Origin of the sequence: Leifsonia sp. NPDC077715 (assembly GCF_040686855.1) — a bacterium.
Taxonomy (GTDB): domain Bacteria; phylum Actinomycetota; class Actinomycetes; order Actinomycetales; family Microbacteriaceae; genus Leifsonia.
Genome location: NZ_JBFBOG010000004.1, coordinates 1 through 43,533 on the forward strand (window position 1 = coordinate 1; position 43,533 = coordinate 43,533).

The following is a 43,533-nucleotide window of genomic DNA, read 5'->3' on the forward strand; positions in this document are numbered from 1 at the left end:
ACTTTGGTTTTAGAAGATGATCTTCCTGCCATATTAGTGCGCATTGCGACCAAAAACGATTTGTATAAAAACTTTAATATTGGCGAATATATTCGCGGTAATATCTGGATTCAGGCGACTATTTGTGCTAAGAATACCTGATTAATTCATATTTAATATCTATATTCAACAACTTAAATCACTTATCAAGAGCTAGTTTTTAATGTATGTACACTATTCTGTACACATAAAGAAAATTAGCTCTTTTGTTTCTTAGAGAATTTCCACCAGACTTTTTTATAATAGACTTCGTCACGCAAGAAATTAATTTTGAGCTCGTTGCCATTAAGGTCATAAATTTTGGTGACCTCTCCGTTTTTGTCTAGATCTGCTAAAAGATCCTCTGTTCGATTATTGGCAAAATCATGAATCTTAATTAGCTGACTAGACATTAAAGTGCACTCACACAAATAGAGACATTAACGTTACTATTAATCGTGTGAGCTGTGCAACCTGAGAAGAGGAGGCACAGCAATGTAATAATCGATGCAACTTTGGTACGTTTACACATATAAGTTACTTCTTTAAAAAGAGCGCTCGTTCTGCTTCTCGGCGACGAACCAAGCCGGTTAAAACTTTACCACCTGCCTTTTTCCATGCAAGGAATTGGTCGGCAGCGCCTTGATAGTCACCTTTATTAAGCAACTTAAGTAAAGTTGAATTATTAAAAGCGCCTGAGCCGATGTTATAAGTCAGCGATACCAAAGCATCAAACTGATTTTGAGTTAAAGGCACAGTGACCGATTCATTTACAGTCTTTTCAAATTTAGCTAAGTCATGCTTGAAGTAGGCCTTAGCTTGCTCAGGTGTGCAAGTATCACCCTTCTTGACTTTTCGACCGTCGGGGTAAACAGTTGTGCCAGTGCCAATGGTCCAGACTCCCACCCCATCGTCATAAGAAGTGGTCCGTGTTCCTTCAAAACCAGCAATTAATTCAACACCAACATCACTTGTAGTTTTCCCACTAGGTGCAAGTTTATCGACCACTTTATTTAAATCATCTACTTGTGCTTGTGTTAGCTTGCCGCCTGCAATTACTCGGGCAGCGTCGAAAAATGGTTTATTTGTCATCTCGTTCCCCTTTCTTTTTCTCAAGTTCAGAGCTACCAAAATAAAAACCACATGCAGTTGTCATAGCCCCTGCAATGAAGCCCAATGCTGTATTAATCAGATTGCTATTTTCTCGGGGCATATCCACAAAAAATAAAGCAATCACTAAAACAAACATTAACCCCACCAATGCAAAAGCTAGATATGCGCGAGTATTTTCACTGTTCATCTTTTTGCTTCCTCCAACCGTGATACTTTCTCTTTAATTAAAGACTGGTCTTGGCTTAATTGAATAATTGAAGATCCAACCCACGCACACAATGAAAATACGATGCCTGCAAATATTCCCAGCAATACACGCAGCACAGAAATTCCACCATCTTGTGCTGCTGTGCGGTTTTCTAAATTGGCGACTTTGATATCCAATGTATCGATATCCTTTTTGTTCTGTTCGCTAGTCTCTTTGTGCGCTTCATTAATGAAAGTCAGTCGAGTAACATGATCTGACAACATGCGGATATCACTCTGAATGGAGTCAATTTTCTTTTCAAATCTCAACCCATACGATTCATTTTCAGTCATGCCTTCCCCCTAATTTCGGCAATAAAAAAGCCCTAGCTTATTTAAGCTAAGGCTTGGCGTTTGTTTTAGGTTGCTTGTTGTACGTTTGTGATTTTTACATTGCTTGCAACATAACGATCTCCGGTTGAGACGGCTGGTGTAGAGGTAACTTTGGATTGTGTAACCTTATTAACCCATACATCTTTCAGTGGTGCGTTCAAGAACACAGGTTTATCAGTTAGTTTTGAATCAATATCATTAATAGTAATGTTGTAACAGTCACCAAGAGTCGCACCATTTCCATAAGTCGCTTGGATATGCACCAACCAATTTACAGTTGCAATATCAAACTCTTTCACATTATTAACGTTGATGTTGTATATCTTGGATCCACCAGAGAAATACATTCCCACACCAGCACTAGATGAGGCATTGATGTTATAAATTTCACCATCGTGAACATCAATACCAAACCCCCGATCAGCATAGCCACCAACTTGCGTTGGATATGTATACTGTCCAGAAGGATGCTGGGTAATAAAGTTATTTAGTGAGTTGCAGGCTACAGTATCATCACTTGTTTTTGCATCAATATTGTAGACTTCAAAATCATGGCATCCAAAGCGCACATTAACGCCATCACCATTTTTTACCGTTGTATTGAAATACAGGTCGTGGTAACTGAAGTTTGAACAGCCATGCTCATTCGAAATTGTCCAGTTTTGTGAATTAATAAGACTCAAATTAAAAACATGATGATGTTGAGTATTAGCAAATAATATTGAAATTGCTCGCCAACCAAAAAAATCTGAAATCCAAGGTATCGGATTACCCCCAGTTACTGGGTGTGGCGCAACTTTTGCCCCCGCCAAATTGCCATCAATAAATGAGTCAGCTTTGGTGTTGCCAAAAATCAAAATATTCTCATTTTGATTTAATGCTGTCGCATAGTTAAATGGGTTTGGGTCTGGAACGATACCTTCATTTCTAAAGATATTGTCAAATACGCCATTGCCACGCTTCACTGTTGATTTATTGATGTAAATCCAGCAGTTGCTTGGCAAGGTTATTGCCTCGGTAACAGTCCAAAGATTTGAATTTGTTTGCTTGTCTACTCCTAGCTCAATAATTCCATATCCGCGGGTTTTTACAAAAGCTACTGCTGATTTTATCCGGTCTGTTTGTGTTGCATCAGCAAAATCATTTGGGGAAATAAAGGCTTTCTTTTTAAACATTGAAAGCATCTTTTCAACTAATGGTGAAGTTGCAGGTGGCATACCACCCAATCCATCACCGCCACTAGATCCTGTCTTTAACTCTTCAACATCAGAAACTAAATTATCAATTTGTGGTTGAATTACTTTAGTTCGTTTTGAGAGTACAACCTTCATTCCATTTGCAATGTCGTCATAACTAACAGTTGCATTAGAGTAATAAACTGTTCTATATGCATAGATCACGTTATCAGGAATATCAAACTCAACGTCATATGAATATGAAGTGATAATTTTCCCGCCAGATGATGTCTCGAAGACCCACAACCAAGTACTTACACCAGGATCCTGAAGCGTATTAGAAACTTTCATATATCCAGATTGGCTTACATCAATTTTAATATAAGCACGCTGGTCATTTGCCGCTTGAGGACTTAAGAAAGCTGGGATAGTTGGACTTGTTTGTACACTGAAACCCTGTATTGCATTTAGAACAATATTAGAAGAGATATCACCAAATAACTTCTTATCAGTAGATTGGGCTGCATCATAAAGCGTTTTTACAGAAGCATCATTGATTGCTTTTTTTATTGATAATGCTGAATAAGCTGTTACCACCATTTCATCGTTTTCGTAAAGGTTTAAGTCTCCGACCTTCCAAGTGCGATATGCCCATTTTGCATTTGTAGGAATTGCAAAAGTACCATTCCCGTAGTTGCTACTAGTGGAAATGTACTTATTGTTTATATCGCAATAAACGAACTTCCATTCTGGCCTGTTAATGGACCCATCAACAACTAAGTAATGAAAGCCTTTTACATCTATTCTTAAATACGCACGCCTGTTGTCAGCAGAAGTAAAGATATTATCCTGTGGCGTTGTTGCATTAATTGCATAGCCAATAATCGGCGCATTTGGAATAGTAGACTTGTAGTCAGCAAATAGGTCTCTAATTGAAGAATCAGTATATTTTTTTGATAGGTCAAGTGGACTGGTACCTTCATCCTTCCAAATAGTGCCATTCCACAAGTAGAGTTTTTTAGTGTCAAAGGCATACCCGACTGAAGGATTAACAGTAGGTACCGTTGCAAGTAAAACAGCTTCAGTAACATAAGCCTTCCACCCACCAGTCTCCATTAGTAATCGTACCAATTTGGCTAATGTTGGGTATATCATCCCCAGTCGTGTTAAAACATCTTCAATGTCAGTGCCACTGATAAACTTTTGCAAACACTCAGCATCTAATGACGCTTCTATCAACTGTTGCCGAGTAATGATTTCATCAGCCATTACTTTTCTCCAAGCATAAAAAAAGCCCCAGTTAAGGGGCTTGGATTTCTGTTAATTAATTAAATAAAGTCATGGTCACGCTCATAGAATCGGGCATCGTAGTTAGAAGCCTTAAGCGTATTAGTCATTTGAGTTTGAGGGGTAAGTTCTTCAAGCATGAACGCCTGTGCTTGTGTCTGGTCAGCACGGACTAATGTGTAGAGTGTTTTAACGTATCGATCGTCGCTTACAACGAGTGGTTGTACTGGTGGTCGACTGAGAACTACATGATATTCATCAACACCTGCCGTACATGGCACCACATCTACAGTTGCATTTGATATCTGCAAGTGAATGAAGTAATCACTACCTACATCAAATGTGCATGGCTGAGATGTTTGAATAATCAAACCATCCACTGCTTCAACTTCACCGTCTTGAGTGTCTACAACTGTGTTATCTGCAACCAAAATACGGTCATTACGAATCAGTAATTCCGATTCGTCTAGAACTTCCACTTCACAAGACATGTACTTGTACCGAAGCTTATTCCACTCGCGCCACGCTCGGACTTTTGCCTGAGCTTCATTGCGAATACCTGTTGTCGTGATCTTCAAAGGATTCTTCGGCGTGATGTCTTCAGGAATGATGTACTTCACACGTGCATCGTCGACATCGGAAGTATATTCAAGCTCAACACCGTCATAGTCTTTCTGCACGCCAAACGTATATGACCTTTTTTCGGTTAAAGGCACTTTGTTCCGGTGATTGAAGAGTAAAACAGCATTTTCTTGAGGTTGCTCAAATTTGAGACGGGTTAGACTCCCGAAACGATACGGCTCACAGAAGGCTGCACTAGCGACCATGCCTGCAATTTCTTCAAAGCTAAGATTGTCGTCATCAATGGTGTAATTGAACTCAGACATAAGGTCAGAACCAAAATAATTATTAATTTTGGCAATCTCTGTATTGATTTCATCGATATCAATTTCCGCGTTTGACCGACGACCAATATACTCATCCAGACCTTGGTTAATTAGCGCTTGCCCTGCTGAACGTGTCACCTGTAAAGGGCCTGTTCCATCAAGTGGTAGTTTGCGATTAACTAAACAGTTCAGCTTACGCTCTTTGATGCTTAGCGCACCATCAGTGGCCACTGTTCTAGAACGTAGTACTGTAACGTTGCCATAATCGCTGATCGTTGAATCGGCCATGCCATACACAGACTTAATCTTGCAGGTGTCCTGTGTTTTCCCCGCTTGAGTTGCTGTTGTGCGGCTTAACCGGAAACGGAATGAACCAGCTGTAGGTAAGTCAATATAAATCGTTTTTCCGAACTGAGACTTATTGTTGGCTCGAATCTCTTGATTAATAGTTGTGATAGACCCAATTGGATCACCATTACTATCGATAGCCTGTAACTCAATAATTACTGTGATTTTCTCTTCCCATACACCGCCTTTACTGTCTTGGTAAAACAGTCCATTTGGAAAGAAAAAATTAAATACAGCTTGGGTCGCTTCTGGCATGTCAAAGTTAAACCACCCGACATACTTAGAACTTACAGCATCAAAGCGCACTAGAACCTCTTGCCCTTGAGTGCTTTGATTCGGAAGTGTCAGCAACTTATCCCAATCGCTGTTAATGGCTGAAGGATTGACTAAAGCAATCGTATCGGCGGTAACGCTATTGATTGTGTAGGTGTCATCCAGAGTAATTGAGTTTGAGTTTCGGTTTAACAATGCCCCTGCTGTGATGGTGTAGCTGTTGTTGACGTACTGCCAGTTAGCATTAACTTTTTCAGGATTTGATAATGTAATTTCATAATGGAAACCACCTGTAATCACTGTCTTAGTTACACCTGAAACAACAAATTGGCCTGATAAATCACGGGTATTTGTTTCAGTGACTGGTGGCGTCCCCGAAGTAGTCTCAATATCAACTAATGCACCAGTGAGCTGCAAACCCTTAAACAAGTTCGGATTATCAATATTGGTCGATGACTCGATGATAACCATCTTGTCTTCATTGACCATTATTGACCCTGAAAGATTCACATCCTGAACACCATATACAGCACCACTTAAAGCAACACGGTCAGTAGCAGCAAAGTATTGTGTAAAATCTAAGCCTGCCGATTTTATTAAGTTTGGGCTCTGGAACCACACATTACTCGACTCGAGTACTGCACTATTAGGCAATTCGATAGTCTGGCCGTTGATTGACGCTGAATTGCGTACGAACTTTGGCAATTCAGTAAAAGACTCACCTACTTGATAGATTGGCGTTCCAATGATTGAAGCAAACGGGTCATAAACTGAAACCGATGTCCCAGCAATATTCGCCACATCTGTATCACCGTCTCGCATATCCAATATTTGGAAATACCCACGGCCGATACACATCAAGCATTCTTCAATCTCAATTCCGTTTTCATAAATGCTATAGGTTTGAGCGATTAGATCGGGGTAAGAACGAACTCTGCCAAATATATCTGGAATACGTGCATTAAGCCTTGCTTGGTTAGTACGCTGCGCTAACTCATTGTTTGCTGAACCTGCCTGTTGTGCTTGAGGCTTCGGCATCGTTAAAACGGTATAAAGGCTATAAACCGCAGTCGCTGCAACAATTGCATAGTAGAGATATGGCAACCACCAAACTACTGCGCCCTTTATTACTACATAGAACGTTCCATCAAGTGATTGCAAGTGCTTAATCTGAGCGTCAATAATTCTTGGATTGCATGGTGTTACATCACAAGAATCTGCAATGTGATTATGATAAATCCTTGCATCTTCAGGCCATACTGAAAACTGTTGATAGATATAAGCTAAAACATCCTCAACATATTCTTCAGAGCGCCCTTCTTCACTGTACGGATCAGGAACGATGATGACTTTTTTCAAACTCATTTATAAAACCTCGTTTCCCGAAAGTTCATGGAAATAGTCTCAAGTGGAACGTACTGCACACCACGGCCTGTTAAATGCAGAACTTTGTCGCAATAAAAAAGCCCGACATGTGCCGAGCTTCTTTTGCCATTTGTGAAAAAGACAATGCAAGGGGAAATAGGCTCCTTTAGTTTCTTGAAGCTACCCTTCCCATTTAAAAATCTTTCAAGACGCTTTTTAAGATCACGCCCTGTAACTTCTTTCCATGCTTCACACAGGAATTCATTGCAGGTGAAGTCTTTAGTCCACACTCTGTTATGAAGATGGTCAAGATTCATATCATGCCCCGCAACAATGGGAAACGCTCTAAAGAATAGATTTCACCAGTCTTCACACTGTTAAGTTCTGGTGCCTGAGCATCAAAGGTACAGTTGCCTGAATTGTCTTTCGATAAAGTGGCAATCTCTAACGTTTGTAGTGAAACCATTGGAGCTGTTAAGTCATCATCACGGTACAATCGCCATCTAACCGAAGGTCTAGTTTTCCAATTAGTGCCTAATCGAGCAGAAACCACTGACTTAATCAAAGCATCGTCTACATCAGCAATTGTTAGACTTAACTTCTGATCAAGGTCGTTATTAACTGTCGCCCTTTGAATAGCCATTGGTTGGAAATCATATGTAACATCAGGGCCAGATACCTCATGCTTAACTACCACGCCTTCTGTATCGTTTTTCACGAATCGAAATGGCGCTGTAAAATCTGGATGGGTTATCTCAACACACTCCAAAGGCACCACGCCACTGCTTGAGTTAAGAAAGAACGATGTATAGTCAGGCATCTAGATACCCTCCATCGCAGCAGGTAGGTCTTCATTTACAAGCTTTTCCAATGGATTCACTAAGCCTGCCAAATCACTCCCACCATTGCCAGTCTCTACAATAATCCAATTCAATTCTGAATCGACTATAGGCTTAACACGCAATTGAGCTGTAACTGTATAGACTGGCCCCTGCATACTTGTGAGTTGGAAACTATCCGGAACAAATAAGCATTTATAAGGCTTGAACTCTGGTCCATTTACCCGAAGTGAAGCATTAAACATCTCTCCTGGTGTTTCACACCAAACGTTATAGAACGCATCAAGATATTGAAAACCAGCTTCAAGCACCTTCCATTGAACGCTGACAGTGTGAAAGCTATTTTTACTCAGTCTTCTATTGCGTGGTGCTCCCCCGTCCAACTCCTGTGAAGCTACTCCGCTGCGGTATGCAACAGAATAGCCTTCTTGCGTTGAGCAATACATTAATGTGTTCATAATTGCCTCTTTTAGCGCTTAGGAGCGACATTAAAGTTTTGTTTAAGCGCCTTATTCATAGGGCTGTTAGGTCGGTTAACACTAGCAATAAAAGTCTGCTCTGCAACTTCCCCAGCAATCTGTCTAATGCGAACATCCAAAGAACCATCATCATTTCTAGTCACGTCAGCAGTTTGACCTTCCATGACGTAGACATTCACGATTGGTTCAAGGACAGTTGCACCAGAACTACCAAAAGATTGACCAGAGTTAATTGCATTTAATGTATCCACACCAACACGCTTAGTAGCTGCCGCATTCAATACATATTCCTGACCATGAACTACACCAGCAACATCACCACGACCCATGTCGCCTGTGTATCCACCGGTGGCGAAACCAGCGATACCAGCAACTGTCTGTGCCGCAATTAATCCAACATTTGCATAACCCAAACCTGTAATCATTGCTGCATAACTTGTCTTTTGGGCAAGTGTTAGTGCAGATGGATCAGCCATCACTTGTGCAGCAGCCAAATGAGTTGAAACAAGAGCAGACGCAATCGCCATTGTTTGTTGCATCAAGAACATAGACTTATATGCAGCAGACTGTTCGCCTGCACTATCTTTAACTAACTGTGTAAAACCTCCCCAAACATTAGATGCTTGAGATAGAAGGTTGTTATACATGCCCAATTCAGCTTCATATTGGGTATTTTGCAAGTCTCGATACTTTTCTGCATATTCCTCTTGAATCTTGAATTTATTTTCTTCATGGATCCTGACAGCATCTTCAATCCGTTTGTTGTACTCAAGAGTGTCGATTTCTGCCTTTTGAAGTTTAATCTTGGCTTCACTGGCTTTATTAAAAAGAGTAGTGTCATTATCGGCGTTAGCATTCCTTTCGCCGAATTGTGCTGATAAAGATGCTCTTTGTCCTAAAGGAGCAGCTAATAGATCTCGTTGCTGTTTTAAATCCAGCAACTCCTTCATATTTGCCTGCTCATATGATGCCTGTTGAGCAGCCTTAGTGAGGTTGATTAATTTCAGCTCATGCTGGTACTGCTGATCAAGATATTTAATAGCCTCATCACGCTGATCTTTACTTAATTCAATATCATGAGCCGCATTAAACTTCTTGCGGTCAAAACTATCCTTAAGTAGCTGTTCTTCAGTCATGTTGAACTGTTTATAGTCATCAAGCTTTGTTTTAAGAGCTTGTTGAGCTATGGCAATATCATTGTCAGCACGCGCTTGCAATTCTGCCGTAATTTCCGCTTTGCGTTCTGGAGTGAAGTTGGCTTTATCAACATCTTCCAACTTTTTAGCAAGATCATTTCTAATCTTGGTCACTTCATTGGCTACATCACTTTCCAATTGAAGGCGTAACTTAGCCTGTTCTTCTGCCATTTTTGTGGCGTCTTGAATAAGCCTATCAAAATCTTTAGAGGTGATATCGCCAGCTGCATAGCCATTAATACCAGCCATATAGCCCTGATAATCCTTCCAGTATTGGTTGTTATATTTACCAATACCTTTACCCTTTTGAACATTACCTTCACCAGCATGATAAGCACGTACAGCCTTCTCTAAATCTCCTTTAAATAGCTTTAAGAGATAAGACATGTACTTGCCAGCACCTTCGGCAGATTGAGCTAAATCAGTACGGTCCTTCACGCCATATTGCTTAGCTGTACCTTCCAGAAATTGAAATCCACCAGTTGCCCCAGTCGATTTGTTATAAGCCTTAGTATTTCCACGCGACTCAATCATATGAAGCGCTGATAATGTACCAGTTGGCAAATTGTACTTTGATTCAATACCTGCAAATCCATATTTAGCAGCATTAGCCTGAACTTTGGCATTAACAGAAAGAACTTTTTGCTGTTTCTGAAGTTCCTTGGTACGCTCTTTATCCTTATTTACAAGATTATCAAGAGCACTTTCCTGACTAACAATGCCTTTGATGATTTTGTCTTGTTCAACTGTGACTCCAGCAAATCCTTTTTTCTGATTATCTCGATATGTCTGCAAGAGAAGCTCTGCTTCTTCTGCTGATCTACCATATTTAGTGATCAAAACTGACTTAAAGTCTGCATCCCATTTACGATCCGCAAGCGACTTATTGATGTCTTTAAGCTTTTTATTAAGCTCGGTTACGTCTTGAACTGCTCCTTTAGCACCTTGACTAACATCATTAAAACCTGCTTTTGCATTGGCACCAGAAGCACGAACCTGATTTAACTCAGAGTTTGTTTGTTTAACAGCTTTTGAGTTTTCATCTACCTTCTTCTTGCTATCAGCCAGCTGGTTGATTTGATCCGAACTGATGAATGAAAGTTGATTTAATCTATTGAATGCTTTATTTACATCAATTGCCCCTGTCTTCAATTCTGCCCAAATTCGATAAGCTTCAGCACTTTGCTTATTGTTGTCAGTGATAGACTGGGTAAGTAACAAGAACTCGTTCTGAGACTTAGATAGTTGAGCATTCTGTAAACTTAACTGCTTGGTCAGTTCACCTTCCGCTGTACGCTTTTGCGCACCTTCGAGCTTCATAAGTTCATCGGCTGCCATACCTGCATAACGCGATTGCTTTTCAAGCATGTCATTGGCTTTATCGCCATTGTCTCGCATCAAAAGATATCCAGCAGCTAGACTTGCCACTGTAATCCCAATGCCAACGGGCCCACCAAGTAAACCTAATAGCCGTGATCCAATTCCTACACTAGCTGCACCAGCTGCTGCCGATCTAGCTTGCGCATTTGCCAATGCACCTTCCGCTACAGCTAACTCTCTTGTAACTTGAGCCTCAATTTTCTTTAACTCAGCCATACGAGTTAATGTCGCTGTTCTGCCTTTTTCCGTAATTTGAGATTTTAGGCGCTGTACTTCTAAGGACTTTTCAGCAGTAATAGCAGATAAAGTTGCTTGGGTGTTAGCAACAACTGCTTGCGTGCTAATTACTTGTTGAGCAGCAGCCGCACGCTCGGCTTGAATTGCAGCATATTGCGTTACTGTTTGAGCAGCTAATTCCTTGGTTTTTGCAGCTACAGCAACACCTGAGGCATAAATTGCAGGAATGTAGGTTCCAAGCCAGTATGCGCCACCAACCATCATTGCAGATGTTAAGACATCTAAGTTGCCAGCCAAGGTTTGGATAGTGCCCGCAAGAACTTGAGCTGCACCAGAACCTTTCCCTGATTCACCAACAAATTTTGTAATTTCGTTGTTGAGTAGCGTTAAAGATTGCCCAATAGTGATATCGGTTTTTGTAAAGAGTGCATCAACATCTTTTTCTACATTTCTAAGGGCTTTTACAATCTCTTGAGATGTAATTTTACCTTCTGCGGCCACTGATCGTAATTCACCTACAGTAATACCCATACCCTGTGCAATTGCTTTTGCTAATGCAGGGGTTTGTTCCATTACAGAGTTCAGCTCTTCACCACGTAATGTTCCACTTGCTAAAGCCTGTCCAAACTGAACTAATGCAGCATCGGCCGCTGAGGCGCTTGCGCCACTAATTGCCACAGCCTTAGAGACTGTCTCAGTTAAACGAGCGGTGTCATCCATAGTGAGATTTAAGGTTTTTGCATTGTCGCTAAACCGTTGGTAAACCTGTAAAACAGAATCCCAAGCCGAATATGTCTTTTGAGCAATTCTAAAAGTATCTTCTGTTGCCTTGTTTAGCTCAATTTGGCTGTTAGTCACTAACTTAAGACGGTTTTGAAGACCTGTGTAAGTGTCCATCTTAGAAATGGCAGCACTTACAGTAACCAATCCAGCCATATATCCTGCAAGTTGACGTGTCGCAACCGATAACCCATCCATTGATTTAGTGGCAAAGTCACCCTTACGCTCAATACTATCCAATTCATTGCCTAGATTACGCGCATTACGCTCTGCATTTTTTGCATCAATTACAATGACGAGACGTGATTCTTGTGTCATCTTACTTTCCTCTAGGCAATAAAAAACCCTGCAAATGCAGGGCTTATTTACGAGTTAAATCTATAATTCTTTAGCGCATTTAAGTGATGCAGCTTTTAAGTCACTATCTTTTTTGTAAACCATATCTATGTTAAACGCAGATAAAGTAGTTTTTGCTTCTAAAACATCTTGATTAAGAGAAATAACTTTTAAGATCAATCCATTTTGAGCATAAAGTTGCCCATTTGAGTACTTAAGTTTATTTAGGTTGAGGTATCCACTTGTATCTTCACAAAGAATGCCATTGCCATCCTCATTCAACTTAATTGTAGAAAGCCCTGGTCCAACAGATGTTGTCCATATACCGGCAGCCAGTGGCTTGGTTGGCACAATATCACTGAATTTATTATTCATCATTTGGGTTACTGGTGTGACACAACCACTCAATAACATTATAAGACTTAATAAAATAATTTTTTTCATGAAATACCCCTATGTTTAGGGGTAATTTAACAAGTGGTTATTTCAGAAGCAATAAAAACCGCTATCTCTAGCGGTTCATTGAATGTTGCTTACTATTTTTGCGTAGTTGGCTTAGAGGTCTGCTCGCCATTAGACGCAGGTACTTTGCGAAGCACTAGAATTACCAAAATGGCTGCTAATGTTGAGAATGCAGCTGTTGCAACCCAAGGATAACCTGCATATAGAGCATAAACTGCTACACAGAGGATTCCTATTCCTATCAATACACCAAATATTAAGCCAAGAAGGAATAATTGAGAGTTATGTTTTTGATTCTCAATGTTTGCAGTGTTAATACGCTTATTTTCTGCCATTTGATGACGAGCCACTTCATGACTCATAGTCTGCTCATTCTCAACAATCTGCATTAAACGACTAGCTAGACCAGGTTGGATTTCTTCAAATGCCTTAACCAAATCAGGAGGCGGGTATGGTGAGTAGCTCTCCGCCTCTTCCACAGCAACTGATACATCATTGCCATTTTTTGTTGCGATGCCACGTTTAGTTCGACGATGTTGAGACATTAATTGGGTATTTATAATGAGTTAAGTTCAGGTTGTTTGCTGCGCAAGTCACATGCGATTCTGTTGGTAGCTTTTGTCATGTTTTTACCGACTGCTTCCCAATGTTTTGCTGCATTACCAATTGGTCGCGGATCTTCCATTTTTGCAGGCTCAACAGCATGTACTGGGACACGAGGTGCTAATACAAAAGCTGCTAGCAGACCTTCTGTAAAGTACTTCATACCTTTGTTCATTTTTTATCGCCCTTATATTTAATGGGTGTCATAAAACATACAATTTTTATGACAGAAAAACCCTCTTATCATTTGATAACAGGGTCTCTATAGGAACAAGGGTACGCACTAATGACATTTCTGTCAATAAGGAATCTTTACGGGAATGTCAAGAGAATAGGCGTATTATGTAACTTTAATCGCGCTAAATCACGTCGCAAAGTCTAGATTATGCACCGTAAGTCAGCATTTAAGCCTTCGTCGCTCGTTGCGTCGCCTTCTTATGCGCCTCATCCAAGAACATATCGTCAAGCGTAAAGATGCAGTCATTAAAGATGTATCGTTCAACAGGTAAGTCGTATTGCTCAACATAAGCATTAATTGCTGATATATCTAACGCCAGAGGAACACCTTGTTCATAGCGTCTAGATCGTGCAATTGTGTTATATGCTGACAGGATGACATTTGCTAAATAAGAATAGTCAGGCTTAGTTAAAACCTTAGTGTTGTTGAGATTTAAAGCTTTTGCGACTGCGCTTTGCTTTTTGCTGTAGTCGTTCGCTTCTTCTTCTGAGCCGAACTTTGCCCACTCGTAGAGGCTGACGACTTTCCCACAACATCATCTCGATATTTGTTTGCTTCAGCTTGGATCTTTTCAGATTCAGTACGGATAAATGACCAGATAGAAACGCCTAAATCACCCATATTGAGCAACTTATATGCATTCTCACCATTAAATGTTGGTTCTGTCTTTACCAGCTCACCTTCAAGCCCTTCTTCAACAAATACAACCCCTTTCCAGTCTTCTATTAGATGAGAAGCCACTGCTTCTAATACTAATTCATGGAAGAGTTTATCTTCTGCTGTAGCCTTTGCAACATCAAATCCTTTTGATGAAATTTGATTGTTTGCTCGTTCAAGTGCTACTTGATAAGGCTTGTACCCAATACCACGGATCTTGAACTCAGCAAGCACATTGCCGTCAGTATCTTTATATTCGCGCCACAAACTGACGTCTTTATTCCTTTGAATATTGACTTCAAGAGCCATGTTATATCTCCAAAAAAGAAGGCAGCAATTAAGCTGCCAAATCAGTATTAAGGCGTTGCTGGTGTACGGGTAATTGTTGGAGCTTCATCAACTACAGTGTAGTCAAAAGAAGTATTTAAGATGTCGCCTGTACCACCTGTTGGCAAACCTGCCGTAATTTCCACTTTAGGGATGAATAACTCGTATTCATTGCCTTCACTGTCTGTAATTGGCACACGTAAAGAAATATTGGCATTTGTGAATTGCTTAGCGTACATCTCAGAAGTGTTTTGAGACCAAGCTGCTGTAAATGAGCCTGTTCCTGCGGCAATCATTTCAAGAATCTTTTTAGGATCAATGCCACTACCTAAACAGCGTTGAACCTGCATTGAGTTATCCCAATTGAAGGTGAATGCTGTAATACATGAGATGCCAGCTTGAGAAACACCATCAATCAAAATATCTCCAACTGAAATGTTAGACATTTTAGGATTGTCATCGGCTGGTGTTACTGTTCCCAATGGAGGAGTAGTTGCACCTAAACGACCTAAAGCCATTAACCCGAAGGTCATGGTGATTAAGCCTTGCTCTGGAATATCAATTCCAAAGGTGTTTACATGAGCGCCTTTAAAAATGTGGTAGTCATTCACATCAGTGAAGCCACGGAGCACACTAAATGTTTGACGCACATTCCCACCAAACGTCAGAACATTGTTATCCCAATTATTGAAAGCAGCTGCGGCCATTAAGTCTTGAATCAATGGGCTGTATTTGGCTTCACACGTTAAATCACCAGCATATTCAGCACCAGTAATCATTGATGATCGGGCAATTCGCGAATCAGCAATCGAATTAGACGATTCTTTAGTAACCGTGGCATCTAATGCATTTTCGGTGAATTCAAATGTTTGACGATCAAATGGGCTTGGTGTAACCCCAATTGTTGTTTCTTTAGCTATTTGTGTTAGCTGACGTGCACCAGAACTCATCTAAGTTCTCCTTAATTTTCGGGCATTAAAAAGCCCTCGAATTGAGGGCGTTGGATTTGGGTATTTGGTTAAGGTATGCAGGCGTTTGGCAAAGGATCTATGAAGCCAGAATGCTGATTGTGTTCCTGAATAAGAGTGCCGAAGGTTGTAAACTTCAGCGCTAAGTTCCAAGCTTCTTCAATGGCTGCTTCTTTTTCTTTATAGGTCTCGCAATTCTTGAGTAGTTCAAGGCTGAACTGATATGCATACTCTTCGGTAGTTTTCATGCTAATCCACCATTTAAATCAAGCTGTGGCTGAAGCTGATATTCCAATTCCTTAATTTCATTCTCTAGCGGTTCTTTTTCCCATCGCCACTGGCCCATTGCGCTCGCACATCCACTGATTTGTGCTTTTCTGCCTTGGTGATAATTCGTTAGAGAGTTATATCTAGCCCATTTTGATTGGAAAACTTGACTGAGTTGATTAGCCATCCACTCAAATGCATCAATAAATTGCTCTTTAATGGCATCTGCTTTTTCACCATTGAATCCCATCACAAGGAACATGAAGCCTCGCTCAGTCATCTGGTAAAACCCTGTTTGTCGCTTTGTGTTTCCTATCTTCTTGTTTTCTAAGGTAAACGCAAAATTGCGCTCACGAAACTTAGTGGAGCACTTCATATTTTTAATGGAACGAAGAACATCTGAATGTCGCTTTCCAAATGCTTGAGCAACGGCATAACTTGTTGTTCTTGGCTCACCGTTATTATTGGTAACCAATGCTCGTAAATTCAATGTTGTCATCATGTTCATAAGAGTTCCTCTTACTAGCTCATGTTCAAAGAAAAGAACTGGCAGGCACACTGAACATGAAAAGTGTGCTTTTCGGGGATCAACCTAGCCAGTGGTTGCCTGAATTTCAGGCATAAAAAAACCTGCCACTAAGGACAGGTTCGTTTAAAAGTTAAATTCGTTAATTGACGCGATAATTTATTGAAATGTTGTACTGAATGAAGTCGCCATTACTTCCGAGGTTCTGTGCTTGACCTTGCAGTACTTCTAACTGGCCGCTCTTAAAGTATTCAAAATGAGCTAACCAAGCATCTGCAAGCTTTGTGATAGCAACTTCATGTGTGTTTAGCCGCGCCATGCAATTGATTGAGATAATTCCTGTTCTTCTTGTGCATGGTGTATCACCAATTGCAGCAATGATTGAGCCACCCCACAACACATTAATGTCACACCAAAGGCCATCAACGGGGACAGTAAAGTCTTTATTGGGATATTTAATTCGGCTCTGCTCAATACCAGTAAATGCCATTGCTCTAGTGATAATGGCCTGCCTTGCTTGATCTAATGTCATTGCCATTTTAGCCACCGTATTTCTGAGCAATATAGTTAAAAGTTAAACCGTAGACGCCTTGAGGAGCTTGTCTTGAGTATCCACCTGTTGTCTTTGGTGTTTCAGGCTTATCAGTGAAGTCACCATATTCAATTTTAGTCGCATAAGGTGCATTCGTTTGAATATAGACAACTGAATAAGGAACTAGGCGAGATAAAGCGCTTGTACCTTTGCTAATGGTTGAGCTACCACCTTTGTCCTTCTCTGCTTCATTAAAGGTCATGTCTGGCTGATTGATACTGACTCGGTGTGAAGCACGGAATGTTCCCTCATCAACAGGGCTTTGCATTACCACCCCACCTAATGCATCAATGACAATATCTTTCTGTTTTTTAGCTAGGTCTGCTTCAATTGTTTTAGTGAAGGCACTAGGTTTGCTTGTCCAACTCATATTTGCACCATCAATATTGTATAGGTAAATACCCTTCCATATGTTAAAATAACTTATTGTTAAAAAAGGTATTTCACATGGAAAATTGGAAAGCTGTTTTAGGTTATGAAGGTATTTATGAGGTATCTAATTTAGGCCGAATAAAGTCTTTAAGCAGACCAACAACAAATAAAATACAGCCATTTATTCAAGAAAAGATTCTCAAAACCCGAATTGGTAAAACGGGCTATGAAATAGTTGGGCTTAGTAAAGACGGAAAGCAGAAAACTTGCAAAGTTCATCGATTGGTTGCCTCTGCATTTTGCGATAATCCATTTAATAAGCCTCATGTTAATCACAAGAACGGCATCAAACTTGACAACCATTTTTCAAATCTTGAATGGGTCACTGCAAGCGAGAATGCTATCCATTCTTTCTCAAATGGGCTTTCGCAACCTACTGTTGGAGAAAATAGTTCATTAGCAACAATAACAGCACCGCAAGCCAACAATGTAAGAGAACTAATCCTAAGCAACATGCCTCTTAATGAGATTTCCACCTTAACCAATATACCTTTGAATATTGTTAACAGCATCCGATCAGGAAAAACTTGGGTGAATGCATCCACCCCTGAACTAGTCAAGAAATGCCGTGAGTATAAAAAACCAAAAAATCTCTACCACAGTATTAAACATTCTGAAGAATTTGTACTATTAATTATTTCTAGGTTGTTGGCTGGTGAATCTGTTTCATCAATCGCTAGGTCTTTAAAGCTCCAAAGACGTTATGTGAGCCTAATTAACAATGGGCAAACTAGAACTGAAGTGACACCTCATTGTGGGTCTAAGCCACCCTACCTTAAAAATAGCTTTGTCATGTCAGCAAAAAATCGACCAAAGGAAAGCGCCTAAACTTTCCTTAGCTGGCAGAACCAACACGAATCAGCCGCATCTTTTCCGTAGCTAACAACCCGATAATTACCACCATCAATCACCCAAATGTCATTAACATCTGGCTCAACTAAAGTTCCTGCTGCATCCTTCACTTCATTTTGCAGTAGCACGGCTTTAGAGTCTGTTGCTCGGTAATCTATAGGCTTCACCAAGTCTTTTAAATAAGAGCCAAATAGGACGCCTCTACCGCTATATACATATTCGGTGTAAGTATCTTCACCTGTAGCGGGATTAGATCCAGTTAGCTTCTTCCGAGTACAAGTGAAGGAATCAACTGCATCAGCAAGCTCATCCTCAGCATCAAAGGCAGCACCAATTTCTTGCTGAATCTCATCACGCATTCCCATGACTTACTCCGTAATAACATAAGTATTGATGTGATACTTCTCGCTAAAGAATGGCTCAAGCAGATCAAGGATGAATTGCATATCGCCACTTACTGACTCTTCTTTTCCTGCAACATAGGTTTTGCTTACAGATGTGCCTGATTGAGCAGATACGGTCTTAGATGCAACTACACCCTCTTTGGTTGTATATAGCTGCCCTGCTGCTGCAAGTTTTGCTAAATAAGCTCCAGCTGTAAGAATTGAATCTGGCACTTCGCCTTCTGGATAGTCGGGTAAATTTCTAGCATTAAGCCACGCATTAGCCTGCATTACAGCAATAACCGGATCACCGGCTCCCCACCAGTCAGGCCCTAGCTTTTGAGTCACACTTTCGACTGTTACATAGTTCATAGCTTAATCCTAAAAATCTAATTAAGAAGGACGACCCGAAAGCCGCCCTGCTTTAGTTATGCACCACCATTCAGCGGTGCTTCTGGCACAGGGACCGCCACTTCAGGGTCCTTAATGCCATAGTCACCCGCTGTTTTGGCAGGGTCAAACATGGTGCCTGCTGCTAATGTGTCAGTTGCATCATCAACATATCGGCGGTCAGTTGGGTATTGGTATTTGTAGTCTGGTTGCTTCTCAGCCATGACTGCTCTCCTTAAAGGTTAGTAATTAAGAAACGGATTGAGGTGTCTTCAACTGATGAAACAAGATTCCAGTTTTCCGCTTTCTGCAAATCAGCCCAAGATGCGCTTAATGACTCACGAGCAGTACCACCCGTTAAAGTATCTTTCGGAGCAATGAAGCTAAACCCTTGTGGATGGATAAGCATGTTGCGACGAGTCCAAAGGATTTCATGGCCTGCACCATTACCAGTTGATTGAGTCTCTTCAACTTTCAAGTCTTTAGCACCAGGCACAGAGTCATACGCAAATGCACGTGGACCAGCCAGAATGGTGATGAACTTAGCATTAGCACCTGTACCAATTTGCGTATTGGTATCTGTTTCAATGACTGCGCGACCGTTGTAAACAGTGATTGGAGGCAAGTTATCGCTTGTGGTTACTTGTTCAAGTAATTGCTGCTTACGCATCTTCGCAGCAATACGTGAATGCACGAACATCACACCACGTCCACGTAATGAAGCATTCATTGTGCTTTCGGCATCAATATATGCATCTACTGACCAACGTGACGCATCTGTAGCTGTTGCTAATGAGATATCAGTAGTGAAACGCTTGCCGTTCGCTTGGTCATAATTACGTAACCCAATTACTGTTGCTAGAGCACGATTTTCAGCAGCTTGCTGCCAATACTTATTCAGCATTCCACCGATCAACTCAAGTGAATTAACTTTTGATAAGTACTGTCCTAGAACTGACTCGACGAAGCCTTCGTTCATGAAAGCTACACGGCCTTGCATCTCGCCCGCATCAATAAAGCGAGGCATTGCAATATCAGTCAAGATAGTGTTGCCGTAGTTTTGTTCAACATTGCCATCCACACCGTTAATGTATGGAACAACAAACGTTGAAGAACCACTTGTTAGCAATGGACGTAAAGATTCATCAGAAACAAATGCACCTGATTGCACTAGTGGCGAAACTGCCACAGGGTTTGGACGTAAATAAGATAAAACTACGTCACGGTTAAATACTTCTACTAAAGAAGGCATGGAGTTACTCCCAATAATTAATTATTAAATTCGCCATTCGCCATTGCTGTTTGGAATCCTTGAGGATCATTCTTTTGGAATTCCAATCGCTCTTGCGTGGTCATTTCACTTGGTTTCTTGGCAGCTCCACCACCTGAACCACCGCCAGAAGCCCCACTTCCTGACGCATTTGAAGCAACAATTAATGGCTTAAATGCCATGTTGCTGCGAAACTCTTTTTTGAGGTCATCAATACTTAAAGCACTAGGTTTGCCCTGCGAATCTAGAACACGTACCTTGACCTCCCCGTTTTCATCAGTTTCAACTTGAAGACGGTTTGTAATATGTGGAAGCAATACTGCCTCCGAGCCTTTGATAGAAAGCTCACTTGCTAATGATTGTGCTGTTTGCCCGACAGTTAATTTGTAGACTTGGTCTTGCAATGCTTTGGTTGCTTCCGCATGTTTAGCTTCGGCCTGATCAAGCTTGGCTTGCCAAGATGCTTCTAATGCAGCTACATCGCCTTTTTTCCGCGCTGCTTCTTCAGCTTCTTTTCGGGCTGCTTCTTCAGCTTCGCGTTGTTTTTGCTGAGCTGTTTTCTTTTCACCAAGAAGTTCTTCAACTTTCTTTTTTAGGCCATCAAGTTCTGAGTTATCTTGCTGCGGCAGACCTTCAACTTTTAAATAAAATGCACCGTCTTTTTCTTCGTAAAGTGCCTTCATTTCATCAGATAAGCCCTCTAGGCTATCGAGTTTGTATTTCATGTTTTGCTCCCTGAGCGGTTTTGCAGTCACAAACTGCGGGCAATAAAAAAGCACCCTTTCGAGTGCTCTTAATAGAATTAGGTTTTACTTTTCAGAAACTGGTTTGCTGGCATCTTCAAGGTTCTTCAATGTGTTGTTCACTGCCTTAGCAGTCCTTCCATACACATCTTTGCCATTTGCAGAATCAACAGGAATCATCACTGTATCTACAGTTGCGGTTACTACAGTTGAGGCAGCCGATACAGTAGCTTTTGTAAGGCTTTCAAGTATTCCGAACATTTCTTTTCTCACAATAAGTAAAGCACCCGACGGTGCTAAGGTTTAATTTATTTAGTAGGCTTGTTAATTCTTCTAAGCCATCGACGCAATCTGAACTTACTTCGCGTTGAAAGTCTTGAAAGCTCTAATGAGCCTTCGCCTGTTAAATCAAAGATCATAATCCCAACCTCTTAAACATTTCTTCATCAAGCTTTTTGAGTTCAGCAAGTGTGAATGGCTGACCAGTTAAAGGATCTACAAACTTATCCAATGAGTATTTCCCCTCTTTGAATAGTTTGTATCTTGTTGGTCCAAGCCAAGACTTTTGAAAAGCTGCATCCTGTTTATCAAACCAGCCTTTGAAAGTTGTATTTGAATCAACAACACCAATTTCGCCTTCACCATTCACTTTATTGTTGAATGGTCGCATGCCGATTGTCCTACCTGAATCATCAGAAACAGGAATCAGAATCGATCTACAGTTCGGGTGAAGTGGCGGCACTGGATGAGGCTCATCTTTCTTGTAAACCTTGTCTGAGTAACCCATACAGATTTTAGAAGTTCGACTATCCAGTGTTGCAATGAACTTCACATACTCAACTCCAATAGCAGTGTATGTTTCATTCAAGGCGACATTAGACACATGACTCCGAGCAGTACGTACCATGGTAGATATCTGGTTTCTACTCTGATCAAGCAAGCCATCTTGGTAATTAAGTGCTTTCTTACCCTTAATTCGCTGAACAATTTGTTGATTTGTCTGGTCTTGAGATAAACCATCTCGAATAGTCTGCTCTACCCTCACGCGGGTATCATCCGCAATTCGCGCAAAGATAGAGTCAAGTAAGACGCCACCACTTAAAGGCGTTTTCTTTGCCTTATTTAATAGCGTCTTTCCATTTTGCTCTATTTTGCGATTGGCGAGAGTTTTGGCCTGATATGTAGCTTCGTATATCGCCAGCGCTGTTGCGCTTACTGTGAAGCTCTCAAGCAATCCTGAGGCTACACTTGCCTGCCAAGTCTGAACTAATGTTCTAACTTCTTTCAAAGCAGCCGTTGTGTACTGCCCTGACATCAATGCTGTCTTTTCAGCATCGCTCAAGTCATCCAATAAATCTCTTAACTTTGAAAGCATCTCGTTAGAGAGCGAATCAAACTGTTTTAAGAGGTCATTGATTTCAGTAGATGAGAGACGGTAAAGATAAGCCTGATGTGATACCAAAGCATCAAGAAGTGCCTCTTGTGACAACTGGACGTTCATTTGTCACTCCTGAGATTTAAACCACCATAGGTCGATTGACTGACTCGCTTTCGATACGTGTTTGCTCATCTTCAAAGCTAATTTCTGGCACTTTCCCAGTTGTAAGCAGCTCATGGAATGTTTCCATACTCATTCGATTAGCAAGCACCATTTCCCAATAGAATTTAAGCGTATCAAGGTCAATATTGCCTTTAGCAAAATCTTGCTTAATCGTGAGTTTGGCTTTAGTGCCGCTTCCGTAATATGCAGCACACCATTTAAGCGCATATTCCATCGCCTCATTGGTATTTGCTACACACAAAGAAAGAACACTGTATTGAGCAAGCTTTTCATTGTTGGATTGGGTAGCTGTCTTGTTGACCTGCTCGGTCTCAAGAATCTTTGCTCCCATCGCCTGCATGTACTTTTCTTTAGCATCCATAGCTTGTTTGGCTAGGGTGCTTTCAGTTACTTGCTTGTAGTCAAATGATGATCCTTTTGGAAGCATTAAAGGATTCTTAGAACCTAAGCGAACACCATTTTTCTGCAACCAGTCGCGCCAACCTTCATCAAGTTCATTAATAACTGGTTGGGCTTGACCACAAATGAAAACCATCTCTTCATAGCTTGCGCTGTTCTGATAGTGGGCCAAGTTCATCGTGACAATCGGTTCTAATGGGATTGGATCAATATTCCAATCATTAGCCAAAGCCCCCAAAGGAATAAAAGGAATTTCATTCCATCTTTGGCCTAATGAATTCGTTGGATAGAAGATATTCCCACCCTTTAGTTCACCTGATTGATCAGTATAAATCTGTACGTAGTATTCATTCTTTTCATCAAGGCGAAGTACACGGTAAATATTGATTTCTTTCTTAGAGAATTCGTCTTCTGGATCTTTTTCCGTAGTCTTCTCATGCAAGACAATAAGTTCAGGCTTATAGACCGAACCAACTCGTTTCAAACTCCAATTGATAATACTTAATGATTCATAAAATACGATCGTTGGGCGAATACCCAAGCTCTCAGCTTGTTGTAAAGAAACATTGCCGTCGGTAGTCGGATAATCTACAAACAAACCACCACGTGCATGCTTTAGCAGCCCTTGAACTGAAGACTGAGCAACTTGATAAATTGACTTACCTGTCCCATCTGCATCGTATTTAAGAAAATCCATTCCATCTGGCTCGAATGTTGGATCCTCAGCAAATACCACACCGACCATCTTGTTTAATGTGTCCTTAGAAATCTCATAAAACACCGCACGGGTTAAGTAAGCTAAATAATATTGATCATTCTGCGCCAAGTCAGACGATACATTGGGTTTAGGTAAATAAAGTTCCCCACGTTCTTTAACTTTGGTGGAACCATCACAGACATCGTCGATAGTTTTCCAACGCTTTTTCATGTCTGCATAAGCTTGATGTTCAGTATTAACTGGCATTAGTAAACCATTCCTATATCTAGTGATCTTGCTACGACCTTTTTACCCATAGCCACAGCAAACATACGGAAACCATCAGCACCGTGTGAGTGAATGTCATGAAGAGGATTGTCTTTCCAACATCCAAGCTTGTCATTCCACTCTTTTCGGTAGTTCTCGAGATGAGTAATACCTTCTGCACATTTGTATTCATCAAATTCGCATAGGGGTAGAATCTCACGCACCTGCTCAATACCATCCATTACGGTGATACTTGGCACTACTTCGAAATTAACTGAGTACTTCTCACCGTCATCAAGTACATAGCCTTCTTTGGCAATGTCTAGTCGAGACTTACCATCATTCATAAGTGAACGGTTTTTGATGTCGTGCGGGGCGTAATGCTTGCTGTACTTGTAGCCTTTGTCTTTAAGCACCTTAAAATAGTGCCGCATCCCTTCGCCTGAGTTTTCGTAGTAATCAATAACTTGGTAGCAAGTATCTGATAGCTTCCGAATAAACCAGATAACCATGGAATCTGAGACACCCAAGTCCCAAAATGTCATAACAGGCAAATGATCATTAGAAGGCAATACACCAATGCGTTTATTGGTATACAAGAATTTAAATTGGTTCTTGTAGTAAGCACCTTCAACAGATTGTGCAAAAGCTTCACTAGGAATACTTGGATATTCCCGTTTCATATCCTCGCCAAGCGTTTTCTCTTTTGAGTGATACCAAGCTTTTTGTTTGGCCGTTGTTTTAATGTTGTGCTTTGCTTCCAGCTCTTCAAAGTATTGAACTAGACGTTGTGGGATTTCTTCAGTTGGTTCAATTTCATAATCAGCATTCTTCCACCAGGAGAAGAAAAAGAACTTCCAATCAAGCGGACTAAGTTTTTTGCTGAGTAATAGTAACTTTTCAGCTAATTGGCAAAATTCGTAGAAGTAGCCGCTTTTACCTTCGGCTGTACTTTCGAGGGTGATACGACCTTTAAGACTGACTGCTTCAAATGCACCAGTAACAATCTCACGGGCTTTATCTGGAAACTTCGCACAGATCTTACCGAACTCAGACACATGTAATCGGTCTAATGTTCCTCCACGGAAAGAGGTTGATACTGTGATTGATCCACCTTTAACAAATACAAGCTCATCCTTGGTTTGAATTTCTAAAGGATTGGCTGCTTTTATTAAATGAGGCAGTCGATCATAAGCGTACTTAACTTTTTCACGGAACAGGCGCTTCGCATCATGTAATGTGTGGGCGATCAGTGCACACTTATCAGACATGAACAATGCAGCATCTAACTGAATCATGCACATCTCAGTAGTAAAGCCCAACTGACGCGCCTTCAAGATGATGTTACGGGTCCACTCATTTTCGAAGTATTCAAGCTGCTCAAGTGTCATCTTGAACTTAACTTGTTTGCCTTCCTTATTTGTTATGAAGTAAAGATTATTTAAGCGCCACAACTGGTCTTTAAGTTTCGCTTTATGCTCAGGATTCAGCATGGCTACTCCTTAAAATTAATCACCCTCGCTTAATTCATCCATTAATTCAGATACAGACTGAATCTCAATTGTTCCCGAATGCTCTACTTTGTCTTTAAATGCTCCGACAGAAATGTGTTTACCGAGTAATTCAAGGTTTTTAACTTTGTCGGGCCATTTAATTTTTCGCATCCATCCCGCACTGTCAGTAATTTCCATATTTTCAATACTGTTGACATATTGGCGCCAAATAGGAGGCCACTCATCTAATGGCTTCATATTCAACTTCTCGTCCATGATGTCTAAAACATCCATCTTGTCAATTTCTACAAGACGTTTGAGCACATAGTCTGCATCCACATCAACGCGTTTGAGTCGCTGCCCATTTAAGTATGCAATGCGCTCTTCAACTTCCTCACGTTGCAGCACATCCCAAGCATGTTGACGAGTTTTAAAACCTACTGCTTTGCCAGCTTCTTGTGAACTTAATGTTTTTAAATATTCGTGGCAGAACTTTTCGTGACGCTCATTCTCTAAAGGTTCTGCGCCTTTGATTTGTTCTTCCATTTTTACTCCATGATGTGTGCTAAATGTTCAAGCAGCTTTGCTCGAGCAATCTCTTGTAATTCTTTATCATTAGCCATTGTGGCTGTTTTATGCAGTTCGGTGTACATTGGCAAGCGCTCTAATGCCAATTTGTGTAGACGCTTTTTCTTATCTGCATCTATTTGCTTTTGTGTTCGTGGTGGTTCAATCCAGTACATATCTCACTCCAACACATACTTAAGATCATCAGGACACTTCAAATAAACACCAAGCTCTGTATTGGCAAAAGCATGCAACTTATCGCAGAACTCAGAAAACTGTTTCTTGGTTGCATCTCTTGAACGCACATGATCTTTGACAAACATTCTGACGATGCGTTGATACTGTGCTGTGTGTATTTTCTTTTCTTCACCATCGAGTGTTTTTATTACATCTCGATAAGCTAATACAGCCTCGTATGCTTCTTGCGTTTCTGCATTATCTCTAAGATAGATCTTCGCCAAAAACTTCTTTTTCATTTCATATTTGATTGACTCAGCACTATCTCCAGTGCGCTTAGCCATTTCACCAAACCACATATGAAGAAGCCTATTCTGAGCCTTTGAACGATCTTTCTCTTGAGGTGCAATCAATACAACCAAAGGCTTCCCTTCGCTTGCTGCCTTAGCATGATTATTATTAAGATAGCCAATTACATAGTTGATGTCAGAATGGTTTTTGATGACGAATCGTGGTTCCATTTTGACCTCGCAAAAAAACCACCCGAGGGTGGCTTAACAACCTGTTGGTTGCGCAACAGCACGAACTAGGGCCATGATGCCTGTCTGAATGTCAGTTTTCCCAATTGCTGCCCAGCGTAATGGCTCAGCTACTTTGAAGCGTTCATATTCTTGCCATTCAACACTTGCAAAGTCATTTGGAGCTAACTGGGCGCGTTTAGCTGCTGCTTGTTTAACTTCTAAATCTGTGTTTAAGCGGTTTGCTAATTCAGCCTGAAGTTCAAGTAATTCCGCACCTTTTTCTTTGATGCGATTCATTAGGTCAACTTCTTCTTGAGAAAGTTCACGATAGCCTTTGATTTTACGATGTTGGTTTTCCATTTTAATTCTCACAAAAAAAGCCCATCATTTCTGACAGGCTCTGCATTTCAGGACTTAAGACTTATCTATCCATAATTACAGGTAGATGCCTTTCACATTAGTCTCGAGATGTGGTGTTTAACCACGATAATCATCATTTCCGTAGTTTTCAAGCTTTATTAAATCTTCATGTGTATCTGAAAGTAAAAGCTTAAATGATTTAGCCAATTCAACCAGATCAGCAGCACGCGCACCGACTTCTGGAATATTAGTGTGATTAATAATGCACTGGTTTTCAGCAATAACCTTTTCTGCGAACTCGAATGCTCGTTCAATCATTTTAGCCTTTGTTGCTTTAGTTCCCATCAGAAAACCTCTTCATTGTTAATTAAATTAAGCATCCGCTCTGTTTTTTCTAACCAACCATCAAATAGAGCTTCTGATTCTTGTCTTGTGCCTAGTTGATATGTGTCGAATAGGAAATGGCACTTATGGCAGAGAGGCACTGTAAACGCATCTGAGGCCTTAATTCCTTTACCCTTGCCATGCTTGCCTGAATTAGAATGAGCTGCTTGTGAGTGAGGATAGCCGCATCTAACGCAGGGTAGCGCTCTTATTTCGTTTAGCCTCTTTGTCGAACGCATTTTCTAGATTCTCTATTCTGGTTCTGAGAGTATTTACTTCACGCTGACATTCAGTCTTAAACGTATGGCTGCTGAATAAATGGTTATAGCTTTCTAACCGACTAAGATTACGTTTATAGATTTCTAAATTCTTCTTCGCTTCGATTGTGTCCATGTTCACCCCAAGAAATGCCAGAATATCCAAATTATTGCAGCACAGAATGCAAGCCAAATGCCGACCTTAAAACCCTTAATGAACTGAGGCTCTTCAAAACCTTCCATGAATTCTTCATGCAGTTCATTGTGAGCAGTGTTCCACTCATAAATGTCTTGCTTCTCTTTAGGAGTCATATAGATCTGAGCTTGCTTTTTTGTATGTGCCTTGGCAGCCAATCGTTTTGCTTTCTTTTGTTTTCGATTCATAAATACCCCAATCCATTTGACTTAGATGAAGTGAGCTACTCCTTAGCTTTGATATCCACTTTGGCAAGAGGCTACATCTATGCAGCACACTTCTCTAAATTAAATGGCACGCCATGCAGGACTCGAACCCGCATCAATCACACTAGAATTATGATGTCTTATCCAATTAGACGAATGGCGTAAAAAAGAAAACCCCGTCATTGACAGGGCTATAAACACTTAATCTTTCCACACTTTCTGCATTCTTTCTGATTGAACATGTCTGAATCATATTCCCAAACATGTATGCAAAAGACCTGCTTAATTATTCGGAGCATGTGAACCTCCAAAAAGCAAAAAGCCCACGATTAAGTGAGCTTTTGAAATAACGCTAGTGAACCTGACTACTCAAGCGCACTATACCAGAAATATATCATTCCGCGTTTAAACGGTCAACTACTTTACGTCTTGATAGTGAAATACGACTAAAGCTGAAAACTTGAGCTTACCCTCAAACATATAATTTGTGTATGAAGTATTGGCAATCGTAGCTAAATAATTTCGGTCAAAATTTTCCTCTTTAAGTTTTTCATTAATTTTATTTGCTAATTCAGTTGGTGAGTTTTCAGTTATTGAAAATACATGAGATGCTTTAATCATTTTTACACCATTGTTAGAAAGTTATATTTACCAAGAAGATAGAATCTAGCACAACTAACCATGATATTCACTTGGCCTTTAGACTGATTTGTGATCCCTGCCACTGCACTTAAGGAACGGTTCTCAACCTTATGTTTGACTAGGCACATCACTGCAAACTTAGTCGTGTAATCAACCTTATCCGATTTGAATACCCCTCTTAAAAGTGATTGAATGTGATCTGCCTCAAAGTCATTAATCTCACAACGAATGTAAGCCTTACCTCGTGGCGCTTCTTTCCCCGCTTCACGCATCAACCAATAGATCTGATTGATATGCAATCCATCTGGCAAATCCCCTCCTTTCATGCGCACAGTTTCACACCAAGCGCCGAACTGCTCTAGCCATCCATCAATTGTGTATTTATTCCAATCCATTACTGGTGTTACTACTGCCGCATTCATACCGTCACCCCTAATTATTACTTATTAAACTAATTGCCTGGTCTATGCTCTCAACTACAAAGACTTTGCCGCGCCATGATTCATGCCATTCGATTTGATCAGGAGTAAGCTTTCTATCCGACTTGTACTTCTGACCGTCTTTAATTTCCATTAAGTAGTTAGTGCCTCTAAACCCTACAAGCAGATCCGGACATCCTTTTCCAGTTGAAGCAAGCGACTGAACACTTGCCCCAACTTGGCGTAGAGCTTTGACAATCTCGTTTTGATTTGCATCAATTCTTGCTGCTCTACGCATTATTTCAGAAGCTCCTGAATTTGACGTTGTGCATACTCAATGCCATCAGCAAATCCTTGAGAATGCATATCAGCAGTGTTCTTCCACTCTGCCCATTTCTGGTTAAACAACTCATCGAAATGGTTGTCTAACTTGATTAACTTCTGCTTGATGTGCTTATTCACATCCTTTGCAATTGTTGGTGTATAACCTCCACGCTTAGCATTCTTAATCTGCTTCGCATAGTTTTGAGCCTCTTTGAATGTGGTCATTGGTCACCCCATTGCTTTCTTGATTTCATGAATACAGAACTTCAAAGCAAACACTCTCTGATCATTACCGCTCTTTAGGTTCTGCTCTTTCGCCAATTCAAGTTGATTAACAAGCTGACTAGCTGCATTTCTTAACTTGTCGTTTTCAATCTTTGAGTTATGTAATTCTTGAGCTAGACGATCCACTTCTAAGATTGCTTGCTCTCTTGTTAGCTCTTGGTCAGCAAAGCAAGTTCCGCCTGCATGGCAATAACCGTCTGCGCCACAGTAAGGGCTTCCACCCTTACAGCGCATAACAGCATTAGCCCATGTGTCGTCGTTCTTACTTAGCAAGTCGTGCTCACATGGGATCTTGATTGCTTTCACCCTTCCCCCTTGAGCGCTTGCTCTAACTCAATTGCAATACGGCCATAGATTGTTGATTGTTCCCATTCTTTAAGCTCAAGCTCTTTTTCTTCATCTAAGTAGTCTTGGATCAGTTGCTTGACCGCATCCACCCGCTTTTGCAGCTCTGCCTTATCCTTTGCTAACTGAGCTTTAAAACCACACTCACGTTCATGCGCTTCTGCAAACGTATCTACATCTTCATAAGCCTGTTTAAGTTTGCCTTCCAGCTCCTCCACTTTCGCTTGCTGGTGCTGAAATGTGAGCCATGCACTATTTATTATTTCGTTTTCATACTCATTCCGATGATTTAAATTAAGATCTGAATCAGTGAAATACTCGAAAAAGTACTGCGTTGTTTTAAACCAATCTTCAAACTCATCTCTACACTTATCCATCTCAAACATCCTTTGATTTACACAGCGGGCTGATGCGGTTTTCTATGTGGGAGTCGTCGCCTAGGTCATGCGTGATGTCTTTACCTGGATCAAACCCCATGGTCACAACACCTAGATCATTTAGTTTGATGCCGTAGGTAACTTCCATCTTGATGTCATTAAGTGGATGGCCTGCTTTAATCTCGTCTTCTGATGCATGTTCAATCTCAGACAGTTTGTATCCAGACAAACCAATCGACTTACCTGCTCTACTGATCACATCCACAATGGCTTTTTCACCAGTCACCTTGTAAATGATCATTAATCCACTATGGCCTTGGGTTTTAACCCAGTCACCCGCTTTAAACTCACTCATGGCTGGCTCCTTTTGCATGCTTTGCGAATTGTGTTTTTACTTTTTCTACAACTTCGTCCACTGTCCATGGTTCACGAGAACCAGCAAGACCATGTTCAATCAATACCCCAAGAATTCGTCGCATTCCCTGCTCGAATCGATCCTTACGAACAACATTGCCGTCCTTATCAAACTCAAGCATGTCTATGGTCAATTTTGGATCTTGAAACTCTGGCTTACGAAGATCCATTTCAGTTACTTGACGTTTACTCACCCCCGCCTCCGTATATTGATTCGTGGTCGCGGATGGCTTGAGCCAAGCGCTCTACAGTTTCACCAATTCGATATTCATGAAGTTCTGGTGCATGCATCCATTTTGTGTGTTCTTCGATTACATCATGAATTCCACCAACCTTAGTGATGATGTCCAAAGACTCCACCAGACGCATTAACTCGATAATTGACACCGCATCGTATGAAGGTATGTGCTTTGAAAGCTCCAAGGTCTTAGCATTTACATACAAGCCGCCATACGCCTTAGCCTCTTCAATGCAATCCTTAACAGCATCTAGGCCTTGCTCACGAATAAACTGTTCTGGTTTCATACCGCCTCCTTGTCATGTCCTGTCATGATCTCTAAGCGTTTAATCTCATCATTGATATACCAGACAGCCTTTTGTAGATCTTGGATTTGGCTATCTGAATCTTTTAAACCATTGCGCCATAAATACTTGATTGCATTACCAATATTAAAGTTACGGTGTCTCGTGATCTGGATACACTCAATTCCACTTGGATCACTGGTGTAATGCTTAGGGTGATTAACATTGTCATTCATGCCACTTTCTCCAAATGCCCGATTAAGCTATCTAGCAACTTAGCTGCACCATTGACTTGTTTAACCATTGCCACACACTCAGCACGTGCAATTGCTTTGACTGCCTTCCATGAATCGTCATAGTCTGCGTCTAGTTCTTTGATCCAGTTCTTGGTGACTCCGATCCAGCGAGTCTTAATGCCACCTGCATTCATCTTGATGTGCTTAGCGCCATTTAGTACTTCATGCATCGACATGGTTTTATCGAACTTCCATTCCATTTCGCATTCAGAAGTACGGCCATCATCACACTCAAGGTATGTGGTAATTTTCAGTGTCCAAACCTGTTTAGGCTCAACTCGCTTAGTGTTGAATAATGGGTAAAAACTACCTTCAAAGATTTGAAGCATTTCTTCATTTGTAGGATCACGACCTAAGCCTTCTAACCATTCAGCACTAGAAATAACTTCCCACTCTGCATGTAGGCTTCTTTTAATTTGTTTCATGCTACAAACTCCCCTTTTACGTTTAGCAAGTCCTTTGCGTACTGAGACGCTTTGTAGGTTTTGTATGAGTCTTTTTCTAAGTAGCCGCTTTTAACTAAATCCTGTACATAACATTGGATTGTGTTTTTAGGCGCCTCTAACACATAGTCATGCAGGTCATTCAAAGTGAAAGGTTCTGTTGCATGAGTAGCAAACAACAAAATGTCTAATACGTTCTGGAATGTCTCAACTCTTCTTATTGCTTTCACGCTGCACCTCTCTCTTCCATTGATTGGTAATACTCAGGGCTTAAGTCAGCGAAAGTTGCGCGTGACAAGTCAGTAGCTAATCGAACTGTGCCAATCGAGCCATTCCGAGCTTTACCTATGATGATTTCTGCTGTACCTGCTTCTTTAGAGTCCTTGTTGTAGACTTCATCGCGGTAAATAAACATGATGATGTCTGCGTCTTGCTCTAAGTCGCCTGATTCTTTTAGATCTGCGTTTACAGGGCGTTTGTTTGGTCGTGTTTCCAAATTACGGTTAAGCTGAGCTAATGCCACTACAGGACAATCAAAGTCGCCTGCCATGCGTTTAAGTTCATTTGAGATTTCGCCAATGTCCTTGTCTGAACGGCCAAAGTTGTTTTTGGTGAGCGGAGTAACTTTCTGGATGTAATCAACAAAGATGGCACCAAGCTTCCCGTATTTAGCAACGACCTTCTTTGCTGATCTGCGGATAGTTGCCACAGTTGCACGGTTGTTGTCATCGATCATCAAAGGCGCTTTTTCAAGAACAAGAGCAGCATTATTCACCTTCAACGTATCATCGCTATTTGGGTCGATATGGCCTGTTAAAACTTTGCGTAGCTCTACACCACCAATACCGCTAATTAAGCGCTGTGCGATCTGTCTGCCCTTCATTTCGATTGAGATGAAAAGAACCGGCAAAGACTGGTTGATCATCATGTCTGCTGCGATATTTTGAGCAAACGTTGTCTTACCCATTGAAGGACGCGCACCGATGATGACTAGATCGCCTTTGCTGATTTCACCTAGTTTGTTGTCTAGTGCAGTGAACCCAGTCTTGATACCACCCTCATATGGCATTTGGTTATGAATAGCCATATGGCGATCAAGGAACTCTTTCACAGCTTCTTTAGAGAACTCATGAGCATGTTTAAGCTTTTCTTCTCCTGCACCAAAATCTAAGTTTTGAACAAGTGATTGTGCTTTGTTCACGGCAGATTCAGCAGTGTGAGTTGCCATGTCGTTAGCGATTGAGCTAATTAACTTACTAGTCTCTTGAAGCTTTCTGCGAGTAGAGAAATCTTTAAGCTTTTTGATATGAGTTACTAACAAACTCACGTTGCTTGCACGGTTCATGAGGTTCACAAGGAACTGCTCATCGATTTGGTTTGCTTCAAGCGGATTAGCTTTAATCAACTCGAATACAGTCACCTCATCAAATGCTTCACCCTTGTTCAATTGGCTTTTGATGTGGGCAAAGATGATCTGGTGTTGTGATGCGTAGAAATCTTGTGCATCGATCTGAGATATAAACTCATCTGCTGCCTGATCGATTGTCATGAACGTAGACAAGATGCTTTGCTCAACAGGGATAGAAAATAATTCAATCATTGGTCCATCCCCTTAAATTTCTTAGCAACACCTTTGAATTGAGCTGCTGGTTGTTCAGGGATGATCTGTTGAGTTTGGTTCTCTACAATTTGTTTTTGATATGTATGAAGATCAATGTTTTGCAACCAAGTAGCTCGGAAGCCTTTCCAATCGCGATCAATACAAATTTTAAGAATTAGATTTACATCAAATCCTGATTCCAAAAGTTGCTGTTCAAATGTCTCAAAAGCGGTTTGTGTATTAGACGCCTTCTTGGTTTTGCGAACAGCTAACCAGTCATTAATTAACTGATCGTTTGCACCTAGTTTTTTAAGTGCTTCAACAAATGAAAATTTAGCTTTTGAATCACTAATTACATTTGTTTTTGTATTAGTTGTTTTTATATTGTTTTTGTGTGTCGGTATTTCCGACAAGTTACTATCTGAAAAATCGACAGCAGTGTCGGTATTTCCGACAGCTGAAATTCCGCTAGCGGTTTTTCCGACAGCAATAATATTGTCAGTTAAGATGTATTTTGATGGGCGATTTTGGAAAGCTATCTTCTCAACAATACCCATTGAAATTAACTGCTCAACACCACCTAAAACAGCATCTTTTTTATAACCTGTACCTTCCACAAGTTGTGAAATACTGATGTTATCGTTCGATTTGTTCCAGCCACGGGTTTTGCGAACAATGAATAGGTAGCAAGGCAATGCAGCACCTTTCATCTGTGCCATAAAGCCATTGTCTACAAGATCATTTGGCAACATGAATGCATTTGAGATGAAATTACTCATATAATTCCCTCACTTGCAAACTTATTGAAAACCCATTGTTCGCCTTTAGTTGTGAACATAGGTTGTGCAAAGCCGAGAGCAGTTTCTTTTAGTTCACCTAAGCCTTGATCAATAAACCATTGTTGAAATACACGACCACGCTTAACGCAACGGTTGTACACATCGAATGACTCTAAGATCTTATTAAAAGCAACTGCCGACTTCTTAAACTTTTGAGCCAATTGCGTTGCGTTCATAAGGTTTTGACGTTCAGCCAAAGCATCATAGAAATCTACTTTTGGCGCTGCTAACTCTAGTTTTTTCGCTTGATCAGCAGCTAATTGCAAAGCTTCTGCAAATGATTGTGGAACAGCTGATGCTGATTTGATTTCAAGTTCATGAAGTCTCTTGATAACGCGAAACCGTAATTTGATGCTATAGCCAGTTATTAAAGTTTCTACCAAGTCTTTTGTGAGTTGGTATTCAACATAAGTTTGGCCGTTTTGGGGGTGTGTCCAGTTTTGGGCATACCCTTCTGGACTAATTTCAAGCTCACCAAACATGTTCAAACAATCTCGCAAAACATGTTTGTGTTCCTTTCCAGTTAGATCGGCTATCAACCGACTAGACATCGTCAACTGTTCATGATTTAATTGCTTTAACAAATGCATGTTTAAATCTCCAATGGTTTAGACATAAAGCCTCAGTTATTTGCCGTAACTGGGGCTTTTTTGTTTTCAAAGATCTGATAAGGGATTTCAGGATTTAATAAAGCCAACTTCGCAGCAGCCTCATCTGGAATGAATTTCCCCCACTGACTTACAGCTTGACGAGTTATCCCTAAAACACCTGCAAGAGCAGATTGATTGCCGCGATAACAGTCAAGTGCATCCTTTTTTCGCATAATGACGTTCATAGGTAACTCCACTTCTGATATTTCTTAGTAAAGCATAGTTGACAGTAATTGACAAGCATGGTTTACTAAAAACAGGTTAAGCTAGCTTTACTTTTTGGCTATTTCAATGATTTATTTCACAATGAACACTTTGCAAGAACGTATTTCGATTGCATTTAATTATGCGAAACAGAAGGACAAGACAGTTTCAAAGACTAATCTGGCTACTGCGTCAGGCGTATCACGTCAAGCAGTTAGCCAGTGGTTTACTGGAGCTACTAAGTCTCTTGACTCTACTACTCTGTTTAAGGTTGCTACTTACCTCAAAGTAAGGCCTGAGTGGCTTGATGGTCAGGGCGGAAGCATGGTGGACATTGGCGGGGAACTGACAACAAACGTATCTGAGATAGGTGCACGATTGGTGGATGTGCCACTTATATCTTGGGTACAGGCTGGAGATTGGAAGAATGGACAGCTTGAAAATTTAGGTCGCAGTGAATATCAAATGGTATTAAGCATTTTTGACACTGGACAGAACGGTTATGCTTTACGTGTTGAGGGTGAATCAATGTCACCTAATTACATGCAAGGCGATATTATTTACATTAATCCTGACAAAGTACCTGAACATGGCAACCGTGTCATAGCAAGTACCTCTATCGGGATTACCTTTAAGGAGTTAGTTATAGAAGATGGCGTACATAAGCTCAAAGCGTTAAACCCAGAATGGCAACCTAAATATATGCCTTGTGAGGATGGCTGTTATATTTTAGGGGTCGTTGTAGGCACAGTAAGACCAGAGAAGTAGTAAAAGAAAAGTTAGCCAAACCCAACCCGCGAAAGCGGGTTTTTTATTGCGTCAATCATACTTAAATCTAATCAAGCATAATTTACAATTATTTTGTCAACCACGCTTTACACTCTTGTCTCTATCAAGTATGCTTTACACATGATCAATAAAAAAGCTCACTAGACATTCGACCGACAGTGAGCTTTGCATTACTTGCGGAGATAAGTATGAATCAAAGAATTGAAAAGTACAAGTTTAGCCAAGCTACTGTTGATAGCTTCAAAGGCTTCCTAGGTGGCTCAGTGCTATCAATGGTCATCGGTGTTTTTATCGTAGTCCCTTTCCTTCGTTCATGTGCCGACGAACAACACGTCAACGAACTCAAAGCAAAACAGAACATGTATGTACGTGTTCAGGTTGAGGGGGTGAAGTGATGAGTAATAAAGAATATCCCCTTGAATTGGAGAACTGGGGCGGTGACCAATATTTGGTTGTTAGTCGTGGTCACCACGCTCTTGATGAATTCAAAAAAGCGGTAAATAAAGAATACAGCTCATGGGGCAACTTCTTTGAGGTTGCTTATCACTCTTACTTTAAGGCAGTACCTAGTAAAAACCCATATTCTCGTTGTTATTACTCGCCTTGTACTGAAAAAACGCGCGGCGCCTTCCCTGCAACTGTAGCTCAAGAAGGTTGGACACAAGAAGCTACCGATCAGATGAACAAGGAGCCCTCTCATGGATAACTACAAAGAATATTTAGATCCAGCAGATGGATATGCCTTAGTAAAGCAGTCAGTGAATATGCCAGTACATCCACATTGGATTGATATTCCCGAAGGTGCTGAGCTTTATGTGTATTGGCGTGAAAATGACACATATAACTTTCAGGTTGATAAATCATATTTTGAAAATGGTTCATGGCAGCCTTGTGCATGGACAGTAGAAGAAATTAAGTCTGATGAAGCAGGTGCAAAAATCTTGTGGTCTCGTAAAACAAAACAAGACCCAGCCTTGATTAGCGGTGCGGATGTACCACGGTTAATTAAAGAAGGTAATCAAATTCAATTAAGAGCCGCTATCGGCTTTAAGTTAGGCGAATGGAAAGACCTTGATCTAGAACGTGACGAGGAAGAGTTAACTTTAGGTGATCTGATTAATTCTCGTTTTGAATGGCGCCTCAAACCCCAAACCATCAAGGTTGAACTTGAGCTGCCGAAGCCTTTTGAGCCGAAGGAAGGGGATGAATATTTTTATATTTCAACCCTTCAACATTGCCTCTATTCGCATGATGTTTGGAGCGATGAAACTGCTGACATTACTCAAGCTGCTTTTGGTGCCTACCGTACAGAAGACGACGTTAAAAAGGCAGTAGAGCAACTCAGAAAGATACGAGGTACTAACTCATGAATATGTTAGCCAATATCTCGTTTGATGCTGCTGTATTCACAAGCCTTGAAGTGATGAATGTAGGCGTTGAGGATGGCGTTATTCAGTTCTCTTTATCTATTCAAAACGCTGAGCACATCTACATCGTGGCAAGTGTCAAAGGAATTGAGAAGAACGACACTTTTGAATATGGCGAAGGCTTGGATTATCAAGACTGGAAAGATGTGGATTACACCATGATGACAGTCGATTCAAGTAGCAGACCACATGTAGATGACTTTGATTATGTGGATGCAGTCGAAGGTATGCCCTTTTCCCTTACTTCTACTCAAATTCAAAAGCTGAATGAGTATTTAGAAGAACTGGCAAGAGAAGAAAAGATTACAGAGTTGAGAGGTGGGTGATGTCTACAAATTATTGGGAAGTCGTCACAGAAACCATTCTTGGTGATGCAGGGTTTGTGATTGAAAAAGATCAACTTCAAGAACTGGCAAAGCAGTTTGAAAGTGCTGCATCAATGGAATCTGAATCGACTGGTGAAATGTACATAAGCCATAACCCTGAAGCTATTGAGCTTGCACAACTCAAAGCTGAGCAAGCTAAACATGAAAAATGGTTTCACTCAACATTGCCATGCAAGCCTTGCTATCAAACAGGTGTTACACAAGACAGATATGGCAGAGATACAACCTGCCCTCATTGCTCTGGTAAAGGTCGAGTTAATCGTGGTTATTGGAATTAGGAGAAGATTATGAATGCGCCAGTGCAAAAGAAAGCTCCTAAAAAGAACAAGAAGAAGCAAAAGCCCGTCAAGTTTGAATGGTGTTTTTGCTGCAAAGATTTGATGCAAGTTACGAACGACGGGCAATGCACCGTTTGTTATAGCTACATCGTAATGTGATTTAAGCCAGTCTACGGAGTATTAGAAAATGGCACTAAAAATTGTTACAGCTCAAGAGCCAATGCGTGTAGAAACCCTAATTACTTTTATTTATGGTGATCCTGGTATTGGCAAAACGTCTTTAGCTTTCTCAGCTAAAAACCCAATCCTTTTTGACTTTGATAAAGGCGCACATCGTGCTGGCAAATACCGTAAAGACACGGTTCAGGTTAATAACTGGTCTGAGGTTTCATCATTAACTGCAAATGATCTTTTAGGTTATGACACAGTAATTGTAGACACAGCAGGTCGTATGCTTGATGTGATCATTGCTCATCTAGTTAAAGATCAGAAGAACTGCCGTCGTAATTCAAATGAATTATCAATTCAAGGTTATGGCACTTTAAACAGAACTTTCACTCACTGGTTTAATCTTTTGCGCAGCTTTGGTAAGGATGTAATCCTTCTTGCTCATACTGCCGAAGATAAAAAAGGCGATGACATTATTTTTCGCCCTGACATGGTAGGTGCAAGTAAAAAAGAAGCCTACAAGGTTGCAGATATGATGGGATACATGACAACTCATCAAGGGCAACAAGGAACCCAAAAAGCTATTTATTTTGCACCAAGCACAGCATTTCACGCGAAAGACTCAGGAGCAATTGGAAACCTTATTCTCAATGATTTAGATGTACAACCAAATCAACTTGATTCGATTCTAAATCAGGCCAAGAACCACATTAATAGTCTTAGTGAATCTCAGGCTAAAGCACAAAAAGAATTAGATGATTGGGAATCAGAAGTACTAGCCGCTGAATCACTTGAAGACTTTGAAGAGCTTAAAGCCAAACTTCCACAAGGTCATGTATTTGTTCGCCAGATGTGGAACAAAGCTGTTGAGCAAGCTAGACAATATGGATTTGCTTATGATGGGCAAACCAAGACATTTACTAGTGTTCAGCCTCAGGAGCAAACAGCATGATTATCAGGCTATCGACAACTATGCTCGATAGCTACCTTTGGGGCATATCGAATGATGATATGACCTCAGAGGAACTTGCTAAAGAGTTGTTCTTAGGAAAGACGCAGAATATGGCAATGAAGTGTGGTACAGCTTTCCATGCCCTGCTTGAACATGATCTTAATTATGAAGTCACAAAAGAAATGGGTTTTAACTTTCTGTTTAGTGAAGATCTAGACGGGACTTTAGAACTTGGCGATGTGCGCGAACAAAAGTATGTCACACGTATATTTGATGATGTTGATTTGGTTGCAAAGATTGATGCTGAGACCAGCTCAAAGCTAATTGATCACAAGCTAACTGCTGCCTTTGATCCAGATAAATACATGGACGCATATCAGTGGCGTGCATATTTATTAGTTAAGCAATACGACAACTTTAAGTACCAAGTATTTGAACACTCAGGCTTAGATAAAGTTGTGGACGGGTTAACGGAAGTAAAAATTAAGAGCTATCACGAGTTACACCAACACTCATATCAAAACATGGAATCAGATGTTAAGGCGCTTGTTCGTGAAGTAGCTGATTTCGCTAAATATTGGAAGCCGAAATTAGAGGTGGCAGCATGACAGATTTGAATAAGTTAAGAAGTGAGTTTGAGGCTATCCCTGAAATTAAAGCGCATTTAGATCATGGGAATGTTTTTTGGAGCGATAAGAATCAAACTTACGCCTCTGAATTCCAGTGTCTTCATGTAGTGGCATGTTACGTAAATGGAGCTTGGTTTATGTTTCAAGAAAAATCCAAAGCTCAGGCAGTGCCAGAGGCACATACACATAGTGTGACTTTAACTTGTGCTGAATTAAAAGAAGCTTATGACTTTGGTGCGCCAGATGGTGAGAAAGATCAATTCCAGATGGAAACTGAAATGCTTATCAAATGGCTCGATGATGGTTATGACGGTGCAGGATACTACTGTTGGTATGCTGATTTGCCTGAGGAAGGTTGTATTAAGTTGGGTGAAAGCGAATCGGGAGCTGAGGGATGAGTAGAATGCAAGCTATATTCGAAAAGGCTTTCAAAGATGGTGGTCTAGATTTACGCACATTGATGGAATCATTTGATGTGCGATTCGGGAACTTAAGTCTTGATGATGTTCGTTTTATTGAGTCGGAATGCCGAGAGGTTCGTCAAAAGTTTGAAGACGCAGAGAAAGTGGACTGCTACAAAACCAGAGAATTGTTTTGGCTCGGCTTTGATGATACTGCTTACTTTTCAGTGGATGAAATTGATCTGGTGAAGAAGCTAGCAAATGAAATGATCTTAAAGGGTAATTTCGCATTTGAGATTAAAAAGATTCGTATCTCTCAAGCTGTTTTAGAAGGCCATATTAAAGACCGTAAACAATGGGAGAAAGAATAATGAGCAACAAATACAAAATTGAGTCACTAGGTGACTTTCTTAAAATCCCTGCTGATCGAATTAAAGATTGTTTGGCAGAGCTAGGTGACCATTTATTTGCAATGCGTCAGACTATCGACAATTTCGGCGTAGAACCCACTGGCAATGAAGTTAAATCATTTACTTGGGAAGATGATGGGAAACAAGACTTAGCAGTCAAAGCAAATATTGGTGATGAAGTAGTAGAGGTGAAGTTCACTAAAGCGGAAAGTAAGGAGGGGTGAATTTGAATAAGTATCTCACTTCAAATGAAGTCTGTGAAAGATTTGGGATTACTAAGCAGACTTTAAATCGTTGGGAGAAAGGCACTCAATATGGGGAGCCTTTCCCTGCCCCAGCATTACCTTCAGTGGGTGGCGGGATGAAGCGCTACCTATCAAAAGAAGTAAGTCGCTGGGAGCGTATGTGCATAGATCGATATAAAACGGCTGTTTAAGCAGCCGTTAATCTTCAATAATTCCATTCTTAAGTTTTTCCAATCTAGCAATCCACTTTTCATAGATTTCAGCTTGTTCTTTCACATAGTCATAAAGATCGTACACTTCTTGAATCTGCGGCATACTGTGCCCAATCATCATTTCCGCTACATCTCTACGCTCAGTAAATCGGCTAAAATTAGTTCTAGCTGTACGTCTTAAGTCGTGCATAGACCAATGATTCATATCTTCTTTCTTGAAGCGCTTAACCCAACCAATAACACTTGCAGAAAGAGCGGTTGAAGCTGAGCTACTCATAGCCTCATCTTTTTCGCCATTATTAAATAAGTACTTCCCTTTGCTTAATTCCATGGCTTCTAAAATTAGAGCTTCCATTCCTGGCAAAATTGGACGTATTAAGGTTTTATCATTCTTATAGCCTGTCTTATGGTTTTCAGGCGGAACTAACCAGACTTTCTTTTTTAAATCGAAGTGCTTTTTCTCGGCAAGCCGTAGTTCACCTTTACGGCAACCATATATAAGGCAAAGCTGAATAAATATTTTGTTCTTCTCAGTTAATCTAGACCATTTCAAACATTCAAATAAAACTACTAACTCCTCATCGGTTAAAACTCGCTTAGATGGGATATATGTAATATTCAAATCTTCCTTAGGGAAAATATCAGCAAGTACATTAGTTAAAATAAGCTTTCTCTTTGCAGCCCATTTCAGCATCTGTTTTATATTTGATAAAAGTACCTTCGCTGTACCGGGCTGCTTAGCTGCAAGACTCTCAAATAATTCTAGCCAGTGCTCAATATCAACCCTCTCAATTGGATATTTACCCAACTGTGGTGATACATGATTTAAATAAGCACTCTTTACTTGATCATGTAGTTTTTTATTAGGCTTACAAAATGATTCATACCATTTGTCAAAAAGCTGATCCAAAGTAAGCGGATCAATATGTTTATTTCGCTCTACCAAAACTTCGACTTTGGGATTTTTACCCTGTTCTAGCAAAGCACGTAATCTGTTGGCTTCAGCTCTAGCATCCTTTAAACTGATATTAGGGTATGAGCCCAAATCTAAACGATGTGGCTTGCCATTAAATCTATATCGAAGTTGGAAGACAATTTTGCCTTTTGCTGATACTCTTACGCTCATTGAGTCGCGATCGGCAACTTCTTCTACTTTATCGCGAACCTTGCCATTATTAGTTTTTAGCCAAGCTTCTGAAAGAGCCATTATTAAAACTCGCTAGAATATGTACACAGATGAGATAAACAAAAGCTTGTGTACACGAATATGTACGCAAAAGCTGTTTGTTTGGATGTGTCATTATGTTCTAGTTAGTTATAGCTAAACAATATAATGGTGCATAATTTATGTTTTTAGTTATTCAGTATGTTCTAGTATGCGATAATACTTTCAATAGACTGATATTTGTGCTAAAAAGGGTGAAACTAATTGAATTTCACTAATATTTTAATAATTAGGTTATTGAATGAAGATTATACCCGAACAAACTACCAGCCTCATTCAATCCAGTAGCCTGCGCGTAAAGGTCGATACTGGTGCGTTTTGCTTTTTTGTCTTGGGTATGTTCTTAGCTGCCATATTCATGCACCAGTTTGGTTTAGTGCCTTTTTAATTTATAACTTATTCAATAAATAAAGCCCTCATTTGAGGGCTTTATTTATTTGATTTGCTTAACCATTACGCTTTGCAAAATCATCCATAAAGTTGATTAAAGCCTGTACGCCTTCTAATGGTACGGCATTATAAATACTTGCACGCATACCGCCGACAGAACGGTGGCCAGCTAAATTCAACAAGTGATTAGCTTCCGCTTCTTTTAAGAATTGCTTTTCTAAAGCTTCGTCTGCCAAGGTAAACGGTACATTCATAATTGAGCGGTTTGGAATTGCGATCGGGTTATTGTAGAAATCGCTTGAGTCGATATAACCATATAACAACTGAGCTTTTTCAAGGTTTACTTTATGAATAGCCTCTACCCCACCCTGCTCTAGCAACCATTCAAATACCAAACCAGACAAGTACCAAGCGTAAGTCGATGGTGTATTTACCATAGAACCATTTTTGGCTTGGTCGCCATATTTTAAAATACTTGTAATATCAGTATTAGCATGATCAAGTAATTCATCACGAATAATGACAAATGAGAAACAAGCAGTTCCAATATTTTTATGTGCGCAAGCAAACATTA

At 40.5% G+C, this 43,533-nt stretch carries 60 protein-coding genes and 1 tRNA gene; 11 read left to right on the plus strand and 50 right to left on the minus strand.

Translation table 11 applies throughout. The features are described from left to right. Positions 1–555: 555 nt before the first annotated feature. The 17 genes from AB0P25_RS18525 to AB0P25_RS18605 all read right to left on the minus strand — a co-directional run bounded on the left by AB0P25_RS18525 (position 556) and on the right by AB0P25_RS18605 (position 17,302). Entirely contained in the window at positions 556–1,110 is a 555-nt protein-coding gene (locus AB0P25_RS18525; protein WP_363809365.1) for a lysozyme, read from the minus strand. Beyond that, a complete protein-coding gene (locus tag AB0P25_RS18530) occupies positions 1,100–1,318 on the minus strand; it encodes a hypothetical protein (protein WP_005138515.1) in 219 nt (72 codons plus the stop codon). Before AB0P25_RS18530 ends, AB0P25_RS18525 begins: the two co-directional genes overlap by 11 nt. Continuing rightward, the gene (locus tag AB0P25_RS18535; RefSeq protein ID WP_000138205.1) at positions 1,315–1,671 is read right to left on the minus strand and encodes a hypothetical protein; all 357 of its coding nucleotides are present in this window, start codon (positions 1,669–1,671) and stop codon (positions 1,315–1,317) included. The genes AB0P25_RS18530 and AB0P25_RS18535 overlap by 4 nt, the downstream gene beginning before the upstream one ends. Positions 1,672–1,736: 65 nt before the next feature. Beyond that, positions 1,737–4,154: a hypothetical protein gene (locus tag AB0P25_RS18540; RefSeq protein WP_363809366.1), complete on the minus strand. Its 2,418-nt coding sequence runs from the start codon at positions 4,152–4,154 to the stop codon at positions 1,737–1,739. Positions 4,155–4,213: 59 nt separating this feature from the next. Beyond that, on the minus strand, positions 4,214–7,045 hold the full coding sequence (locus AB0P25_RS18545) for a host specificity factor TipJ family phage tail protein (protein WP_363809367.1): 2,832 nt from the start codon (positions 7,043–7,045) through the stop codon (positions 4,214–4,216). 313 nt (positions 7,046–7,358) lie between these two features. Beyond that, entirely contained in the window at positions 7,359–7,865 is a 507-nt protein-coding gene (locus AB0P25_RS18550) for a DUF1833 family protein (protein WP_363809369.1), read from the minus strand. Beyond that, entirely contained in the window at positions 7,866–8,342 is a 477-nt protein-coding gene (locus tag AB0P25_RS18555; protein ID WP_363809371.1) for a hypothetical protein, read from the minus strand. 11 nt (positions 8,343–8,353) lie between these two features. Further along, on the minus strand, positions 8,354–12,274 hold the full coding sequence (locus AB0P25_RS18560; RefSeq protein ID WP_363809373.1) for a tape measure protein: 3,921 nt from the start codon (positions 12,272–12,274) through the stop codon (positions 8,354–8,356). A gap of 60 nt (positions 12,275–12,334) precedes the next feature. Then, entirely contained in the window at positions 12,335–12,736 is a 402-nt protein-coding gene (locus AB0P25_RS18565; protein ID WP_363809374.1) for a J517_1871 family lipoprotein, read from the minus strand. 92 nt (positions 12,737–12,828) lie between these two features. Next, entirely contained in the window at positions 12,829–13,299 is a 471-nt protein-coding gene (locus AB0P25_RS18570; protein ID WP_004834152.1) for a DUF2335 domain-containing protein, read from the minus strand. A gap of 11 nt (positions 13,300–13,310) precedes the next feature. Continuing rightward, positions 13,311–13,532 carry a hypothetical protein gene (locus AB0P25_RS18575; protein WP_001032561.1) on the minus strand — a complete coding sequence of 74 codons (222 nt, stop codon included), beginning with the start codon at positions 13,530–13,532 and terminating at the stop codon, positions 13,311–13,313. 495 nt (positions 13,533–14,027) lie between these two features. Further along, positions 14,028–14,561 carry a hypothetical protein gene (locus AB0P25_RS18580; RefSeq protein ID WP_363809377.1) on the minus strand — a complete coding sequence of 178 codons (534 nt, stop codon included), beginning with the start codon at positions 14,559–14,561 and terminating at the stop codon, positions 14,028–14,030. Between the two features lie 47 nt (positions 14,562–14,608). Beyond that, on the minus strand, positions 14,609–15,529 hold the full coding sequence (locus AB0P25_RS18585; RefSeq protein WP_032053235.1) for a phage tail tube protein: 921 nt from the start codon (positions 15,527–15,529) through the stop codon (positions 14,609–14,611). Between the two features lie 68 nt (positions 15,530–15,597). Then, the gene (locus AB0P25_RS18590; protein WP_000858628.1) at positions 15,598–15,795 is read right to left on the minus strand and encodes a hypothetical protein; all 198 of its coding nucleotides are present in this window, start codon (positions 15,793–15,795) and stop codon (positions 15,598–15,600) included. Then, entirely contained in the window at positions 15,792–16,322 is a 531-nt protein-coding gene (locus AB0P25_RS18595; protein ID WP_203080080.1) for a Rha family transcriptional regulator, read from the minus strand. The genes AB0P25_RS18590 and AB0P25_RS18595 overlap by 4 nt, the downstream gene beginning before the upstream one ends. A gap of 160 nt (positions 16,323–16,482) precedes the next feature. After that, positions 16,483–16,878 (minus strand): phage tail terminator-like protein, encoded by a 396-nt coding sequence (locus AB0P25_RS18600; protein ID WP_363809379.1) that lies wholly within the window; start codon positions 16,876–16,878, stop codon positions 16,483–16,485. A gap of 1 nt (position 16,879) precedes the next feature. After that, complete coding sequence (locus AB0P25_RS18605; protein ID WP_363809381.1) at positions 16,880–17,302, minus strand: hypothetical protein; 423 nt, start codon at positions 17,300–17,302, stop codon at positions 16,880–16,882. A gap of 77 nt (positions 17,303–17,379) precedes the next feature. Between AB0P25_RS18605 and AB0P25_RS18610 the strand changes: the two genes are divergently transcribed. Then, positions 17,380–18,192, plus strand: a complete 813-nt coding sequence (locus tag AB0P25_RS18610; protein WP_032041130.1) for an NUMOD4 domain-containing protein — start codon at positions 17,380–17,382, stop codon at positions 18,190–18,192. Here the strand turns inward: AB0P25_RS18610 and AB0P25_RS18615 are convergent. From AB0P25_RS18615 to AB0P25_RS18765, 31 genes are all read right to left on the minus strand, one after another. After that, positions 18,189–18,581, minus strand: a complete 393-nt coding sequence (locus AB0P25_RS18615) for a hypothetical protein (RefSeq protein ID WP_363809383.1) — start codon at positions 18,579–18,581, stop codon at positions 18,189–18,191. The two genes, AB0P25_RS18610 and AB0P25_RS18615, sit on opposite strands and share 4 nt — an antisense overlap. Before the next feature lie 3 nt (positions 18,582–18,584). After that, positions 18,585–18,971: a hypothetical protein gene (locus AB0P25_RS18620; protein ID WP_363809385.1), complete on the minus strand. Its 387-nt coding sequence runs from the start codon at positions 18,969–18,971 to the stop codon at positions 18,585–18,587. A 56-nt stretch (positions 18,972–19,027) separates the two neighbouring features. Next, entirely contained in the window at positions 19,028–19,213 is a 186-nt protein-coding gene (locus AB0P25_RS18625) for a hypothetical protein (protein WP_363809387.1), read from the minus strand. 11 nt (positions 19,214–19,224) lie between these two features. Beyond that, a complete protein-coding gene (locus AB0P25_RS18630) occupies positions 19,225–20,241 on the minus strand; it encodes a hypothetical protein (protein ID WP_363809388.1) in 1,017 nt (338 codons plus the stop codon). A gap of 17 nt (positions 20,242–20,258) precedes the next feature. Beyond that, the gene (locus AB0P25_RS18635; protein WP_363809390.1) at positions 20,259–20,984 is read right to left on the minus strand and encodes a hypothetical protein; all 726 of its coding nucleotides are present in this window, start codon (positions 20,982–20,984) and stop codon (positions 20,259–20,261) included. 84 nt (positions 20,985–21,068) lie between these two features. Continuing rightward, a complete protein-coding gene (locus AB0P25_RS18640) occupies positions 21,069–21,275 on the minus strand; it encodes a hypothetical protein (protein WP_363809391.1) in 207 nt (68 codons plus the stop codon). A 142-nt stretch (positions 21,276–21,417) separates the two neighbouring features. Continuing rightward, the gene (locus tag AB0P25_RS18645; protein WP_363809393.1) at positions 21,418–22,503 is read right to left on the minus strand and encodes a minor capsid protein; all 1,086 of its coding nucleotides are present in this window, start codon (positions 22,501–22,503) and stop codon (positions 21,418–21,420) included. A gap of 16 nt (positions 22,504–22,519) precedes the next feature. After that, the gene (locus tag AB0P25_RS18650) at positions 22,520–23,926 is read right to left on the minus strand and encodes a DUF4055 domain-containing protein (RefSeq protein ID WP_363809395.1); all 1,407 of its coding nucleotides are present in this window, start codon (positions 23,924–23,926) and stop codon (positions 22,520–22,522) included. Next, entirely contained in the window at positions 23,926–25,419 is a 1,494-nt protein-coding gene (locus tag AB0P25_RS18655; protein ID WP_363809397.1) for a hypothetical protein, read from the minus strand. Before AB0P25_RS18655 ends, AB0P25_RS18650 begins: the two co-directional genes overlap by 1 nt. Before the next feature lie 15 nt (positions 25,420–25,434). Continuing rightward, a complete protein-coding gene (locus tag AB0P25_RS18660) occupies positions 25,435–25,965 on the minus strand; it encodes a terminase small subunit (RefSeq protein ID WP_363809398.1) in 531 nt (176 codons plus the stop codon). Between the two features lie 2 nt (positions 25,966–25,967). Next, positions 25,968–26,162 carry a hypothetical protein gene (locus AB0P25_RS18665; protein WP_363809399.1) on the minus strand — a complete coding sequence of 65 codons (195 nt, stop codon included), beginning with the start codon at positions 26,160–26,162 and terminating at the stop codon, positions 25,968–25,970. Positions 26,163–26,165: 3 nt separating this feature from the next. Continuing rightward, entirely contained in the window at positions 26,166–26,684 is a 519-nt protein-coding gene (locus AB0P25_RS18670) for a hypothetical protein (protein ID WP_363809400.1), read from the minus strand. A gap of 33 nt (positions 26,685–26,717) precedes the next feature. Next, the gene (locus AB0P25_RS18675) at positions 26,718–27,044 is read right to left on the minus strand and encodes a hypothetical protein (protein ID WP_363809401.1); all 327 of its coding nucleotides are present in this window, start codon (positions 27,042–27,044) and stop codon (positions 26,718–26,720) included. Between the two features lie 117 nt (positions 27,045–27,161). Then, the gene (locus AB0P25_RS18680) at positions 27,162–27,389 is read right to left on the minus strand and encodes a hypothetical protein (RefSeq protein WP_363809402.1); all 228 of its coding nucleotides are present in this window, start codon (positions 27,387–27,389) and stop codon (positions 27,162–27,164) included. A 434-nt stretch (positions 27,390–27,823) separates the two neighbouring features. Beyond that, on the minus strand, positions 27,824–28,069 hold the full coding sequence (locus AB0P25_RS18685; protein ID WP_032023290.1) for a hypothetical protein: 246 nt from the start codon (positions 28,067–28,069) through the stop codon (positions 27,824–27,826). 104 nt (positions 28,070–28,173) lie between these two features. Continuing rightward, positions 28,174–28,250 (minus strand) — tRNA-Arg (locus tag AB0P25_RS18690). 254 nt (positions 28,251–28,504) lie between these two features. Continuing rightward, positions 28,505–28,708, minus strand: a complete 204-nt coding sequence (locus AB0P25_RS18695) for a hypothetical protein (protein ID WP_086399220.1) — start codon at positions 28,706–28,708, stop codon at positions 28,505–28,507. Between the two features lie 2 nt (positions 28,709–28,710). Beyond that, complete coding sequence (locus tag AB0P25_RS18700; protein WP_363809405.1) at positions 28,711–29,151, minus strand: hypothetical protein; 441 nt, start codon at positions 29,149–29,151, stop codon at positions 28,711–28,713. A gap of 10 nt (positions 29,152–29,161) precedes the next feature. Beyond that, the gene (locus tag AB0P25_RS18705; protein ID WP_363809406.1) at positions 29,162–29,446 is read right to left on the minus strand and encodes a hypothetical protein; all 285 of its coding nucleotides are present in this window, start codon (positions 29,444–29,446) and stop codon (positions 29,162–29,164) included. Continuing rightward, the gene (locus AB0P25_RS18710; RefSeq protein ID WP_363809407.1) at positions 29,446–29,697 is read right to left on the minus strand and encodes a hypothetical protein; all 252 of its coding nucleotides are present in this window, start codon (positions 29,695–29,697) and stop codon (positions 29,446–29,448) included. The genes AB0P25_RS18705 and AB0P25_RS18710 overlap by 1 nt, the downstream gene beginning before the upstream one ends. Before the next feature lie 3 nt (positions 29,698–29,700). Further along, positions 29,701–30,063 (minus strand): hypothetical protein, encoded by a 363-nt coding sequence (locus AB0P25_RS18715; protein WP_363809408.1) that lies wholly within the window; start codon positions 30,061–30,063, stop codon positions 29,701–29,703. Continuing rightward, positions 30,060–30,488, minus strand: coding sequence for a hypothetical protein (locus AB0P25_RS18720; protein ID WP_363809410.1), 429 nt, complete (start codon positions 30,486–30,488; stop codon positions 30,060–30,062). The genes AB0P25_RS18715 and AB0P25_RS18720 overlap by 4 nt, the downstream gene beginning before the upstream one ends. Continuing rightward, positions 30,481–30,834, minus strand: coding sequence for a hypothetical protein (locus AB0P25_RS18725; RefSeq protein ID WP_363809412.1), 354 nt, complete (start codon positions 30,832–30,834; stop codon positions 30,481–30,483). The genes AB0P25_RS18720 and AB0P25_RS18725 overlap by 8 nt, the downstream gene beginning before the upstream one ends. Continuing rightward, entirely contained in the window at positions 30,827–31,087 is a 261-nt protein-coding gene (locus AB0P25_RS18730) for a hypothetical protein (protein WP_363809414.1), read from the minus strand. The genes AB0P25_RS18725 and AB0P25_RS18730 overlap by 8 nt, the downstream gene beginning before the upstream one ends. Next, positions 31,080–31,418: a hypothetical protein gene (locus tag AB0P25_RS18735; RefSeq protein ID WP_363809417.1), complete on the minus strand. Its 339-nt coding sequence runs from the start codon at positions 31,416–31,418 to the stop codon at positions 31,080–31,082. The genes AB0P25_RS18730 and AB0P25_RS18735 overlap by 8 nt, the downstream gene beginning before the upstream one ends. Beyond that, entirely contained in the window at positions 31,415–31,651 is a 237-nt protein-coding gene (locus AB0P25_RS18740; RefSeq protein WP_247124834.1) for a DUF3310 domain-containing protein, read from the minus strand. The genes AB0P25_RS18735 and AB0P25_RS18740 overlap by 4 nt, the downstream gene beginning before the upstream one ends. After that, positions 31,648–32,136 (minus strand): hypothetical protein, encoded by a 489-nt coding sequence (locus AB0P25_RS18745; protein ID WP_363809418.1) that lies wholly within the window; start codon positions 32,134–32,136, stop codon positions 31,648–31,650. Before AB0P25_RS18745 ends, AB0P25_RS18740 begins: the two co-directional genes overlap by 4 nt. A gap of 244 nt (positions 32,137–32,380) precedes the next feature. Then, positions 32,381–33,754: a replicative DNA helicase gene (locus AB0P25_RS18750; protein ID WP_363809420.1), complete on the minus strand. Its 1,374-nt coding sequence runs from the start codon at positions 33,752–33,754 to the stop codon at positions 32,381–32,383. Next, positions 33,751–34,533: a replication protein gene (locus tag AB0P25_RS18755; RefSeq protein ID WP_363809421.1), complete on the minus strand. Its 783-nt coding sequence runs from the start codon at positions 34,531–34,533 to the stop codon at positions 33,751–33,753. Before AB0P25_RS18755 ends, AB0P25_RS18750 begins: the two co-directional genes overlap by 4 nt. Further along, positions 34,530–35,183 carry a phage antirepressor KilAC domain-containing protein gene (locus tag AB0P25_RS18760; protein ID WP_363809422.1) on the minus strand — a complete coding sequence of 218 codons (654 nt, stop codon included), beginning with the start codon at positions 35,181–35,183 and terminating at the stop codon, positions 34,530–34,532. Before AB0P25_RS18760 ends, AB0P25_RS18755 begins: the two co-directional genes overlap by 4 nt. A gap of 32 nt (positions 35,184–35,215) precedes the next feature. Beyond that, the gene (locus tag AB0P25_RS18765) at positions 35,216–35,428 is read right to left on the minus strand and encodes a Cro/CI family transcriptional regulator (protein ID WP_337080792.1); all 213 of its coding nucleotides are present in this window, start codon (positions 35,426–35,428) and stop codon (positions 35,216–35,218) included. A gap of 106 nt (positions 35,429–35,534) precedes the next feature. Between AB0P25_RS18765 and AB0P25_RS18770 the strand changes: the two genes are divergently transcribed. The 10 genes from AB0P25_RS18770 to AB0P25_RS18815 all read left to right on the plus strand — a co-directional run bounded on the left by AB0P25_RS18770 (position 35,535) and on the right by AB0P25_RS18815 (position 41,111). Then, a complete protein-coding gene (locus AB0P25_RS18770) occupies positions 35,535–36,215 on the plus strand; it encodes a S24 family peptidase (protein ID WP_363809424.1) in 681 nt (226 codons plus the stop codon). 415 nt (positions 36,216–36,630) lie between these two features. Continuing rightward, entirely contained in the window at positions 36,631–36,942 is a 312-nt protein-coding gene (locus AB0P25_RS18775; protein WP_363809426.1) for a hypothetical protein, read from the plus strand. After that, positions 36,935–37,606: a hypothetical protein gene (locus AB0P25_RS18780; RefSeq protein WP_363809427.1), complete on the plus strand. Its 672-nt coding sequence runs from the start codon at positions 36,935–36,937 to the stop codon at positions 37,604–37,606. Before AB0P25_RS18775 ends, AB0P25_RS18780 begins: the two co-directional genes overlap by 8 nt. Further along, positions 37,603–37,989 (plus strand): hypothetical protein, encoded by a 387-nt coding sequence (locus tag AB0P25_RS18785; protein ID WP_363809428.1) that lies wholly within the window; start codon positions 37,603–37,605, stop codon positions 37,987–37,989. Before AB0P25_RS18780 ends, AB0P25_RS18785 begins: the two co-directional genes overlap by 4 nt. Continuing rightward, positions 37,989–38,327, plus strand: coding sequence for a hypothetical protein (locus AB0P25_RS18790; protein ID WP_363809429.1), 339 nt, complete (start codon positions 37,989–37,991; stop codon positions 38,325–38,327). Before AB0P25_RS18785 ends, AB0P25_RS18790 begins: the two co-directional genes overlap by 1 nt. Positions 38,328–38,514: 187 nt before the next feature. After that, positions 38,515–39,447, plus strand: a complete 933-nt coding sequence (locus AB0P25_RS18795) for an ATP-binding protein (protein ID WP_363809430.1) — start codon at positions 38,515–38,517, stop codon at positions 39,445–39,447. A 59-nt stretch (positions 39,448–39,506) separates the two neighbouring features. Then, positions 39,507–40,055, plus strand: coding sequence for a hypothetical protein (locus AB0P25_RS18800; protein WP_363809431.1), 549 nt, complete (start codon positions 39,507–39,509; stop codon positions 40,053–40,055). Continuing rightward, on the plus strand, positions 40,052–40,474 hold the full coding sequence (locus tag AB0P25_RS18805) for a hypothetical protein (protein WP_363809433.1): 423 nt from the start codon (positions 40,052–40,054) through the stop codon (positions 40,472–40,474). The genes AB0P25_RS18800 and AB0P25_RS18805 overlap by 4 nt, the downstream gene beginning before the upstream one ends. Further along, the gene (locus tag AB0P25_RS18810) at positions 40,471–40,848 is read left to right on the plus strand and encodes a hypothetical protein (protein ID WP_227503501.1); all 378 of its coding nucleotides are present in this window, start codon (positions 40,471–40,473) and stop codon (positions 40,846–40,848) included. Before AB0P25_RS18805 ends, AB0P25_RS18810 begins: the two co-directional genes overlap by 4 nt. Then, on the plus strand, positions 40,848–41,111 hold the full coding sequence (locus AB0P25_RS18815; RefSeq protein WP_363809434.1) for a hypothetical protein: 264 nt from the start codon (positions 40,848–40,850) through the stop codon (positions 41,109–41,111). The genes AB0P25_RS18810 and AB0P25_RS18815 overlap by 1 nt, the downstream gene beginning before the upstream one ends. A 219-nt stretch (positions 41,112–41,330) precedes the next feature. On the opposite strand, the gene AB0P25_RS18820 is transcribed toward AB0P25_RS18815, so the two are convergent. Further along, positions 41,331–42,551 (minus strand): integrase family protein, encoded by a 1,221-nt coding sequence (locus AB0P25_RS18820; protein ID WP_363809435.1) that lies wholly within the window; start codon positions 42,549–42,551, stop codon positions 41,331–41,333. A 464-nt stretch (positions 42,552–43,015) separates the two neighbouring features. Continuing rightward, positions 43,016–43,533 (minus strand): aminotransferase class V-fold PLP-dependent enzyme (locus AB0P25_RS18825; RefSeq protein ID WP_363809436.1); only part of this gene is annotated, 518 nt, incomplete at its 5' end.

Excerpts from the sequence above, each read along its gene's own strand:
- AB0P25_RS18525 (WP_363809365.1), bottom strand. The coding sequence starts at position 1,110 with ATGACAAATAAACCATTTTTCGACGCTGCCCGAGTAATTGCAGGCGGC.
- AB0P25_RS18530 (WP_005138515.1), bottom strand. The coding sequence starts at position 1,318 with ATGAACAGTGAAAATACTCGCGCATATCTAGCTTTTGCATTGGTGGGG.
- AB0P25_RS18535 (WP_000138205.1), bottom strand. The coding sequence starts at position 1,671 with ATGACTGAAAATGAATCGTATGGGTTGAGATTTGAAAAGAAAATTGAC.
- AB0P25_RS18540 (WP_363809366.1), bottom strand. The coding sequence starts at position 4,154 with ATGGCTGATGAAATCATTACTCGGCAACAGTTGATAGAAGCGTCATTA.
- AB0P25_RS18545 (WP_363809367.1), bottom strand. The coding sequence starts at position 7,045 with ATGAGTTTGAAAAAAGTCATCATCGTTCCTGATCCGTACAGTGAAGAA.
- AB0P25_RS18550 (WP_363809369.1), bottom strand. The coding sequence starts at position 7,865 with ATGCCTGACTATACATCGTTCTTTCTTAACTCAAGCAGTGGCGTGGTG.
- AB0P25_RS18555 (WP_363809371.1), bottom strand. The coding sequence starts at position 8,342 with ATGAACACATTAATGTATTGCTCAACGCAAGAAGGCTATTCTGTTGCA.
- AB0P25_RS18560 (WP_363809373.1), bottom strand. The coding sequence starts at position 12,274 with ATGACACAAGAATCACGTCTCGTCATTGTAATTGATGCAAAAAATGCA.
- AB0P25_RS18565 (WP_363809374.1), bottom strand. The coding sequence starts at position 12,736 with ATGAAAAAAATTATTTTATTAAGTCTTATAATGTTATTGAGTGGTTGT.
- AB0P25_RS18570 (WP_004834152.1), bottom strand. The coding sequence starts at position 13,299 with ATGTCTCAACATCGTCGAACTAAACGTGGCATCGCAACAAAAAATGGC.
- AB0P25_RS18575 (WP_001032561.1), bottom strand. The coding sequence starts at position 13,532 with ATGAACAAAGGTATGAAGTACTTTACAGAAGGTCTGCTAGCAGCTTTT.
- AB0P25_RS18580 (WP_363809377.1), bottom strand. The coding sequence starts at position 14,561 with ATGGCTCTTGAAGTCAATATTCAAAGGAATAAAGACGTCAGTTTGTGG.
- AB0P25_RS18585 (WP_032053235.1), bottom strand. The coding sequence starts at position 15,529 with ATGAGTTCTGGTGCACGTCAGCTAACACAAATAGCTAAAGAAACAACA.
- AB0P25_RS18590 (WP_000858628.1), bottom strand. The coding sequence starts at position 15,795 with ATGAAAACTACCGAAGAGTATGCATATCAGTTCAGCCTTGAACTACTC.
- AB0P25_RS18595 (WP_203080080.1), bottom strand. The coding sequence starts at position 16,322 with ATGAACATGATGACAACATTGAATTTACGAGCATTGGTTACCAATAAT.
- AB0P25_RS18600 (WP_363809379.1), bottom strand. The coding sequence starts at position 16,878 with ATGGCAATGACATTAGATCAAGCAAGGCAGGCCATTATCACTAGAGCA.
- AB0P25_RS18605 (WP_363809381.1), bottom strand. The coding sequence starts at position 17,302 with ATGAGTTGGACAAGCAAACCTAGTGCCTTCACTAAAACAATTGAAGCA.
- AB0P25_RS18610 (WP_032041130.1), top strand. The coding sequence starts at position 17,380 with ATGGAAAATTGGAAAGCTGTTTTAGGTTATGAAGGTATTTATGAGGTA.
- AB0P25_RS18615 (WP_363809383.1), bottom strand. The coding sequence starts at position 18,581 with ATGGGAATGCGTGATGAGATTCAGCAAGAAATTGGTGCTGCCTTTGAT.
- AB0P25_RS18620 (WP_363809385.1), bottom strand. The coding sequence starts at position 18,971 with ATGAACTATGTAACAGTCGAAAGTGTGACTCAAAAGCTAGGGCCTGAC.
- AB0P25_RS18625 (WP_363809387.1), bottom strand. The coding sequence starts at position 19,213 with ATGGCTGAGAAGCAACCAGACTACAAATACCAATACCCAACTGACCGC.
- AB0P25_RS18630 (WP_363809388.1), bottom strand. The coding sequence starts at position 20,241 with ATGCCTTCTTTAGTAGAAGTATTTAACCGTGACGTAGTTTTATCTTAT.
- AB0P25_RS18635 (WP_363809390.1), bottom strand. The coding sequence starts at position 20,984 with ATGAAATACAAACTCGATAGCCTAGAGGGCTTATCTGATGAAATGAAG.
- AB0P25_RS18645 (WP_363809393.1), bottom strand. The coding sequence starts at position 22,503 with ATGAACGTCCAGTTGTCACAAGAGGCACTTCTTGATGCTTTGGTATCA.
- AB0P25_RS18650 (WP_363809395.1), bottom strand. The coding sequence starts at position 23,926 with ATGCCAGTTAATACTGAACATCAAGCTTATGCAGACATGAAAAAGCGT.
- AB0P25_RS18655 (WP_363809397.1), bottom strand. The coding sequence starts at position 25,419 with ATGCTGAATCCTGAGCATAAAGCGAAACTTAAAGACCAGTTGTGGCGC.
- AB0P25_RS18660 (WP_363809398.1), bottom strand. The coding sequence starts at position 25,965 with ATGGAAGAACAAATCAAAGGCGCAGAACCTTTAGAGAATGAGCGTCAC.
- AB0P25_RS18665 (WP_363809399.1), bottom strand. The coding sequence starts at position 26,162 with ATGTACTGGATTGAACCACCACGAACACAAAAGCAAATAGATGCAGAT.
- AB0P25_RS18670 (WP_363809400.1), bottom strand. The coding sequence starts at position 26,684 with ATGGAACCACGATTCGTCATCAAAAACCATTCTGACATCAACTATGTA.
- AB0P25_RS18675 (WP_363809401.1), bottom strand. The coding sequence starts at position 27,044 with ATGGAAAACCAACATCGTAAAATCAAAGGCTATCGTGAACTTTCTCAA.
- AB0P25_RS18680 (WP_363809402.1), bottom strand. The coding sequence starts at position 27,389 with ATGGGAACTAAAGCAACAAAGGCTAAAATGATTGAACGAGCATTCGAG.
- AB0P25_RS18685 (WP_032023290.1), bottom strand. The coding sequence starts at position 28,069 with ATGAATCGAAAACAAAAGAAAGCAAAACGATTGGCTGCCAAGGCACAT.
- AB0P25_RS18695 (WP_086399220.1), bottom strand. The coding sequence starts at position 28,708 with ATGATTAAAGCATCTCATGTATTTTCAATAACTGAAAACTCACCAACT.
- AB0P25_RS18700 (WP_363809405.1), bottom strand. The coding sequence starts at position 29,151 with ATGAATGCGGCAGTAGTAACACCAGTAATGGATTGGAATAAATACACA.
- AB0P25_RS18705 (WP_363809406.1), bottom strand. The coding sequence starts at position 29,446 with ATGCGTAGAGCAGCAAGAATTGATGCAAATCAAAACGAGATTGTCAAA.
- AB0P25_RS18710 (WP_363809407.1), bottom strand. The coding sequence starts at position 29,697 with ATGACCACATTCAAAGAGGCTCAAAACTATGCGAAGCAGATTAAGAAT.
- AB0P25_RS18720 (WP_363809410.1), bottom strand. The coding sequence starts at position 30,488 with ATGTTTGAGATGGATAAGTGTAGAGATGAGTTTGAAGATTGGTTTAAA.
- AB0P25_RS18725 (WP_363809412.1), bottom strand. The coding sequence starts at position 30,834 with ATGAGTGAGTTTAAAGCGGGTGACTGGGTTAAAACCCAAGGCCATAGT.
- AB0P25_RS18735 (WP_363809417.1), bottom strand. The coding sequence starts at position 31,418 with ATGAAACCAGAACAGTTTATTCGTGAGCAAGGCCTAGATGCTGTTAAG.
- AB0P25_RS18740 (WP_247124834.1), bottom strand. The coding sequence starts at position 31,651 with ATGAATGACAATGTTAATCACCCTAAGCATTACACCAGTGATCCAAGT.
- AB0P25_RS18745 (WP_363809418.1), bottom strand. The coding sequence starts at position 32,136 with ATGAAACAAATTAAAAGAAGCCTACATGCAGAGTGGGAAGTTATTTCT.
- AB0P25_RS18750 (WP_363809420.1), bottom strand. The coding sequence starts at position 33,754 with ATGATTGAATTATTTTCTATCCCTGTTGAGCAAAGCATCTTGTCTACG.
- AB0P25_RS18755 (WP_363809421.1), bottom strand. The coding sequence starts at position 34,533 with ATGAGTAATTTCATCTCAAATGCATTCATGTTGCCAAATGATCTTGTA.
- AB0P25_RS18760 (WP_363809422.1), bottom strand. The coding sequence starts at position 35,183 with ATGCATTTGTTAAAGCAATTAAATCATGAACAGTTGACGATGTCTAGT.
- AB0P25_RS18765 (WP_337080792.1), bottom strand. The coding sequence starts at position 35,428 with ATGAACGTCATTATGCGAAAAAAGGATGCACTTGACTGTTATCGCGGC.
- AB0P25_RS18770 (WP_363809424.1), top strand. The coding sequence starts at position 35,535 with ATGATTTATTTCACAATGAACACTTTGCAAGAACGTATTTCGATTGCA.
- AB0P25_RS18775 (WP_363809426.1), top strand. The coding sequence starts at position 36,631 with ATGAGTAATAAAGAATATCCCCTTGAATTGGAGAACTGGGGCGGTGAC.
- AB0P25_RS18780 (WP_363809427.1), top strand. The coding sequence starts at position 36,935 with ATGGATAACTACAAAGAATATTTAGATCCAGCAGATGGATATGCCTTA.
- AB0P25_RS18785 (WP_363809428.1), top strand. The coding sequence starts at position 37,603 with ATGAATATGTTAGCCAATATCTCGTTTGATGCTGCTGTATTCACAAGC.
- AB0P25_RS18790 (WP_363809429.1), top strand. The coding sequence starts at position 37,989 with ATGTCTACAAATTATTGGGAAGTCGTCACAGAAACCATTCTTGGTGAT.
- AB0P25_RS18795 (WP_363809430.1), top strand. The coding sequence starts at position 38,515 with ATGGCACTAAAAATTGTTACAGCTCAAGAGCCAATGCGTGTAGAAACC.
- AB0P25_RS18800 (WP_363809431.1), top strand. The coding sequence starts at position 39,507 with ATGACCTCAGAGGAACTTGCTAAAGAGTTGTTCTTAGGAAAGACGCAG.
- AB0P25_RS18805 (WP_363809433.1), top strand. The coding sequence starts at position 40,052 with ATGACAGATTTGAATAAGTTAAGAAGTGAGTTTGAGGCTATCCCTGAA.
- AB0P25_RS18810 (WP_227503501.1), top strand. The coding sequence starts at position 40,471 with ATGAGTAGAATGCAAGCTATATTCGAAAAGGCTTTCAAAGATGGTGGT.
- AB0P25_RS18815 (WP_363809434.1), top strand. The coding sequence starts at position 40,848 with ATGAGCAACAAATACAAAATTGAGTCACTAGGTGACTTTCTTAAAATC.
- AB0P25_RS18820 (WP_363809435.1), bottom strand. The coding sequence starts at position 42,551 with ATGGCTCTTTCAGAAGCTTGGCTAAAAACTAATAATGGCAAGGTTCGC.